Here is a 42,179-nt window from a genome sequence, read left to right as displayed (position 1 = left end):
GGCGCCGCGCTGGCCGGCGAGTACGCGCTCGATCCCGCGCGCTCCGAGCTGGCCGTGCTGGTGCGCCGCGGCGGCTCGCTGGCGCGGCTGGGGCATGACCACGTGGTGAGCCACCCGGCGCCGCGGGGCTGGCTGCGCCTGCCGGCGACGGGCGTGGCCGAGGGCGAGATCACGCTGGCGCTGCACGAGCTGGTGGTGGACGACCCCGCGCTGCGCGCACGCTACGCGCTGGACACGCATCCCTCCCAGGCCGCCATCGAGGGCACGCGCCAGAACATGCTGCAGCGCGTGCTGGAGGCGGACGCCTTCCCGCTGGCGCGGGTGCGGCTGCAGGCCCCGGCACGGCCCGGCGCCGAGGTGCAGGCCGAGATCAGCCTGCACGGCGTCACGCGGCGCCTGCCCGTGGTGGTGGACTGGACGGTGCGGGACGGGGAACTGCGCGCCCGTGGCCGCTTGTCCCTGCTGCAGACCGATTTCCAGATGCAGCCGCTGACCGTCCTCGGCGGCGCGCTGCGCGTGGAGGACCGGCTCGACCTCGAGTTCGACCTGCGCGCGCGGCGGCCGCCGCCTGCCGCGCCCTGAGGTCCGGGCAAGCCCGCCGACTTGAGCGACCTCAAGGTCCGCACCGCGCCGAACTGCCACACTCCGAATGGTGTCTTTCCGTCCGGGGTGCTGACCGTGTCCTGGCGCTCGACTCTTCCTCCGGCCGTCGGATGGTCCCAGAGCACCGCGTGAAGCAGATCACGGCTGCAGGCTCAAGCCGAGACCGCGGCTGCCGATAGACCTATATCAAGCAGCTGGCGCCGGATGCGGCGATCGCTTCCTGGCATGAACTTTCCCGATCCCTGCAGTGCCGTTGCCGAAGCCGCCGAGCTGGGGGGCGTGATCGACCACCTGCGCGACGTGGTGTTCCGGATCGACGCCCTGGGCTGCTGGCGCTTCCTCAACCGCGCCTGGACCGAGCTCACCGGCCACGCGCTGGCCGACTCGCTGGGCGGCGCCTTCCTGCAGCACGTGCACCCGCTGGACCGCGACGGCGCCGAGGCCTGCTTCCAGCGCTTCATGGCCCAGGCGCAGAAGTCCTGCCGCCAGCGTCTGCGGCTGCTGCGGCGCGACGGCAGCATCGTCTGGGTGGAGGCCAGCCTGCGCCAGGTGCTGGACGCGCAAGGCAAGCCCCTGGGCATCGCCGGCACGCTGGCCGACGTGGGCGAGCGGCTGCGTACCGAGGAGCAGCTGCGCCTGGCCGCCGCGGTCTTCAACGGCGCGGGCGAAGGCATCGCAGTCACCGATCCGCACGGGCGCATCGTGGACGTCAATGCCGCCTTCGAGGCGATCACGGGCTACCGCCGCGAGCAGGTGCTGGGCCGCAATCCTTCCATCCTCTCCAGCGGCCGCCACGACAAGGCCTTCTACCAGGCCATGTGGGCCGAGCTGGTGGACAAGGGCGCCTGGAGCGGCGAGATCTGGAACCGCCGCGCCGACGGCTCGCTGCTGGCCGAGCTGCTGCGCATCACGGCCGTGCGCGACGCGCAGGGACGCCATACCCATTACGTCGCCATCTTCAGCGACATCACCGGCTTCAAGCGCCAGCAAGAGACGCTGGAGCGGCTGGCGCACTACGACGCGCTGACCGGGTTGCCCAATCGCGTGCTGCTGATGGACCGGCTGGAACAGCTCATCGCGCAGGCCGCGCGGCGGCACGAGCGGCTGGCCGTGTGCTACCTGGACCTGGACGGCTTCAAGGATGTCAACGACGCCTGGGGCCACGCCACCGGCGACGAGCTGCTGGTGCAGGCCGCCGAGCGCATGCGCCAGATGCTGCGCCCCACCGACACCGTGGCGCGGCTGGGCGGCGACGAGTTCGCGCTGCTGCTGGACCAGGCCGTCTCCGAAGCCGAGGTCTCGCGGGTGGCCGAGCGCGTGCTGGCGACGCTGGCCTCGCCCTATCGGCTGGAGCGCTGCAGCGCGCGCGTGACCACCAGTATGGGCATCGCGCTGTACCCGCAGCACGGCCACACCCCGGGCCACCTGCTGCGCAACGCCGTCCAGGCCATGCTGCGCGCCAAGCGCCTGGGCAAGAACCACGCGTGCTTCGTCACCGAGGAGGAGACGGGCGTCAGCGAGCGCGAGCGCCACGCGCTGGCACTGCGCCAGGCGCTGCACGCGGGCGAGTTGATGCTGGTCTACCAGCCCAAGGTGGACGCGCGCACCCGGCAGCCCGTGGGCGTGGAGGCGCTGCTGCGCTGGCAGCACCCCGAGCGCGGCCTGCTGTCGCCGGGCGATTTCCTGGTGCAGGTCCACGGCCTGGAGCTGGAGTGCGAGATCGACGCCTGGGTGCTGGAGCAGGGCGTGGCGCAGCTGGGACGCTGGGCCCGCGAGGGCGTCGCGCTGTCGCTGAGCCTCAACCTCTCGGCCGCGGTGTTGCTGCAGCCGCAGCTGGCCGAGCGCGTGGCCGAGCTCGTGGCCGAGCACGCCGTGCCGCCCGGGCGGCTGGAGCTGGAGGTGCTGGAGACGGCGGCGCTGACGGACCTGTCGGCGGTGATCCGCACCATGGAGGCCTGCGCGCGCGCGGGCGTGTCCTTCGCGCTGGACGACTTCGGCACCGGCTATTCGTCGCTGCACTACCTGCGCCAGCTGCCGGTGAAGACGGTCAAGATCGACCAGGGCTTCGTGCGGCGCATGCTCACCGACGCGGGCGACATGCACATCGTGCGCGCCGTGATCGGCTTGGCCGGCGCTTTCGGGGTGCGCACCGTGGCCGAGGGCGTGGAAACCGAGACCTGCGCGCAGGCGCTCACGGAGCTGGGCTGCGACGCGCTGCAGGGCTACGGCATCGCGCGCCCGATGCCGGCGTCGGCGCTGGCGCAGTGGCTTGCCGCGCAGGGAGGCGGCGCATGAGCGCGGGTGCCGTCCCGTATGCCGGCACCCACCGCTCCGGCATGGGGCTGGTGCGCCGGCTGTACCTGCCGCGCGTGCTGGGGATGGCGTTGGGAGGCCTGGGCGTGGGCGCGGCCCTGCACCAGCACGGGATGCTGGTGCAGCTGTGGCCGCTGCTGGTCTTCAACGCGCTGCTGTGGCCGCACCTGGCCTACCGCCGCGCGCGGCGCGCGCCGCATCCCCGCAGCGCCGAGCACCATAACCTGCTGCTGGACGCCTTCAGCGGCGGCTTCTGGCTGCCGGCCATGGGCTTCAACCTGCTGCCCAGCGTGCTGATCGCCACCATGCTGTGCATGGACAACATCGCCGTCGGCGGGCCGCGCCTGTTCGCGCGCGGGCTGCTGGCGATGGCGCTGGGCGTGGGCGTCGGCGTGGCGATGCTGGGCTGGCATATGGAGCTGACGTCCTCGCTGAGCACGCTGGTGAGCTGCATTCCCTTCCTGGTGACCTATCCGCTGGTCATCGGCATCACCTCGTACCGGCTGTCACGCCGGCTGGCCGCGCAGAAGGCGCAGTTGCAGGAGATGGCGCGCTTCGACCCGCTCACGGGGCTGCTCAACAAGGCGCACTGGCATGCGCAGCTCGACGTGGAGTTCCTGCGCTGGCGCCGCAGCGGCCGGCCGGTGACGCTGATGCTGCTGGACCTGGACCACTTCAAGCGCATCAACGACGAGCACGGCCATCCGGCGGGCGACGAGGTGCTGCGGCAGTTCGCGCGCATCCTGCGCCATCACGTGCGCGACGTGGACGTGGCCGGGCGCATCGGCGGCGAGGAGTTCGCCGTGATCGTGCTCGACAGCAGCGCCGGGCAGGCGCTCTACATCGCGCGCCGGGTGCGCGCGGCGCTGGCGGCGCAACCCCTGCCCGTGGCCGGCGGGGTGCGGGTGTCGGTGAGCGTCGGCATCTCCGAGCCCGGCGCTTGGCAGGGCAGCGCGGCGCACTGGTTCGCCGAGGCCGACGCGGCGCTCTACACCGCCAAGCGCGAGGGGCGCGACACGGTGCGCATGGCACCGCGAAGCCCGCTGGAATTCGCCACCGAGCCCGAGCCGGAAACCGAGGAAGCCTGAACGCGGTGCCTCCTGGCAGGCGCTTATGTTCAAAAATCCTGCATTCAACATTGCGTCCCATCCGCTGGAGGGTTTGCGGGCAAACCCTATTCTTTGGGGCATGCGGCAAGCCTTGCTGCTTCAACGGATTTCAACGGAGTACGCCATGAACGTTCTGCATCTGGATTCGAGCCCTCTGGGCGGTGCCTCGGTGACGCGCGAAGTGACGGCGGCGCTGGCCGCGGCCTACCGCGCCACGGGCGCGACGGTGGTTTACCGTGACCTGGCGGCGCAGCCCGTGGCGCACCTGGGCGGCGAGCTGCTGCAGGCGTTGCGCCCGGCGCCGGGCGCGGCCAAGCCCGAAGGCGAGGCCGTGGCGCGCGAGCTGGCGCTGACGGAGACGCTGCTGGCCGAGTTCCTGGCCGCCGATGTGGTGGTGGTGGGGGCGCCCATGTACAACTTCTCGGTGCCCACGCAGCTCAAGGCGTGGATCGACCGCATCGCGCAGGCCGGGCGGACCTTCCGCTACACGCCCGAAGGGCCGCAGGGGCTGGCCGGCGGGCGCAAGGTGGTGATCGTGTCCTCGCGCGGAGGCCGCTACGCCGGCACTGCCTTCGAGCAGGCGATGGACCATCAGGAGGCCTACCTGCGCGCGGTGTTCGGCTTCCTGGGCATCACCGATGTCGAGGTGGTGCGTACCGAGGGCGTGAACCTGGGCGCCGAGGCGCGCGCGGCGGCGCTGGCCCAGGCGCGGCAGGAGGTCGAAACGCTGACGGTGGGCGAGGAAGCGGCGGCCTGACAAGCGCTGGACCGGCGTGCCAAGTCCTGCCGCAAGGCTGCGGGGCTCAAGTCGGCACACCGATTGCCGCTCTTCCTCTCCGGAGGACGGAGCGCGCCGCTGGAGCGGCCAGGGTTCGGCGAGGCGCCGGGCCCACGGGTGCGCCGTCCCGGAAAGGCCGCCATGACCGAGACTCCCGCCGGCAGCCTGCGCGGCGACATGCAGGCGCTGCTGGCCGCCATCGTGGCGTCCTCCGATGACGCCATCCTGAGCACCACGCTGGAGGGGGTCATCACCTCCTGGAACGCCGGCGCCGAACGCATGTACGGCTACAGCGTGGCGCAGGCCCTTGGGCAACCCTTGGCATTGATCGTGCCCGACGACCGCACCGAGGAGGCGCTGGACATCCTGCGGCGCGTGGCGCGCGGCGAGCGCGTGGCGCATCACGAGACGGTGCGGCTGACCTGCGATGGCCGGCGCATCGACGTGCTGCTGGGCGTGTCGCCGGTGCGCGACGCCGAGGGGCGCGTGGTGGGCCTGTCCAAGGTGGCGCGCGACATCAGCGCGGAGAAGGCCGCGCAGGCGCAGCGGCGCCAGGCCGAGGAGCGGCTGCAGCTCATCAGCGACAACGTCCCGGCGCTCATCGCCTACGTGGACCGCGACCTGCGCTACCGCTTCGTCAACCGGGCCTACGCGCAGTGGTTCGGCCGCCCGCACGAGGAGCTCATCGGCCGCCGGGTGGACGAGGTGCTGGGCGAGGCAGCCTGGCGCCTGGTGCAGCCGCGCATGGCGCGCGCGCTCGCGGGCGAGATCGTCCAGTACGAAGCCGAGCTGAACATCCGCAACGCGGGGCACCGCTGCATCGAGGCCAGCTACGCGCCGCACCACGGCGATGACGGCCGCATCGAGGGCATCGCGGTGATGGTGCACGACGTCTCCGCGCGCTCGCGCGCCGCGCAGGCCTTGGCGCGCAGCGAGGAGCGGCTGGCGCTGGCGGTGCGCGCCGCGGGCATTGGCATCTTCGATCTCGACCACGCCGCCGGCACGCTGCACGCCTCGGCCGAGCTGCGCGAGCTGCTGGGCTGGACGCCGCGGCAGACGGTGGACGCGCAGGCGCTGCTGGAGCGGGTGCATCCGCTGGACCGCGAGCTCTGGGAGCGTGGCCGCGGTGCCGCCGAGGACCCGCACGGCGATGGCCTGTTCACGCTGGAGCATCGCGTGCTGCGCCCCGACGGCACGCTGCGCTGGGTCAGCACCCGGGCGCAGACGCTGTTCGAAGGCCGGGGCAGGGCACGCCGCGCGGCGCGCACCACCGGCGTGCTGGTGGACGTGAGCGAGCGGCGCGAGGCCGAGCAGGCGCTGCGCCGCAGCGAGGCGCTGCACCGGCTGCTGGTGTCGCTGCACGATGCCACCGCCGGGCAGCACGATCCGCGTGCGGTGCAGCGCGAGGTGGCGCAGCGCCTGGGCCGCCAGCTCGGCGCCAGCCGCTGCCTGTATGCCGAGTTCGAGTCCGACGGGCGGCACGCGCGCGTGCGCCACGACTACACCGACGGCGTCGCCAGCATCGTGGGCCTGCACCGGGTGCCGGACTTCGGCTCGGCGCTGGGCGAGACGCTGGCGGCGGGCCGCACCTTCGTGGTGGAGGACGCGCCGCACGACCCGCGCCTGGCTCCGGGCGGCGCGCGCGCGGCCTACGCCGCGCTGGACATCGCCGCGCAGGTGTGCGTGCCGCTGGTCAAGGAGGGCAAGCTCGTGGCGTCGCTGTCGGTGCACCAGCGCTACCCGCGGCGCTGGCAGCGCGACGAGATCGAGCTGGTGGAGCAGCTGGCGCAGCGCACCTGGTTCGCGCTGGAGACGGCGCGCGCGCAGGCCGCGCTGCGCGAGAGCCGCGACGTGCTGGGCTTGGCCATGCGCGCCGGGCGCATGGGCGCCTGGTCGCGAGAGCTGGGCTCGGGCGAGGTGTGGTGGAGCCGCGAGCTGGAGGAACTGTTCGGCCTGGAGCCGGGGCGTTTCGGCGGCTACGAGGAGGCTTTCCTGGACCTGGTGCATCCCGAGGACCGCGACACCTTGCAGCGCGCGGTGCGGGAGAGCATCGAGAGCGTCGGGGACTACACGGTGGAATTCCGCTTCCGCCATGCCTCGGGACGCTGGGGCTGGATGGAGGGCCGCGGCCGGGCCCTGGCCGACGGCGAAGGGCGGCCCGCCATGCTTTACGGCCTGGGCATCGACATCACCGAGCGTAAGCAGGCCGAGCAGGAGCTGCAGCGCCTCAACGCCGAGCTGCAGCACGCGGCGCGGCGCAAGGACGAGTTCCTGGCCACGCTGGCGCACGAGCTGCGCAACCCGCTGGCGCCGATGCGCAACGCGCTGGAGATCCAGCGCCTGCGCCTGCCCGGCGAGGACGCGCAACTGCGCTGGTCGCACGAGCTGCTGCAGCGGCAGCTGCGCCAGCTCACGCGGCTGGTGGACGACCTGCTGGAGATCTCCCGCATCACGCAGGGCCGGCTGGAGCTGCGGCGCGAGCCGCTGGAGTTGGCGGAGGTGGTGCAGGCGGCGGTGGACGCCGCGCAGCCGCTGATGCAGGCGCGCCGCCATGCCTTCACGGTCTCACTGCCCGAAGGCGCGTTGCGGCTGGTGGGCGACGCCGCGCGGCTGACGCAGGTGCTGCTGAACCTGCTCAACAACGCCGCGCAGTACACGCCCGAAGGCGGGCACATCGCGCTGACGGCGCGGCGCGAGGGCGAGGAAGCCGTGGTGCGCGTGCGCGACGACGGTATCGGCCTGGCGCCGGAGCACCTGCCGTACATCTTCGAGATGTTTTCCCAGGTGCAGCCGGCGCTGGCGCGCAGCCATGGCGGGCTGGGCATCGGGCTGGCGCTGGTGCGCGCGCTGGCGGCGCTGCATGGCGGCAGCGTGAGCGCGCGCAGCGAGGGCCTGGGCCGCGGCAGCGAGTTCGAGCTGCGGTTGCCGCTGCCGCCGCAGCCGCCGGCGGAACCCGGGCCCGATGAGCCCGCGGCCGTGCCGGCCCCGGACGCCCGGCGCGTGATGGTGGTGGACGACAACCCCGACGCCGCCGAGAGCCTGGCGCTGCTGCTGGAACTGCAGGGCCACGAGGTGCGCACCGCGCACGACGGCCCGGGCGCCGTCACGCTGGCGCAGGGCTTCGGACCCGAAGTGGCGATCGTGGACATCGGGCTGCCGGGCATCAGTGGCTACGAGGTGGCGCGGCGCATCCGCGCCCAGGACGGCGGCCGGCGCATGCTGCTGGTGGCGCTCACCGGCTGGGGCCAGGCGCAGGACAAGCAGGCGGCGCTGGAAGCGGGCTTCGACCGCCACCTGACCAAGCCGGTGGCACCGGAGCAGCTCGACGAGCTTTTCAGCCTGAAGCGACCCGGCTGAGCGCGGGAGCGGCCCCTGGTCCGGTCATGCCCCGGGCCGGTGCGCCCGTGAAGCCCTGGGCTACCATGGCCGGCAGCCGCCGCGGCAGGTAAGCAGGCGGCACACGAGGGACACATGGGGACCGACGACGCTTACGCCGAGCTGGGGCTGGCCGCCGGCGCGACCGACCACGAGATCAAGGCCGCGTGGCGGCGCCTGGTATCGCAATGGCATCCGGACCGCAACGCCAGCCCGCAGGCCGTGGCGCGCATGCAGCGCATCAACCTGGCGTTCGAGCTGCTGCGCCAGGGCGTCGAGGCCGAGGCCCGGCCGCAAGCGCAGCCGCAGGCGGAGCCCGCGCCGGCCTCCAAATCGGCACGCACGCCGCCGCCGGAGCCGCCGCGCCCGGCCTGGCACATCGAGCGCAAGCTGAAGCTCACGCTGGAGCAGGCGGCCGTCGGCGGACGCATGGTGCTGCGCGGGCGCCACGTCGAGCGCTGCGAAGCCTGCGAGGGGCTGGGCTACCGCCACAGCCCGCGTCCGTGCGAGCACTGCCATGGCGTGGGCCGCATCGGGCAGCGCAACTGGTTCGGCTGGGTCACCGGCTTCGAGACTTGCAGTCACTGCGAGGGCGATGGCCTGGCGCGGCTGGAGTGCGAAGCCTGCAATGGCCATGGCGAGCTGGGCCGCTGCCGCTACGAGATCGCGGTGGACCTGCCGGCGGGGCTGCGCCACGGCGAGGAGCTGAACCTCTCCGCCGGCGGTACGCACGGCGACCGGCTCAAGCTGCACGTGATGCTGCGCGAGCACGCCTTGTTCCGGCTGGACCCAGACGGAACGCTGCACTGCGAGATGCCGGTGGACGGCTTCCTGTGGATGGCCAACCGCTGGATCGAGGTGCCCACGCTCGGCGGCATGCAGCAGTTGCGGCTGGACCGGCGCCACCTGCGCTACCGGCTGCGCGGGCAAGGTTTCCCCAAGACGCGCGGCGGCCCGCGGGCGCACTACATCGTGGACGTCAAGCCGCTGTTCCCGGCGCAGTTCACGCGCGAGCAGGAGAAGCTGATCGAGCGCCTGGCCGCCTCGCAGCAGCACCCGCCGGGCTCGCCTATGCACGAGTGGCGCACGCGCTTCGAGGGGTGGAAGGGGCGGCAGGGCTAGGCGCTTTCCCTGCCGCCCGGAACCTCGACGCGGCTCAGCACCCGCGCCCGCGTCCCAGCACGCCGCCGGCCACGGCGCCGCCGACGGTGCCCAGGGTGCTCTGGTCGGTCAGCACCGAGCCGGCCACGCCGCCGACGGCGGCGCCCACGGCGGTGTTGCGGTCGCAGCGGTCCATGCTGGCGCAGCCGCCGGCCAGCAGCGCGGCGGCCAGGGCGGCCAGCAGGCCGGCGCGGCGGGGAAGGGTCTTGCGCATGGTCGTCTCCATTTGTAGGGGCCGATACCGGCCATGCGCACAGACTGCGCGCCGGCACGAGCGCCCGCCATCGGACGGGGACGTGTCCGCTTGTCGGATAGCGCCCACAAGCGGTGCGCCGGCCCATTCAGCGCCGTGATTCAGCGCCGGCGCAGCTTGGCCACCAGCCCGTCCCGGCCGCTGAGGCCGCGCGCCATGAACAGCAGCCCGCCCACGGTGGCCGCGGTGCGCAGCAGCGCGCTGGAGGAGCGGCGCCCGCGCTACAGCAGCGCCGCGCCGGTGCCGAAAGCGAACCAGTGCTCGCCCGGCACGCTGGGGCGCTGGTCGTCGAAGCGTTTCAACTCCCGCAGCCACCCGGTGGCGCGTTGCAGGCCCGAGCCCGGGCGCTGGTCGGTGGCAGGCTGGTCGATGGCGGGAACGGGGGGCATGGCGGCGTCCTCCTGCGGCTGAAGAAAAGCCAAAGAGGCGCCGATGCGGCAACCACGATGCCCATGCCATGGCACGGACCGCGCGGCGGCCCCCGTAGCATCGCTGCCATGAACCAGCCCATCCGCCACAGCCCCGCCGCCGAGCGCAACCGTGAACCCATCCTGCACGTGCTGCGGCGCGTGTTGCCAGCCGATGGCGGCCTCGCGCTGGAGATCGCCGCCGGCAGCGGCCAGCACGCGGCGTACTTCGGCGCGGCGCTGCCGCAGTGGCGGTGGCTGCCCAGCGAGGGCGACGCGGCGTCGCTGGACTCCATCCGCGCCTGGTGCGCAGGCGTGCCCAACGTGCTGCCGCCGCTGTTGCTGGACGTGCGCGCGCCGCACTGGAGCGGCGTGCCGTCCGAGCTGGACGCCGCCTACTGCGCCAACCTGTTGCACATCGCGCCCTGGGACTGCTGCGCCGGGCTGATGCGCGGTGCCGCGCGCCACCTGCGTCCTGGTGCGCCGCTGCTGGTCTACGGCCCCTTCATCCAGGACGAGGTGCCCACCGCGCCCAGCAACCTGGCCTTCGACGCCGACCTGCGCGCGCGCGACCCGGCCTGGGGACTGCGCCGCGTGGCCGACGTGGCGGACACCGCGCGCGAGGCCGGGCTGATGCTTCAGGAGACGGTGGCGATGCCGGCCAACAACTTGGTGCTGGTGTTCGTGCGTGGGGGTGGGGCGGCGTAGCGGGCGCTCATACGGGTCTTGGATAGTTCACGGACCACGACCCGTTCGGGCTTGTTCAGCCCTCCGCCGCGGTCCGCCCCTGCCGCAGCTCCAGCAGCACCAGCACCGCGTCCACCGCCGCGCGGCTGAGCTCGTCGCGCGCTTGCGGGTCCTCCAGTCGCTGGCGCTCGGCATCGCTCAGGCCGGCCTCGTCACCGCCCAGCAGCACGATGGGCGCCAGCACGTCGCCCAGCGCCGGGTCGTCGAACAGCGGGCCCCAGCCGTCGGGGTCCTGCGCCGCGCCCTGCAGGAAGCCGATGCACCAGTCCTCGGCATCGACCAGTTCCTGGCCCTTCACCTCCGCCACGCTCACCACCGGCTCCCAGTCGTCGGGCGCCTCGCGCAGCCGCGTGGCGATGTTGTTCAGGTGGCGCAGCACCAGCACGGCGGTGTCCTTGCGCTTGCGGTTGCTGGGGAAGGGCTTGCCGTCAGGGCCGTCGCCGCCCCACACCACGGGCAGCCATTGCGCGGCGGGCAGCGAGGCCACCGGCGTGGGCGCCAGCAGCAGCGCGGTCAGGTAGCCGTCCAGCGCCTCCACGTTCATCGCGGCCTCGGACGGCAGCGACAGCAGGGTTTCATCGAGCTTGCCCAGCTCGTCGTCGCTGAGCGGACGGTCGGGGAGCGAGGGGTCGTACTGCGGATAGTCCACGTCAGGCTTTCTGTGATTGCTTCAAGGGGCCGGATTGTCCTGGAGCCCGCGCGTAAAGTGCCCCGCATTCCATCCACAGGAGTTTTCGCATGAGCGATTCGCGTTGGCGTGCCGGCCTGGCCGCGGCCGGCCTGCTGGCAGGACTGCTGGGCGCCGTGCCCGCGCAGGCGGCGCTGCCCGTGGGCGCGGATGCCCCCGACTTCACGGCCGAGGCGGCGCTGGGCGGCAAGACCTTCACCTTCAAGCTGGCCGAGGCCCTGCGCAAGGGGCCGGTGGTGCTGTACTTCTACCCGCGCGCCTTCACCAGCGGCTGCACCGTCGAGGCCCATGCCTTCGCCGAGGCCACGCCGGTGTTCGAGTCGCTGGGGGCCAGCGTGATCGGCATGTCCAACGACGACATCGCCACGCTTCAGAAATTCTCGGTCGAGGCCTGCCGCAACCGCTTCGCCGTGGCCGCCGATGCCGGCGCGCATGTCATGAAGGCGTACGACGCGACGATGTGGCTCAAGCGCGACATGGCCGACCGCATCTCCTACGCCATCAGCCCGCAGGGCAAGGTGCTGTCGGTCTATTCCAGTCTCAACCCGGACGGCCACGTTGGCGCCATGCTCAAGGCGGTGGAAGACTGGAAGCGTACTCAGCAACCCAAGCCCTGAAACCTCGAGGCCGGTGCGCCCTCAACTTGGGACGAGACCTGCCGAATACCGGCTGTCGGGACTCGTACCCACGGTGAGCCCGTAAGATCGTGTCCCCCATGCGACCCCGTTTCCGCCTCAACCTGCCGCCGCGCTTCCTGGCGTGGCTGCTCGTGCTGCTGCTGCCACTGGCGCAGGCGGTGGCGGCGGGGCACGCGGTGTCGCACCTGGCCGGTGGCCAGGACGCGTCCGACGAGCAGCAGGCGCTGCATGCCGCGCACTGCGAGCTGTGCATCACCGCCGCCACCGTGGCCGGCGGCGCGCTGCCGGCGGCGCTGCCCAGCTTGCCGCCGCTGGACGCGGCGCAGGCCATGCCTGCGGCGGTCCTCACTCAGCCCTGGCTGCCCACCCCGGCGCCGGTCTACGACAGCCGCGCCCCGCCCGCCTTCACGCATTGACCGTCTAAACGCCGTACCCGGTGCGCCTTCGCGCGCATGCCGGGTGCGCTCGTGCACGTTCTTGCGTGAAGGAATCCCTCTTGAACAAGTCCCTCTTGCCCGCGGCCCTGGCAGTGGCCCTGGCCGGGCCCGCCGTTGCCCAAACCTCCTCTTCCAACCCCGAGCTGCAAGCTCTGCGCGACGAGATCCAGGCCCTGCGCAGCGCCTACGAGGCGCGGCTGCAGGCGCTGGAGCAGCGACTCAAGGCGGCCGAAGGCGCCGCCCCGGCCGCTCCCGCGCCGGCCGTTGCGGGAGCACCCGCCGCCGGCGCATCCCCCGCCCCGTCGGGCGCGACCGCCGTGGCAGCCCCGGCCGGCCGGGCCGCGGCGCCCGGCAACAACGCCTTCAACCCGGCCATCTCGCTGATCCTCTCGGGGCAGTACACGCGCACCTCGCGCGATCCCGAGAGCTACCGCATCAGCGGCTTCGGGCTGGCGCCGGATGCCGAGGTCGGTCCCGGCCAGCGCGGCCTGGGCCTGGGCGAGAGCGAGCTGCGCTTCAGCGCCAGCATTGACCCGTGGCTGCGCGGCGCGGCCAGCTTCGCGCTGCACCCGGACGACGAGTTCTCGGTGGAGGAAGCTTTCATTGAGACCACCTCGCTGGGCCGCGGCTTCACGCTGCGCGCCGGGCGTTTCCTCTCCAGCATCGGCTACCTCAACCCGCGGCACGCCCACACCTGGGACTTCGTGGACAACCCGCTGGCCTACCAGGCGCTGCTGGGCACGCAGTACGGCGATGAGGGGCTGCAGCTGCGCTGGATCGCGCCCACCGACCAGCTCATCGAGCTCAGCGCCGAGGTGGGCCGCGGGCGCGGGTTCCCCGGTGGGGAGGGCGGCGGCAACGGCGCGGGCATGCGCTCCTTCAGCCTGCACACGGGCGGTGACGTCGGCGGCAGCCACAGCTGGCGTGCCGGCGTGTCGGTGCTGCAGGCGCGCGCCAACGGCCAGGAGCTGATCGGTCTGGCTGCGGACGACGCTCCCACCTTCTTCACCGGGCGCACCCGCGTGTGGATCGCCGACGCGGTGTGGAAATGGGCGCCCGACGGCAACGCCACGCACACCCACTTCACGCTGCAGGGCGAATACCTGCAGGCGCGGCGCAGCGGCGCGCTGGTGCTGGAAGACGGCATGGGTGGCGAGTTCCGCTCCACGCAGTCCGGCTGGTACGTGCAGGGGCTCTACCAGTTCATGCAGCGCTGGCGCGTGGGCCTGCGCACCGAGCGGCTGGACGCGGGCTCGCCCGACGATGCCTCCGGCCTGGTGGCTGGCAGCGGCTTCAAGCCGAAGAAGCACACGCTGATGCTTGACTACAGCCCGAGCGAGTTCTCGCGCGTGCGGCTGCAGTTCGCGCAGGACCGCGCGCGCGAAGGCGGCAGCGACCGGCAGCTCTTCCTGCAATACCAGATGAGCCTGGGCGCGCACGGCGCCCACGGCTTCTGAGCCGAAGCGCGAGGTTCAGCATGAGCAAACGCAATCTGTTCCTGTCCCTGGCCGCGCTGTCCCTGGCCCTGCTGGGCACGCCGGCCCAGGCCAAGGTGAAGGTGCTGGCCTGCGAACCCGAGTGGGGCGCGCTGGCGATGGAGATCGGCGGCGCGCAGGTGGACGTGGCCGTAGCCACCAGCGCGCGCCAGGACCCGCACCAGATCCAAGCCCGGCCCAGCCTCGTGGCCCGTGCGCGCAACGCCAACCTGGTGTTCTGCACCGGCGCGGAGCTGGAGGCGGGCTGGCTGCCGCTGCTGCTGCAGCAATCGGGCAACGCCGAGGTGCAGCCGGGCGGGGCCGGCTACTTCGAGGCCGCCTCGGTGGTGCGCAAGCTGGAGGTGCCCGCGCAACCGGACCGCTCCCAGGGCGATGTGCATGCCGCGGGCAATCCGCACATCCAGACCGATCCGCGCAACATCGCGCTGGTGGCCGCGGCGCTGTCGGCGCGGCTGCAGCAGATCGACGCCGCGCATGCCGCCGAGTATCAGCAGCGCGAGCGCGACTTCAACCAGCGCTGGCAGCAGGCGCTGGCGCGCTGGAACGCGCAGGCCGCTCCCCTCAAGGGCCTGCCGGTGGCGTCGCAGCACAAGGGCTTTCCATACCTCTACGACTGGCTGGGCCTGAAAGAGGTGGCGGTGCTGGAGCCCAAACCGGGCGTGGAGCCCTCGGTGGCGCAGCTGCAGGCCGTGCTGGCGGCGCTGAAGAGCATGCCGGCGAAGATGGTGATCCACGCCGCCTACCAGGACCCAAAGCCCTCGGACTGGCTGAGCGGCAACGCCGGCATCCCGTCCGTGAAGCTGCCCTTCACCGTGGGCGGCAGCGACGCGGCCCGGGACCTGTTCAGCCTCTACGACGACACGCTGGCGCGCCTGCTGGCCGCGGCGGGGCGGAAGCCATGAACTGGGAGGCGCTGGACCCCGGCATCCTGGGCCCGGCGCTGCTGGCCGGGCTGTTGGTGCTGGCCACGCACGTGCCGCTGGGTACACGGGTGCTGGAGCGCGGCATCGTCTTCATCGACCTGGCCATCGCGCAGATCGCCGGCCTGGGCGTGATCGCGGCCGACACGCTGGGCCTGCCCGAAGGCGGCCTGGCGGTGCAGGGCGCGGCGGTGGGCGCGGCGCTGCTGGGCGCGCTGCTGCTGACCTGGACCGAGCGGCGCGCGCCGCGCCAGCAGGAGGCGCTCATCGGCGTGCTGTTCGTGCTGGCGGCCTGCGCCGGCTTGCTGCTGCTGGCCAACCACCCGCATGGCGGCGAGCACCTGAAGGACCTGCTCGTCGGACAGATCCTATGGGTGCAGCCGCCGCAGCTCGTGGGGCTGGCGCTGTTGACGCTGCTGTTGTTGGCGGCCATGGCTTCGGGCCTGCCGCGGCGGCTGGGCCGGCTGGGCTTCTATGCCGCCTTCGCGCTGGCTGTCACGGCCTCGGTGCAACTCGTGGGCGTGTACCTGGTGTTCACCAGCCTCATCGTCCCGGCGCTGGCCACCACGGCGCTGCGCGGCCGTGCCCGGCTGCTGGCGGGCTACGCCGTGGGCGCGACAGGTTACGTGCTGGGGCTGGCGCTGTCGGCGCTGCTGGACTGGCCCACCGGCGCGGTGATCGTGTGGACGCTGGCGCTGTGCGCGCTGGCCGCCGCGGCATTGCTGCGGGGGCTGGGCTTGCGGGGGGCGGACGAAGGCGCCGCGAACGGCGCGCACTGAGGCGCGCCGGCGCAGCGCGTCGCTGGACTACATCGGCGCCGGCGGCGGAGGAGCCGGCGGGGTGGGGTCCGTGGGGCCCGGGACCGGGTCGCCGATGGGCGGCGGCCCCGGGGGCAGCGGCGCCGGCGCGGGCGAGGGCGGCATCACCGGCTCGGGAGGCTCGATGTGGGCCCACAGCGCGGGCGGGGGGCGCCGATGCGGCAGCCCCAGGGTCGTGTGCGGCGTCATGCGGCTCAAAGCTTGTCGATGCCCTTCTTGACCTCTTCCTTGGCGTCGCCAACGTTCTTGCGCACGGTGCCGCCAACCTGGTCGGCGCGGCCTTCCTGCTGCATCTGGCGATTGCCGGTGAGGTCGCCCGCAGCCTCCTTGATGCGGCCCTTGGCGTCGTCGATGCGTCCCTTCACTTGGTCCTTGTTCATCTCGTGCTCCTTGTCGGGTTCGTACCGGCATTGGCCGGCCGCTCCACTCTGGGACAGCGACCGGGCCGGCGCCGTAGGCGGGCATGCCGTGTTCCCGTAGGCGCTGGCCGCAGTTTTTTCACGCTGGGGCGGGTTTTTCCGCTTGGCTTCGGGGAAACACGCGGGGACCGCGGCGCCGGTCTCATGGACATTGGCGCCCAACTCGCCGATGCGGCCCCCGTGCGCGGCCCGCGGCCCGGCCATACCGGACTCACAGCCCCGGAATTTCCCCGAATCACGGGACTTTTCTTGTGCAGCGCACCATTTTTGGAACGGCGATTGCAACTCCACGCCCATGGACGCTCCTTCCGCCCCGCCTGTTACTCCATGGCACAGGCGCGTGCTCGACTGGCTCGGCGTGGACGTTGCGGCCGACAAGTTTGAGCCGCCGCCGCCGCTGCTGCCCCTGGCTCTGCCGCAGGAACGCTTTTCCTGGGAACCCGTCCCGCCGGCGCCGCGCCCGCCACAGTGGGGCGCGGCGAACCTGCCGGAGCTGCTGCTGGGGCTGGAGCCCGGGACCGCCGATGGCGCGGCATGCGGTCCGGCCCTGTCACCGGCCGCCACGCCATCACCTTGAAGGCCTGTCAGACCTGGGCGTGGCTCTTGCCCGAAAGCCTGCCTGCGCCAAGACGACATCGACGGCACTGACGACATGGATCTCATCTCCGGCAACGCTCACGACGCCGACACCCAGGGCACGGGCTGGTTCATCGGCTTCAGCGACTGGTCGCGCCACGGTCCCGGCGAGCTGCTTCACGTGCCACGGAATCGGCCCGTGCACGGCCTGTGCATCAAGTGGTTCGACCATCCTGCGGGCCACGAGAGCGGTCTGGGCAAGCCGCTGAGCGAAGGGCGCCCGGTGTCGATCCTGGCGAGCGCCGGGTCCCGCTTTCGGATCGACTGCAGCACCGACCCCAGTTTTCCCGCCGCGCTCACGCGCAGCGTGTTGCTGCAGCGTCCCGGCGACTACGCCGCGTGGGGCGCGGGGTTGCACCACCGCTGGGCCGCCCTGGAGCGCTCCACTGTCATCACCCTGCGCTGGAATCCCGCCTGAAATTCTCCCTGCCAAGCACGATTCTGGTTTTCCCGGTATGGATCCTGCTTGCTCCACGTCAAGAAGAAATTCGCGCCCCGTCGTGGTGCGCGATACGGTGGAAACCAAAGGAGGGTGGATTCATGCGGATCAGTACTGTGGCGCCTGCCATTCAACGTGCCGGCCAGCATGCCGTTGCCGTACCTCAATCGGGCCTGACCGGCGAGGTATTTGGAAAGCTTATCAACCTTTCCGGGCGCCGACGTTTTACCTCGCAGCGCGTGGTGCTCTACGCCGTGCTGGCGCTCAAGGGAAAAACCGGTGCGCTGGAAGTTTCGAGGGAAGCACTTTCTATTTTTGAAAAAGCCCATGCCGACCTGATGCGTGGAAATTCCGAGATGCCGGGAGTTTTCTGCCCGGAATTGCAGCAGGCTTATGTGACGGATGGTGGCGACCGGGCGATCGGAGAATTCATTGAGCTGGCGCGGAAGACGCAGGATGCCATTGGAAACAAGGTGCGCGGCTCCGCCGAATTGCTCAACCGGTTGGTGGAGAGCGCCACGCCGCTGCTGAGTATCCTCAACGGCATCACGCAGCTGTACGAGGACTTGGCACGCCGGCAGGCGCAGCAGGCCAAGCAGCAACTCGTGGGCGTGATCAGCGAGATCGAGTCCATCGCCAGGGAGGCGCGCATCGTCCTGTTCAATGCCCAGATCGCCGCGGCCCGCGCGCAGTCCTCCGGCCGCGAGTTCTCGGTGGTGACCAAGGAACTCTCCAACATCACCGCCCGCATCGACGAACTCGCGCGCGAGGCGCTGCGCAGCTCGGCGCACTGAGCCCGGCGGGCTGCGCCGCTCGCGGTTGGCAAGCGCCGGCTCTTAAGATGGCGGGTTTTGCCACTCCGGGATTCAATGCATGGATTCAGACCGCTTCCAGCGTGGGCAGGCCACGCTTTGCAGCATTCACGGCCATATCGGCGAAGGCGTGATGAAGGCGCTGGGCGATATTGCGCCGGAGTTTGCGCGCTTCATCATCGAGTTTCCCTACGGCGACATCTACGCCCGCGGCATTCTCTCGCCGCGTGAGCGCCAGATCGCCACCATCGCCTCGCTGGTCACGCTCGGCCATTCGCCCAAGGAACTGCGCGCGCATATCCAGGGCGGGCTCAACGTGGGCTGCTCGAAGCAGGACATCGTCGAGGTCATCATGCAGATGGCGGTGTATGCCGGGTTCCCGGCCGCCGTGAACGCGCTGCTGGTCGCCAAGGAGGTGTTCCAGGAAATCGATGAGCGCTTAGTGGCTGGCGAATGATTTTCCAACCCCCTTTTTTGGGGTTGTCCCGCCCGGGAGCTTTGTCATGGTCTTGGGGGGCTTTCCCCGGGAGTTTGCTCCTGGGAGCATAAATAACCGCGGCATGCGCGGGACATTGAAAATGCGCACGCTAGTATTTGTCCACGGCCGCTCCCGGCCCTGGATCGATATTCTCAGCAGGGGGTCTCGCTATGAACGTTGCACTGCTCTGGTTGTGGATGGCCATGGAAAGCCTGCACCTGAAACCCACCGCGGTCGATTTCGCGCTGGCGTGGGCGATGAAGCACCATTTGAGTTACTGGTGAACACCGCGGCGCACGGCGGTATGGCGCTTGCTGACCGGGGCAGCCGACGCCGCCCCGGAACTGGAGCCCCCTCATGCGCCTGCTGCTCGCGATATTCCTGCCCTTCGTGGTCTTCTTCACCATCGGCCGGCCGATCGCCGGCGTCATCTGCCTGATCCTGCAGATCACCATCCTGGGCTGGCTGCCGGCCGCCATCTGGGCGGTGTATGCGCTGAGCCAGTACAAGACCGACAAGAAGATCCAGCAGGCGATGCGGCAGCCGCGCGGCTGAGGCGGCGCGTGGCCGCCGCCTTCACGCTCCCTTCACGCCGCCCGCTGCGCCAGCACCCGCTGCACCAGCGAATGCACCGCGCTCGGGTCCGCCGGCTTCACCACGTGCCCTGAAAAGCCCGCGCGCGTCGAGCGCTCCACGTCCGAGGGCGTGCCGTAGCCGCTGAGCGCGATCACGGGGCAGGAGCCGCACAGCTCGCGCCCCACGTCGATGCCGCTGCCGTCGGGCAGGCCCAGGTCGGTCAGCACCACGTCGAAGTGCCCGCGGCGCGCCACCGACAGCGCGTCCGCGCGCGTGCCCACGTGCGTGACGCGGTAGCCGAGCCCCTCCAACGACAGCCGCATCGCCTCGGCCGCGTCCTCGTTGTCCTCGACCAGCAGCAGCCGCGTGCCGTCGTCCCCGTCCTGCGCGGGCAGCGCCGTGCCGTCCACGGGATGCGGCGCCTGCTGCGACAGCGGCACGCGGATCGTCACCGTGGTGCCCAAGCCGAGGCCGTCGCTGGCGGCCTCGATGCGTCCGCCATGCTCGCCCACCAGCCCGCGCGCGATGGCCAGCCCCAGCCCCAGGCCGCCGAAGCGCCGCTGCACGTCGCCGTCGGCCTGGCGGAAGGGCGTGAACAGCTGCGGCAGCGCTTCCGCGGCGATGCCGATGCCGTCGTCGGTGCAGGTGAAGCGGAACTCGCCGTCCGCGCTCGACGTGCGCAGCACGATGCCCCCGCCTTCGGGCGTGAACTTGATGGCGTTGCGCACCACGTTCCACAGCACCTGCTGCATGCGCGCCTCGTCGGCCATCACGGTGCTGTCCGCGGCCTCCAGCGCCAGCGTCACCCGCAGCCGCTTGGCGCTGACGTCGTCGGCCAGCATCTCCGCCACCGCGTGCACCAGCCGGTGCAGGTCCACCGGCTGCAGGTGCAGCGTGAGCTTGCCGGCGGTGATGGAGGTGAGATCGAGCAGGTCCTCGATCAGCCGTGCCTCCAGCGCCACGTTGCGCCGGATCATGGGCAGCAGCTTGCGGTACTGCGCCGGGATCTGCGCCACCTGCTCCAGCAGGTACACCGCCGAGGCGATGGGCGTCAGCGGCGTGCGCAGCTCGTGCGAGAGCATGGCCAGGAAGCGGTCCTTGGCCTGGTTGGCCTGCTCCGCCTCCTCCTTGGCCGCGCGCAGCCGCGCCTCGTGCGCATGCGCCTGCGTCACGTCGTGCACCAGCTTGCAGAAGCCGCTGTGCCGCCCCGCGTCGTCGTGCAGCGGCATGGTCAGCCCTTCAGCGCGCAGCCGGGTGCCGTCGATGCGCAGCATCCAGCGCAGGTCCGCGGCCTTGCCCTCGCACAGCGCCTGCTCCAGCCCCGACTCGAACACCCGCGCCTGCCGGTCCTCGGCCGTGTAGAGCAGGTCGGCGCGGTGGCCCAGTACCTGTTCGCGCGCGAAGCCGAACACGTCCTGCGCGCCGCGGTTCCAGCTGCGGATGCGGCCCTCGGTGTCCAGCACCACCACGGCGTAGTCGTGCAGCGCGTCCACCACGCGCGCGAACAGCGCGTCGGCCTCGCGCAGCTGGCGCTCGGCGCGACCGCGCCCCTCGCGCTCGGCCGCCTCGCGCAGCGCGCGCTCCAGCACCACTGGCAGCCGCTCCAGGCGGCTCTTGCTGACGTAGTCGGTGGCGCCGCGCTTGAGCAGCTCCACCGCGTTGTCCTCGCCGATGACGCCGGAGACGAAGATGAAGGGCAGGCCCGGCGCCAGCGTCTGCGCCAGCTCCAGCGCCTGCGCGCCGCTGAAGCCCGGCAGCTCGTAGTCGGAGAGGATCAGGTCCAGCCCGCCCCCGCGCAACTGCTCGGTGAAGCGTCCTTCGTCGCACACCACGCGCACCGCCGCGCGCGGGTAGTGCCTGCGCAGCGCCTCGCGGATGAGCTCGGCGTCGAAGCGCGAGTCCTCCAGCAGCAGCACCCGCAGCGGCTGGTCGCGGAAGTCGCTCATGCCCGTGCTCCCCGGCTCATTCCAGCGGCCGCGAGGCCTTGACCGAGCCCGGCGGCGGCTCGTTGAGCACCGCCCAGAACATGCCCAGCTCGGCAATGGCGTTGATGAACTGCTTGAACTCCACCGGCTTGACCACGTAGGCGTTCACGCCCAGCGCGTAGCTGCGCACCACGTCCGACTCCTCCTGCGAGGAGGTCAGCATCACCACCGGGATGCTGCGCAGCGTCTCGGAGGCGCGCACGGCCTGCAGCACCTCCAGCCCGTTGACCTTGGGCAGCTTGAGGTCCAGCAGGATCACCGCCGGGTTGCCCGCGGGACGCTCGGCCCACTCGCCCTCGCGCTGCAGGTACTCCAGCGCCTGGGCGCCGTCGCGCACGATGACCACCTCGTTGGCGAGCTGGCTGCGTTCCAGCGCCACCAGCGTGAGCTCCAGGTCGCGTGGGTCGTCTTCGACGAGAAGAATGGGCTTGAGCATCAAGGCTCCTGGGCTCGGGAGGGAAGGAAGAAACCGAAAGTCGCGCCGTGCCCGGGCTCGCCCCGCGCCCACACGCTGCCGCCGTGGCGCTCCACGATGCGGCGCACGTTGGCCAGGCCGATGCCCGTGCCCTCGAACTCCTCGGCCGGGTGCAGGCGCTGGAACACGCCGAAGAGCTTGTCCACGTACTTCATCTGGAAGCCCACGCCGTTGTCGCGCACCTCCAGCCCGGCGCCGTCGGGGCGGCGCAGGGGCAGCACCTCGATCACCGCGGGGTCGCGCCCGCGGCTGTACTTGAGCGCGTTGCCCAGGAGGTTGCGCACCACCACCTGCATCAGCAGCGGGTCGCCCCAGAGGTTGGGCAGCGCCGGCGCCACCTGCCAGCGCACCGGCCGCTCGCCCTGCTGCTGCGACAGCTCGCGCACCAGTTCGGCCACCATCAGGTTGGTGTTGATCTCGCCGCGCTTGAGCGCCGCGCGTCCCATGCGCGAGAAGTCCAGCAGCGCGTCCACCAGCCGCCCGGCGTAGGTGGCGGCCTCCTTGACGTGGTTGAGGTAGCGCTGCGAGCGCTCGCCCAGCCGCTCGCTGTCGCCGTCGAGCACCAGGTCCACGTAGCCGGCGATGTGGCGCATGGGCGCGCGCAGGTCGTGCGAGACGGTGTAGGAGAAGGCTTCGAGCTCCTTGTTGACGCGGCCCAGCTCGGTGGCGAACTCGGCCATCTCCTCGGCGCGGCGCAGCACGATGCCGATGAGCGCCTGGCGCAGCTCCAGCGCCGCGGCGAGCTCGCCGCTGGCCCAGGGCAGCGAGCGCCCGCGCAGCTGCTCCTGCCAGCTCTCGAAGCTGCGCCGCGGATGCAGCCGCCCGTCGGCCGCCGCGATCGGCTTGCGCGGGTTGCCCGCCCACCGCACCGTCTGCACCACCTCGGGCCGGAACCACAGGATCCAGTGCCGGTGCACCTGCGAAATGGAGATCGCCAGCACCCCGGCGGCGGCATGCCCGCCCTCGTCGGAGGCGGTGTCGCCGCAGGCCATCTCCGGCAGCAGCTCCGACAGCCGGTCGCTGTGGAACAGCTCGCGGCCGAGCAGCGCGATGCGCCGGGTCAGCTCCTGGATGCGCGGCACCGGCGGGCACTCGCCCAGGGTCCAGCAATCGCCGTCCAGCACCACCGCCGCGCCGGCGGCGCGCGCCAGGCGCAGCAGCACCGGCTCCTCGGCGAGCTGGCGCAGCGTGGCGTCGCTCTCGGCCAGGTGCGACACGATCTCCAGCGTGATCTGGCGCAGCTCCAGCCGCGTGGCCACCTCGGCGTTGTCCTCGCGCGCCTCGATCTGCAGCGACAGCAGCCGCGCCAGATGTTCGCAGGCCACGCGCGTCTCGAAGGGCACGGGCCGCGGCGCGTGGTCGTGGCAGGAGATCAGCCCCCACAGCCGCCCGCGCACGACGATGGACACCGACATCGACGCCAGCGTGCCCATGTTGCGCATGTACTCCAGGTGCAGCGGCGAGACGCTGCGCAGCGCGGCCCAGGACAGGTCGATGTCCGTGGGCCGCCAGCGCGCGTCCACGCAGCGCAGCGGCACGGGCTGGTAGTTGGCGTCCGGGATCAGGCGGATCTGGTTGAGCAGGTACAGCTGCCGCGCCTGCGGCGGGATGTCCGAGGCCGGGAAGCGGTGCGCGAGGTAGGCGTCGTAGCCCGGGTCCAGCGACTCGGCCAGCACCTCGCCGTGGCCTTCGTCGTCGAAGCGGTAGGCCAGGCAGCGGCCGAAGCCGGTGAGCCGTTTCAGCTCCTCGGTGGCCAGCGCCAGCAGCGCGGTGACCGCGTGGGCCTCCTGCAGCCGCGGCAGGAAGCGCCGCGCCAGGTCGTACACCGGCGCCTGCAGCCCCAGCGGCTCGGCCGCGGGCTCGAATTCCAGCAGCGCCAGCGAATCCACGCGGTGGCCGGTGAGGTCCCAGCGCCGGCCTTCCAGCGCCACGGTGCCCAGCGCCGCGGGCGCCTCGCCGGCGCGCAGCGCGGCCAGGCGCGCCGGCAGCCAGCCCGGCCATCCGTCCAGCGATGGCGCCGCGGGCCAGTTCTCGCTGAATGCCACCAGGTGGCCGTCGTCGGCGGCGAGCGCGACCAGGCGCCCGTGCGGCTGAATGCCGCCGGGTACGCGGATGGGCTCGTTGGCGCAGTCGGCCAGCTCAGGCGGCAGTGGGTCCATGCGTCAGCCCCCGAGCGGCGCGCCGGGTCGGCGCTCCTGGCCCATCCATCCCTCGGCGTGATCGGTTCGTGTCATTCATTCATGCGCGGCACGGCAATGCCGGCGTACAGGACAAGGTTTCGCCGGCGCATCGGCGTGCTTCAGCAAGCGGCGTACCGGTACGGCGGCCGTGGCCCGAAGGCCGGGAAGCGGGCTCAGCTTCCCTGGCGTTGCGGGCGCACCGAGCCGGGCGGCGGCTCGTTGAGTACCGCCCAGAACAGGCCCAGCTCGGCGATGGCCTTGATGAACTGCTTGAACTCCATCAGGCGTTCTCGGCCGGCAGCTCGCCCAGCACTTGGCGGAAGCAGCACAGCAGCGCGTCGAAGGTGGCGATGGCCGCGGCGCAGGCGCTGCGGATCTCCTGCTCCGAGGTGCCGACCTCGTGCGCCAGGCGCTCGCGGAAGTCGGCCCACAGCGCGCCGGTGTGCGGCCCCCAGCCGTGGAAGTAGGCCGCGCCGTTGTCCGGGCCCATGCCCCATTGGGCGTGCACGCGGCGGGCGATGAGCTTGCCGCCCAGCGCCGAGCCTTCGAGCACGTACATCGAGCCGAACAGCGCGGCCCGGTCGGGCAGGTCCAGGTCGGCCACGGGGTCGGCCACCGGGGCCGGCGCCAGGCCCAGCGCCGCCAGGTCGCGCTGCAGCAGCAGCAGCCGCGAGCGGTCGTCGAACCAGCCTTGCAGCCGCCACGGCAGCCGCGGGCGCAGCCGGGCCTCCCAGTACGGCACGAAGGCGCCGAAGCCGGTGAGCACGCGCGCGTAGTGCTCGCGGTCCAGTGCCTGGTCGAGCTTCAGCAACGCCTCGATGGCCTGGTGCCGTTCGGCACAGGCTTGTCGCAGCGCGCCGAGCACGGTGGTGCTCTCGTCGCTCATCCCTGTTTTCAAGTGGTGAAGTAAGAAAGCATTTTCGCCCTGCCCGGGGCTGGACCGGGTTGACGCAACCATGGTTCGCCGCGCGTGCGCGCCGCGCGCGGCCCACGGGCCGGGACGGTGCCTGGGGGGCGGGCACCGTGGCTCGCGGGAACCGATTACCGTACCGCCGCGCCGGCCCGCTGCCCCTGCACCGTGCGCAGCACTTCGCCCAGCGCCGCCAGGTTCACCGGCTTGCTCAGGTGCCCGTCCATGCCCGCGGCCTGCACCTGCGCCACGTCCTGCTCGTAGACGCGGCCCGTGACGGCCCACAGCGGCACGCAGCCCGCCGCGCCGGGCAGGGCGCGAATGGCCCGCGCCGCCTCCAGGCCGTCCATGCCCGGCATCTCCACGTCCATCAGCACCAGGTCGATGTCCTGCGCGGCCACGCGCGCGATGGCGCATTCGCCATCGCCGCATTCCTCCACGCCGTGGCCCAGATGGCGCAGCAGCGCGCCGAGCACCTCGCGGTTGATGGCGACGTCGTCCACCACCAGCACCCGCAGCCCGGCGGCGGGGCTGGGCTCGGCCGGCGCCGCCGCGCCGATGGCCTGCGCCACCGCCGCGTCCGGCGCGCGCTCGAAAGGCAGGCGCAGCCGCACCGTCGTGCCCTGCCCGGGCGCGGAGTCCAGCGCCACGTCGCCGCCCATGGCCTGCGCCAAGCGGCGGCTGATCCACAGCCCCAGCCCCGTCCCGCCGTAGCGCCGCGCCGTGGCGCTGTCGGCCTGCTGGAAAGGCTCGAACAGGCGCCGGCGCTGTTCCTCGTTCAGGCCGATGCCGCTGTCGCGCACCTCCAGCCGCACCCACAGCGGCCCCGCGCCCGGCGCACCGTGCTCCACCGCCAGCGCCAACGTCACGCTGCCCTCGTGCGTGAACTTCAGCGCGTTGGACAGCAGGTTGGACAGCACCTGCTGCAGCCGCGCCGCGTCGCCCAGCACCCAGGGCAGCGGCCGCGGCGGCAGCGCCAGCGCCAGCTGCAGCCCCCGGCCGGCGGCGTTGGGGGCGAAGAGCTCGTGGCAGTTCCGCAGCACGGCCTCCAGGCGCAGCGGCAGCCGCTCCAGCTCCAGCCGCCCGGCCTCGACCTTGGTCAGGTCCAGCACCTCGTTGAGGATGCGCAGCAGCTGCTCGCCGGCCTGGCCGATGCGCTCGGCGTTTTGCCGATCCTGCGCATCGGCGAGCCGCGTGCGCAACAGCTGCGCGTAGCCCAGCAGGGCGTTGAGCGGCGTACGCAGCTCGTGGCTCATGGTGGCGAGAAAGCGGTCCTTGGCCTCGCTGGCGCGCTGCGCCTGCGCGCGCGCCTCCTGCAGCGCCGTGACGTCGAGCACGATGCCGTCCACCACGCGCCGCGCCTGCGCCGGGCCGTCCTCGCGCGGCACCAGCATGGCGTGCAGGCAACGCCAGCGGCCGTCGTCACCCTGCACGCGGAAGTCGAAGTCCAGCGCCTCGCCGGCATCCACGCGCGGCAGCAGCGCGGCGATGCGCCGCGCGTCCTCGGCCTCGACGCGGCGCAGCCAGGCGCGGTCGCCGCGGTCGGCCAGGATCTCCTCGCGCGGCACGCCCAGGTAAAACGAGGCTGAGGCGCTGAGGTGGCCGTAGTGCACGCCGTCGGGGCCGTGCACGCGCGTGAGCAGGATGCCCGGCAGCGCCCGGCCCACGCTGTCGAAGCCGCCGCGCACGTCCTCCAGCGAGGCCCGCAGCGCCGCCTCCTTCTCGTGCAGCCGCTGCACCGGCTCCAGCACCACCTCGTGCATGCGGGCGAACTCCGCCGGCAGCAGCCGTGGCGGCGGCACGCTCGCGCCGTCGGCGATGCCGCGCACGCGGGCCACGAACTGCCCCAGCGGCAGCAGCACCAGCGTGGACAGCAGCCACGCCAGCGCGGTGGTGCCCGCCACGCCCAGCGCCGCCGCGCCCCAGGTCCAGCGCGCCGCCGTGGCGTTGGCGGCCTGCACCGCCTCCACCGGCGTGCGCACCAGTGCCACCCAGCCCAGGCCGGGGTAGGGCGCGCTGCCGCGGCTGGCGCTCCAGGAGGTGACGTAGCGCCGGCCGTCCGGCCACTTCAGCAGCGCCGAGCCTTCCGGCGTCGCGACCACGGCCGGCGGCAGCGGCGCGCCGGCCTCGCCGCCGGGGCCCAGGCGCTGGCGGCTGTCGCGCCCGGCGATGAAGAGCTGCGCCCCCTGCGCGGGTGACGTCCGGGCATACAGCCCGATGCGCTCGCGCAGCCAGGGCCAGGACAGGTGCACCGCCAGCACCCCGGCAAAGCCGCCGGCGGCGTCGCGCAGCGGCACGGCGATGTCCACGAAACGCCAAGGCTCGCCCGAGTGCCGCTGCGGCAGCAGCTTGGCCAGCAGGCTGGCCTCGTGCACGTCGCCGAAATGCAACCCCCGCCGTGCGGCGCCCCACCAGTCGCGCTGCGACACGTCCACGTTCACCAGCAGCCCGTCCAGCGCCGCGCGCACCTTGCCGTGCGCGTCCGTGACGCCGGCCCAGACAAAGCTGGGCCCGGCATAGAGCCGGGCCACCAGGGCCTGCAGTCGCTGCGGCTGGTCCAGCAGCCGCAACTCTTCGATCAGCCGCGCCTGCGCCTGCAGCTCCAGCCCGAAACGGCCCAGGTCCGAATCCACCGCCGCCATCACGCCCGCGGCCTGCTGCAGGCCCAGCGCACCGGTGGCCGCCTGCACTTGGTCATCGAGCTGCGTCGTGCGCAGCGTCGCCATCACGCCCGCCACCAGCGTGCTGAGCAGCAGCGCCATCAGGGTCAACAGGGTGCGCAGGCGTGGCTGGCGCTGGCGAAACAAGGGCGAAATGAGCACGCGACGTTCGGAACGATCGAGCCGGGACGACGAGCGCGGGCTTCGGCCGGGAAGGGTGACGGCAGCCGCGTCTGCCCGCGCGAGCTGAATGGCGGGATTTTAGTTGCTGCAGTGCAGCATGAGGCTTGCGGCTGGAGGATTTATTTTATTTCTCGGCCGGTTTCATTCCAGTTCGCCTTCGAGATTGAAGCCCATCCCGTTCGCCCTGAGCCCTTCTACAGGCTCAGCACAGGCGTGTCGAAGGGCAGGCGCTCGGATGCAGCCGCAGGGCTTCGACAGGGCTCTCCTGAGCTTATCGAAGGGCTCAACCCGAAAGGATCACTTCACTCCCAAGTGCGAGTTGGAAGCAGATATTGGCCTGCTTTCCAAGATCTGCAGAGTGCGCGCTTATCAGCCGGCCGCGTGGGAGTTTCTTGGCATGGGGAATTTTCAAAGCGCTTTCAAAACGCATGAAAAGATTTCACGGGACAGCCGGTCATTTGAAAATGCCGCCCCAATTAACCTGTATCAATTACATGAAGGGCAAATGCGGGTTTTCCCTGGGTTCGGACGCCTCGTGTCCGGTGTCCGTTTCCTTGCTTGCCGGGTTCAACTCGCGGGCAGTTCCAGGTTCACCACCGTGCCCAGGCCGGGGCTGCTGTGCAACTCCAGCGAGCCGTCCATGGCCTGCGCGAGGGTGCGCGCGGTGACCAGGCCCAGGCCCGTGCCCTGTATGGGGGAATGCTCGCGCCCCGCGCGCGCGAAGGGCTGGAACAGCTGCGCCTGCCGTTCCGGCGCGATGCCCTCGCCGTCGTCGGCCAGCGTGATGCGCACGCGCCCGTCCAGCGCCTGCGCCTGCACCCACAGGTGGCCGCCTTCGCGGCCGTAGCGGATGGCGTTGGACGCGAGCGCCGTCAGCACCTTCTGCAGCCGCGCCGCATCGGCGCACACCCGCAGCTCCGGCGCGATGCCGTGGCTGTGCATGCTCACGCGCCGCGTCTGCGCCAGGGCCCCCAGCGGTTCCAGCGCGGCCTGCACGCAGCCCGCCAGCACCAGCGACTGGGGCCGCAGCGCCTGGCGCAGGCCGTCCGCGCCCTGCTGCAGGTCCAGCAGGTCCTCCACCAGCGCCAGCAGCTGGCGCCCGGCCTCGTCGATGTGGCCGATGTAGCGCTGCGCCAGCGGGCCCTCGTTGCCGGGCAGGTTGCGCAGCAGTTGCGCGAAGCCCAGCACCGCGTTGAGCGGGGTGCGCATCTCGTGGCTGGCGCGCGAGAGCAGCTGCACCTGCGCGTCGCGCTGCGCCTGCGCCGTTTCGGCCGCGCGCTGCGCGCGCTCCAGCGCCGTGCGCGCCAGCCCCACCTCGATGGCCGCGCGCAGCTCGCGCGGCTGGAAGGGCTTGGTGAGGAAGCCCAGCGGCGCGGTGCGCGCCGCGCGCGCCACGGTCTCGTCGTCGCTGTGTGAGGTCAGGAAGATCACCGGCGGCCCGCCGCCGGTGCCCAGCCGCGCCGCGGTGTCCACGCCGTCGAGCGGGCCCTGGATGCGGATGTCCATCAGCACCAGGTCCGGCGGCTCCTGCGCCGCGAGCCGCAGCGCCTTCTCGCCCGATGCCACCGGTCCCAGCACGCGGTAGCCCATGTCCTGCAGTTCCAGCTTCAGGTCCAGGGCAATCACGGCCTCGTCCTCGACGATCAGGATGGCGGGCGGCTGTTTCATGGCAATGGGCTGCGGGGGCGTGGATGACAGCGGGAATCCCTGCTGGCGACCGGTGCGCCGGGCGGCCTGCCGCGGGCATCCCACGGCCCGGAACCGGGGCGCGGCCCAGCTTAGCGGGCCAGGTTGACAGGGCTCGCAAGCGGACCCGGGGCGTGCCCGGGGCGTTCGCCTCGAAGCGGCGGAGCCCGAGACTTATGCACGGGTTTGAGGCGGCCTGGGCGGCCGAGCCTTCGTCCCGGCCCGGGCTCAGGCGTCGTCCTCCGGCAGCGCCAGCACCAGCGTCACGCTGAAGCGGCTGCCCTGGCCGGGCGTGCTCCGCAGCTCCAGCGTGCCGCCCATGAGCGACACCAGCCGCCGCACGATGGACAGCCCCAGCCCCGTGCCGCCGAAGCGCCGCGTGGTGGAACTGTCGGCCTGGGTGAAGGCCTCGAAGATGCGCGCCTGCGCCTCGGCCGGAATGCCGATGCCGGTGTCCTCGATCTCGAAGAGCAGCCTCGCGTGCCCGGGCGGAGGCTCCGGCGGCGGAGCCAGCGGCTGCACCCGCAGCGTCACGCTGCCGGCCTGGGTGAACTTCACGGCGTTGCCCAGCAGGTTGTGCAGCACCTGCCGCAGCCGTACCGGGTCGCCGCACACGCGCGGCGGCAGCGCTGGCGCGGCCTGCAGCCGCAGCGCCAGCTTCTTCTGGTCGGCCTGCACGCGCGCCTGCGCCGCGAGCTGCTCCAGCAGCGTGCCCAGCGCGAAGGGCACGCGCTCCAGCCGCATCTCGCCGGCCTCGATCTTGGAGAGGTCCAGCACGTCGTTGACCAGCGCCAGCAACTGCTCGCCCGCGCCGGCGATGTGGCCCACGAACTCGCGCTGGCGCCCCTCCAGCGGCATCTGCTGCAGCAGGTGGCTCAGCCCGATGACGGCGTTGAGCGGGGTGCGGATCTCGTGGCTCATGTTGGCCAGGAAGGCGCTCTTGGCGCGGTTGGCGGCCTCGGCCTGCTCGGTGCGCTGCTGCAGCTCGGTTTCCAGCCGCTTGCGCTCGGACAGGTCCACCGCCACGTAGATCAGGCCCACGGTGCGCGTGCGCTCGTCGCGCAGCGTGCGCACGTCCAGCAGCACCGGCACGCGCGTGCCGTCGGCGCGCCGCAGCCGCCACTCGCCGCCCTCGGCGCCGCGCGTGCGCGTCATGAACAGCTCGCCCGGGGCCACCGCGCGGCCCAGGGCTTCCTGCAGCCGGCGCTGGCGCTGGCGCAGCTCCTCGGCGTCGAAGAGCAGCGCGACGGCGCGCTGGCCCAGGGCCTCGGCGCGGGCATGGCCGGTCAGCTGCTCGGCGGCCTCGTTGAACAGCGTGATGCGGTCCGACGCGTCGGTGACGACGATCGCGCTGCCCGCGCCGGCGAGGATGGCGCGCTCGCGCGCGGCCAGCGCCTCCACCTCCTCGGTGCGCCGGCGCAGCGCTTCCTCCATCGCCTTGCGCTCGCTCAGGTCCACGATCACGGCCAGGAAGCCCACGGCGCGGCCGCTGCCGTTGCGCAGCAGGCTCACGTTGAGCAGCCCCGGAAAGCGCGAGCCGTCGCCGCGCACGTAGGTCCACTCGCCGCGCACGTCGGCCTCGGCCTCGCCGTCGCCGCCGGCGGTCCCGGGTGCCGGGTGCCGCTGCAGCGCGGCCTGGAACCACAGCGGCAACTGCCCGGCGTGCTCGTGCACCACCTGCGGAAAGCGCCAGGCGTTCGCGCGCAGTTCCGCGGCGTCGTGCAGATCCAGGACCGAACGCCCCAGCGCCACCGCCGCCGGCAGGTGCAGCATCAGCTCTGCGGCCGGGTTGAAGAGCGTGATGCGGCCACCGAGGTCGGTACAGATGATGGCGCTGCCGGCGCTGGCCAGGATGGCGCGCAGCTCGTCGGTGCGCTGTTGCACCTGCTGCTCCAGTGTGACGTTGAGCTCCGCGATGCGCGCCTGCGCCTCGCGCTGCGCGCGCAGGTCGCGCAGCGTGGTGGCCGCGCCCGTGACGCGCCCGTGCGCGTCGCGGGTGGGCGACACCGACAGCGATACCTCCAGCAGCCGGCCCTCGCGGTCCGTGCGCACCGTGTCGAAGGGCGGCACGTCCTCGCCGCGCTGCACGCGCTCCATCACCTGCTGCGCCTGGCCGCGCAGCCATGGCGGCACGGTGAGCTCCGTCAGCGTGCGCCCCAGCACTTCCTGCGCGCTCCAGCCCAGCAGCCGCTGCGCGGCCGCGTTCCAGCTGGTGACGTGGTCCGAGGGCAGGTGGGCAATGATGGCGTCGTGCGAGCTTTCCACCACCGCGGCCAGGCGCTCGCGCCCGGCCTGGATCACGCGCTCGCGCTCCCGCGCGCGCTGCCGCCCGGCCAGCAGCAGCGCCAGCAGGCCCGATACGGCCCCGGTGACGACGCTCACCTCCAGTGGTTCGCGCAGCCGCAGCCGGGCGATGAAGGGTGGCAGCGGCTGCACCTGCAGCTGCCATTGGCGCCCGTACAGCGACAGGGTCAGCGTGTGCAGCCATGCGCCCGGGGCGGGCTCGACCCAGGTGTCGGAGGCATGGAAGCGGCGCGGGGCCTGCGGCGTCGTCACGTCCGCCAGCGCCAGCGCGATGCCGCCGGCTTCGGCATGGAAGTCGCGCAGCACCTCGTTGGCCTCCAGCCAGGCCGTGACCCAGCCGAAGCCCTGGTCCTCGCGCTGCGCCGGCTCGGGCGGCGCGAGGCTGCGGTAGAGGGGCAGCATCAGCACGAAGCCTCGCGGTGCTGGCCGTGGCCCCCGGGCCGGCCACAGCACCAGCGGCGGTGTCAGCCGCGCTTCGCCCTCACGCAGCGCCGCCAGCGCGGTATCGCGCCGCTGTGGTTCGGAAGCCAGGTCCAGTCCCACGGCCGGATTGCTGGAGCGCTTCGGCTCGGTGTACTGCAGCACGAAGCGCTCGCCCTCATGGGGTTCCAGCTGGTAGATCCGGAAGTCCGGCCGCCCTTCGCGACGCATGGCCTCCACGAAAGCCGCCTCGCCGGCCGGCGGTACCCGCCGCACGAAGCCGAAGCGCAGCACGCCGGGAAAGCGGCGCTCGATGTCCAGCGATGCGCCGTAGCGGCGGAACTGCTCGTGCGTGAGCATCTCCGCGCTGTCGCCGGCGGTCAGCACGGCGCCGCGCGTGCCCATCAGTCCGTATTCGTAGGCCTGCAGCCGGCGGCGCAAGGCCTCGGCGGCCCGCTCTGCCGCGGCCTGCAGACGCTCCCGCACGAAGTTGTCGTTGGCGCGCTGCTGCCACAGCCCGGCGAGCGCCGCCGCCACCAGTCCGGCTGCGAACAGCGTCAGCGGCGCGCGCGGCAGCGTGCGGTGCTTGTCCATGCCAGTGCCTGCGGTGCGGGGGCCATCGTTTAGCAAGCCGCGCACCCAGGCCGTCCGTGCGCTGCGTCCCGCCTGCGCTTGCGCCGCGGGGCCGAGGCTCAGCCGCCGTAGCGCACCCGGTAGATGGCGCCGTTGCCATCGTCGGACACCAGCATCGAGCCGTCGGGCAGCCAGGCGATGCCCACCGGGCGGCCCCACTGCACGGTGCCCTCGGCGTTGAGGAAGCCGGTGAGGAAGTCCTCGAAACCCTTCGGCTGCCCGCCTGGGCCGAAGCGCAGCCGCACCACCTTGTAGCCCACGGGATCGCGCCGGTTCCACGAGCCGCGCAGCGCGATGAAGGCGTCGCCGCGCATCTCGGCCGGGAACTGCGTGCCCGTGTAGAAGCGCATGGCCAGCGGCGCGGAATGCGCCGCCAGCGTCAGCACCGGCGGCACGGTCCAGGCGCAGAACTGCTCGCGCGTGATGTGGGGTGAGCCCAGCGGCTTGGCATCGCCCGGGCGCAGCGCGATATCGGCCGGGCGCGCCTCGGCCAGCGGGTCCACCTGCCGGTCGCCCCAGCAGATCGGCCAGCCGTAATGCTTGCCGGCCGTGATGCGGTTGAGCTCCTCGGGCGGCGTGCGGTCGCCGCGGAAGTCGCTGCCGTGGTCCATGCCCCACAGCGCGCCCGTGCGCGGATGCCAGTCGTAGCCGATGGTGTTGCGCAAGCCCTTGGCGATGACCTCGATGCGCTGGCCCTCGGCCGTGTAGCGGATGAGCGTGGCGCGCTCGACCTGGTTGCCTTCGGCGCAGTTGTTGCAGCTGCTGCCCACCGACACCACCAGCGTGCCGTCGGGCGCCACGCGCACCATGCGGTTGGGATGCTGGCCGGCATCGGGCAGGCCCTTGATGAGCACCCGCGGCGCGGCGCTGCCGCCCAGCGGCGTGCGCCAGATGGTGGTGGAGCCCGCCAGCAGCAGCTGCCCGTCCTGCAGCGCGATGCCGTTGACCTCCTCCAGCCCCGAGGCGAAGGTGCGGCGCTCATCGGCGCGGCCGTCGCCGTCGTTGTCGCGCAGGGCCAGCACGTCGCCGCGGTTGCGCCGCGTGACGTACACCGTGCCGTCGGGGCCGACTTCCATCATGCGCGGCTGCCCCAGACCGGAGGCGAAGAGGTTGACACGGAAACCCGGCGGCACCGACAGCCGGTTGACGATGGCGGCCGAGAACTCGCCTTGCGCGGGCGCAAGGCGGTGCACCGTGGCGCTGCCGCGCTCCAGCGGCTGCTGGGCCAGGACGGCGCCGCTGCACGCGGCCAGCGCCGCGGCCAGCGGCCAGGAAACCAGGGAAGGGGAAGGCATGCACGTCTCCTCGTGGTGAGCCGCCGCCCGGTGCGGCGCCGCTGCCCGGCGGCAACCGCCGTTCCCCTACGCCGGCGGGGATGCCGCGGAACGTGTCGCGGCGTCCTTCACCGTCTCAGCCATCCGAACCAGAGCCCCGCAGCCGCGGGTGCCGCCAGGCAAGCGCCCGCCAGCGCATCGCCGAAGCCGCCGTCGCTGAACAGGCCGGACGCCAGCCCGATGCCGGTCAGCAGCGCCAGGACGACGGGCCAGCGCCAGGTCGCCCAGGCCCACGGTGAGCGCGGCCGGCTCATGGCGACACCCCCGCCGGCTGCGCGGCCGCGGCGTCCGTTGCGGCATTCGCGGCGCTTCCCTTGCGCAGCCACAGGTACAGCCCGCTGCCCAGCACGACGATGGACAGGATGTCCAGCAGCGCCCACAGGATTTGCATCGCCCGTCCACCGTAGTCGCCGAAGTGCAGCGGCTGGGACACCAGCAGCGCGGTCAGGTACCAGGGCAGGCGCGGCGCCGCGGTGACCTCGGCGCTGCGGGCATCGACCAGCACCGGCTGCAGCAGGCGCGCAGTCAACGGCTCGTTGCCGCGCAGGAAGAACGTGGTGTGGTGGGGGCTGGAGAAGGCCGTGCCGGGAAACGCGATGAAGGACAGCTCCATGCCGGGGGCGTGTTGCGAGGCCGACTCCAGCGAGCGCTGCACCGACGCGCGCTCGGCCGGCGGCACCACCGGCTGGCCCCGGTAGGGCGCCAGCACCGCGCTGAGCTGGTCGTGCTGCCAGTACTTGATCAGCAGGTCGGCCCAGGTGTTGATCATGCCGGTGGCGCCGACGACGAACAGCCACATCAGCGTCACGATGCCCAGCACGTTGTGAAGGTCCAGCCACTTCAGCCACGGCCGCCGTCCCCGGCGCACGGCGCCGAACTCCAGCTTGCGCATGAAGGGGCCGTAGAGCACCGCGCCGCTGACGATGGCCGCCAGCAGCAGCAGGCCCATCAGCCCCAGGAACAGCTTGCCCGGCAGTCCGGCGAAGAGGTCCACGTGCAGCTTGAGCATCACCCACATGAAGCCTTCGTCGAAGCGTGGTTGCGCCAGCACCTCGCCGGTGCGCGCATCGACCACCACCGAGCGGAAGTCGTCGGTGGGATCGGGCGTGGGCGTCATCGTGACGAACCACAGGTCGTTGCTGTCCTCGGGCTGGGAGACGAACTGCACCACGCGGTCCGGATGCTGCGCGCGCGCGACCGCGAGCACCCGGTCCAGGCTCGCCCTGGGCGTGTCGGCGGGCATGGGCGGGGCTTCCACCTCCGTGCCGAGCAGGTGCCCGATCTCGTGATGGAAGATCAGCGGCAGCCCGGTCACGCACAGCAGCAGCATGAACGCGGTGCAGACGAGGCTGCTCCACTTGTGCACCCAGGTCCAGCGCTTGAGGGTGACGCTTCGCATGATGGCGCTCAGAACTTGTAGCGCAGGCTCAGCGACACGTTGCGCGGCTCGCCGTAGCTGATCTGGTCGAACGCGTCGAACAGCCCGTAGTGCTTCTTGTCGAGCAGGTTGCTGACGTTGAGTTGCGCCGTCCATTGCGCGTTGATGTCGTAGCGCGCCATCAGGTTGACCAGCGCATAGGCATCCTGCTCGATGCGGGCGGGGGCACCCAGCGGGTTGGTCGCGCCGGTCCAGGTGCGGGACTGCCAGTTGACGCCGCCGCCGAGCGTCAGCGCGCTCCACGCGCCGGGCAGCCGGTAGGCGGTGAACAGGCGCAGCAGCTTGCGCGGGTAGATCGTGTTGACGTCCGCGCCGGCTGCGTCCTTGACGCGGAACTGCGTGTAGCCGGCGCTCACGCTCCAGCCCGGCTGCAGCTCGCCGGTCACCTCGATCTCGAAGCCCTTGCTGGTGGCGCCCTGCGACTCCACGTAGGCCTTCTCGCCCGGCGAGCCGCCGGGAACGTCCAGCGCGGTCGCCTGGCCGAGCTTGTCCTGCTCGATGCGGAACACCGCCAGCGCGGCGTTCAGGCGGCCGTCGAGGAGCTCGCCCTTGATCCCGGCCTCGGTGTTCTTGCCGACGACGGGGTCCAGGTAGCGCCCGTTGATGTCGCGCAGCCGCTGCGGCTGGAAGATGCCAGTGTGGCTGGCATAGAAGGAGTAGGTGTCGTTCAGGTCGTAGATCGCGCCGACGTACGGCGTGAGCTCGCGCGCGAACTTCATCCGGTAGAGCGTGCTGCCGTCGGCGTCCACGCCGGTCTTCTCGTAATTCGTTACGCGCGCACCGAGGATGACGCGCAGCGGATCGGCCACGTTCAGGCGCACGACGCCGTAGGCCGCGTGCTGCTCGGTGCGGTCCTTCTGGTAGAAGGCCCACGGGCTCCAGTCGGGCTCGGGATAGGAGCCGTCCCAGGCGTTGAAGTCGCCGGCCACGCCGAACGGCGCGGTGCGGCTGTCGGCGTTGAAGCGGTTCTTGGAATAGGCGTAGCCGAAGCCCGCCTCGTGCACGCGCCCGGCCAGCCGCCACGGCCCGCTCACGTTCAGGCCCACGTCGTCCTGCCGGGTGCGGTTGCGATACCAACCTGGCCAGGTGTTCAGGCCGAGGCCCGTCACGCGGTCGGGGGCCCCATACATGTACAGCAGCGGCGTGTCGCCCTGGCGGTCGCCGCGGTTGAGGCTGGCACGCGCCTTCCAGCCGTTGCCGAAGCGGTGCTCCAGGTCGGCGAACAGGGTTTCGTGCTCGGAATCCCAGCGCGCCCAGCGGGCTGCGGTGGTCTTGGAGCGAGGCCAGTCGGCGAGCGAGCCGTCGGCATGCCAGTACGGCAGGCCGCCCCACATCGGGCTGTCCGTGTCGCTGTCCTGCCGGCTCAGGCCCACCGACAACCGGGTCCGAGGCGTCAGATCGGCGCTGAGCGTCGCGTACAGCGTCTTGCTCTCGTCGCGCTTGAGGTCGATCCAGCTGTCCGAGCGCTGGTACTCGCCGACCACGCGCGCGCGTACCGAGCCGCTGTCGTTGAGGGGAGCCGACAGGTCCACCATGCCGCGGCGCTGGTCCCAGCGTCCCACGCCCAGCTCGGCGGAGCCGCTGAAGGTGCGGCTGTCGGCGCGCTTGCGCACCAGGTTGATCGCGGCAGACGGGTCGCCGGTGCCGCTGGTCAGGCCCGTGGCCCCGCGCACGATCTCCACGCGGTCGTAAGGCGCCAGGCTGCCAAAGGCCTCGCCCGCGCTCCAGGTCGTGTCCCAGGTCGTGGGCACGCCGTCGATCATCAGGTTGCGGACCTGGAACCCGCGCGAGCTGAAGTCCACGCGGTTGGTCTCGAAGCGGCGCGCCGACACGCCGGTGGCGTTGTCCACCACGTCCAGCACCGTGCGCAGCGCCTGGTCCTCGATGCGCTGCTGCGTCACCACGGACGCCGACTGGGGCGTGTCGCGCAGCGGCAGGCCCAGCGGCGTGGCCGTGCCCGCCTGCCGAGTGGTGTAGGAGCGCGTTCCTTCCGTGGTGGCCCGGGGCGCCTGCTCCTTCGCGACCACGGCCGGCAGGCTGGCTTCAGGAGCCTCGTCGGCCTGGGCCCAGGCGGCCCCCTGAAGCGCCAGCAATACCCCGACGCCGATGGGTTTGAGCCGATGGGGACGGCGCTGGAAACGCCCGCCGGACACACGGTCATGCATTGCTCTGGACTCCTGTCAGACCCGATCCGGTCTCCGGGACGTGAAGGCTCGCGTCCGGGCCGGAATCGTTGGTGTTCTTTGATTGAAAAGCGAATGATAACGATTCTTATTAACAATTTTGAAGAGTGCTGCCGGACGCGCTGGCTTTGCGGACCGCCGTTGCCGCGCCGGAGCTGCTGCCACCGGAACCGCGGGTACTGGCGGCCGCGCCTGCGCTGGCGGCCGCGGCGCAGGTGCTGGAGTGCGGCCGTGCCGCCCTGTTCAGACCGTCTTAAGCCGTCCCCGCTCCAATTCGCCGCGACGGAAGTGATCGCAGGTCAATGCGCCCGCACCGAACCGAGCGCAGCATGAAGATGCAGAAGAGGGAGAAGTGCCATGCGCATCCTGTTGGCCGAAGACGACCCGCTGCTGGGTGACGGACTGCAGGCGGGGCTGTCGCAACTGGGTTTCCAGGTGGACTGGGTACGCGACGGCGTGGCTGCGGAGTACGAGCTGCTGGCCGAGGTGCACGCCGCGGCGGTGCTGGACCTGGGCCTGCCGCGCCGCGACGGGATGGACGTCTTGTCCACCGTGCGCCAGGCCGGCATCCGCGTGCCGGTGCTGGTGCTCACCGCGCGCGACGGCGTGCCCGAGCGCGTGCGCGGGCTGGACATCGGCGCCGATGACTACGTGGTCAAGCCGGTGGACCTGCACGAGCTCGCGGCACGGCTGCGCGCGCTGGTGCGCCGCGCGCACGGCCAGCCGCAGGAGCGGCTGCGCGCACAGGGTGTGGAGCTGGACGCCGCCACGCGCGCCGTCACGCTCGATGGCGCGCCGGTGCAGCTCTCCACGCGCGAGTTCGACCTGCTGCACGCGCTCATGCTCGGCGCCGGGCGGGTGTTGTCGCGCGATCAACTGGAACAGCAGCTCTACCGCTGGGGCCAGGAGGTGGAGAGCAACGCGGTGGAGGTGCACGTGCATCACCTGCGCCGCAAGCTCGGCGCGGGCCTGATCCAGACCGTGCGCGGCGTGGGTTACCGGCTCGCGCTCCAGCCCGCGGTGGCCTGAGATGGCGGTGGAGGCGCCCCTGCCCGGGGCGGCCGAGCGGCCCGCGGGACCGGGGCCGCTGCGCTCGTTGCAGGCCCGGCTGCTGGCGCTGCTGCTGGGCCTGGTGGGGGCGGTCTGGTTGATGACCGCGGCGCTGACCTGGGGCGACGTGCACGACGCGCTCGACGAACTGCTGGACGCGCACCTGGCGCAGGCCGCGGGCATGCTCGTAGCGCAGGTGCACGACGCCGACGCGGACGACATGGTGAACGTGCCCACGCTGCACCGCTACGCGCCGCGCGTGGCCTTCCAGGTCTGGTATGGCGACTTGCTCTGGGTGCGCTCGGCGCAGGCGCCGCGGGAGCCCATGGGCGAGCCCAGCCTGGTGCCGGGATTCAGCCATCGCGAGTTCAGCGGCCAGCGCTGGCGCGTGTTCACCACGCCGGGCCTGGCGCAGGGGGTGCGCGTCCACGTGGCCGAGCAGGAGGTGACGCGCCACCAGATCCTGTGGGTGCTGCTGCGCAGCATGCTGTGGCCGGTGGTGCTGGCCCTGCCACTGCTGGTAGGCGGCGCCTGGTGGGCCGTGCGCCGGGGCCTGCTGCCGCTGCGCGACATGGGCGCGGCCATCGCCGCGCGCGACCCGCGTGCGCTGCAGCCGCTGCGGCTGCCCGGCTCGACGCCGCCCACCGAAATGGTGCCGATGCTGGACGCGCTGAACCGGCTGTTCGCGCGCATCGCGCCGCTCATGGATGCCGAGCGCCGCTTCACCGCCGATGCCGCGCACGAGCTGCGCACGCCCATCGCCGCGATCCGCGCGCAGGCGCAGGTGGCCCTGGCGGCCGGCGAGGAGGCGCCGCGCCGCCACGCGCTGGAGTCGGTGCTGCTGGGTTGCGAGCGCGCCACGCGGCTGGTGGAGCAGCTGCTCACGCTCTCGCGGCTGGAGGCCGCCGCCGCGCCGGCGCTGCAGCCGCTGGCGCTGGACGAGCTGGCGCGCCAGGTGCTGGCCGACGCGGCCCCCGCGGCGCTGGACCGCGGGCAGGAGCTGTCGCTGGAGGCGCAGCCCGGCCGCCGCGTGCGCGCCGAGCCGACGCTGGCCGCGGTGCTGCTGCGCAACCTGGTGGACAACGCCATCCGCTACAGCCCGCCCGGCGCGCGGGTGCGGGTGCGGCTGGCGCATGCGGGCACGGAAGCGGACGAGGCGATGGGTCCGGAAGCCGGCACGCTGGCACCCAGCCCCGTGGACGCTCCTGCGGCGGGCGTGCGGCTGTGGGTGGAGGACAGCGGCCCGGGCCTGGACGAGGCGCAGCGCGCGCGGCTGGGCGAGCGCTTCTTCCGCGTGCTGGGCAGCGGCGCCAGCGGCAGCGGCCTGGGCTGGTCCATCGTGCGCCGCATCGCGGCGGCGCACGGGGCGCGGGTGGACGTGGAGCGCTCGCGGGAGCTGGGCGGGCTGGCGGTGCGGGTGGACTGGCCGGGGTGAAGGACCGGCCCGTCCGGGACTCAGCCCGTGCGCCGCCGCACCCCGGCACCCACGCCCAGCAGCCCGGCCACCATCAGCGCCAGGGCGCCGGGTTCGGGCACCGGCGTGGCGATGAACGCCCCCAGGTTGCCGAAGCCGATGACCTGTCCCCGGTCGTTGAGCGCATGGCTGGAGCTCAGCGTCCACACGGCGGCGTCGGCCGGCCGCAGCAGGCGGTCGAGATCGAAAAACTGGCCGTCGCGGTAAATCGCGGCCCGCAGCGTGGGCGGATCGCCGAAGTCGATGACATGGCCGCCCACCGCCCAGCCTTTTTCATTCAGGTCCGTGAAAAAGGAGGTATTGGTCGGGCCGATTTGCGTGTAGCCGCCCGCGCCGTGGATGACGGGAAAATCCTCGTCCTCCACATGCCCGTCCACCGTGCCGCTGACGTTGGCGAGAATCTGACCGGCATTGTTGATGCGCGTGGAAAACACGCGCGTGAAATCCCTGAATACCGGCGGCTCGTCGGGCGGCAGCGGCAGCACCGTGAGACGGCCATTGCTGAAGGTGAAAGGTTGAATATCGCTGCGGTCCGGAAAAGAGATGTCGCCCACGATCTCGTCCCGGTCGTTGAATCCCACCAAATTGAGACGTTCCACGCTGGGCAGCTCGATGAAGCGGCTGACCTGGCCGTCGTAAATGAAGGGCAGGGCACTGCCGCCGCCCGCCGTGATCCCCAACACGTGGCCGGCGTTGTTGATGTCCACGGCCACGACAGGGCCCGTGGCGCCCGTGGGCAGCGGAATGGCCGAGGCACGGCCGCGGCTGACCACGAAAGCCTGCAGCGGATGCAGGAAGGCATCGTGCGTGTTGACGAGCAACTGCCCGCGGCGGTTGACATCGATGCCCGCGCTCGCGAACCCACCGAGCGAGCCCGGAGTTTCGTAACGCCCACGGTGGTAGAGAAAAGCCTCTTCGCGGCCGGTCACCGGGTTGACCAGCGTGCCTGAAACACTGCCGGCATTATTGATTTCGGTGACGCTGAAACGTAGAGCGCCGGGCGGTCCGGCAAAGGCTTCGACGCGGTACTGAGGAGGCGCCGCCTGCGCCGTCACGGCCAGCGCCGCCTGGGTAAGCAATGTTGCGATGCAATATCCCGGCAGCCTCATGCTCAACTCCTTTTGCTTCGGCAAGACAGCGTAGGCGGCGGGTATGCGGCATTCAATGCCCGTTTGGTTTCTTACGGTCGGGAAATGCGGGGTGATCAGAGGTAAGACCAATTCCCGCCCAATTCCGGGTAATGGGATTGTGAGCCGGGCTTATCCCGGGGCATGACGGGCACACCGGCTGCTGTATTGCGATGCAGTCATCCGAGTGCCTTGATGCCGTTGCACCCGCTGGAAATTCCCCTGCCGCCGCATGAACAGTCGCGCGCGGACCTGTACGCGCTGCTGGCGCGGCTGCTGCTGGCGCCGCCGGACGATGCGCTGCTGTTGGCCGTGGCGCAGGCGCCGCCGCTGGGCGGCGCGGCCCCGGTCGAGGCCGCTGCCGGGGCCGATCCCGATCCCTATGCCGAGGACGGCACGCCGCTGGGCCGCGCCTGGGACGCGCTGCGCTCGGCCGCGCGCGGCGACGGCGAGGCGATCCGCGAGCGCTTCGACGCGCTGTTCGTGAGCGCCGGGCAGCCGCTGCTCAATCCCTATGCCAGCCTGTACCTGGCGGGCTTCCTGATGGACACGCCGCTGGCGCTGCTGCGCCAAACGTTGGCGCGGCTGGGCCTGCGCCGGCGTGCCGGCGTGGGCGAGCCCGAGGACCACCTGGGCGCGCTGTGCGAGGTGATGCGGCTGCTGATCACCGGCGCGCCGGGGCTGCCGCGGCGCACGCCGGCGCAGCAGGCGCTCTTCTTCGAGGCGCACCTGGCCTCCTGGGCCGGGCGCTGCCTGGACGACATCGAGGCCGCCGACGCCGGCGGCTTCTACGCCGCGCTGGCGGGCTTCATGCGCGCCTTCCTGGAGCTGGAGACGCGCGCCTTCGAGCTGGAGGACACGGCCCGGCCCGCCGAAACGGCCGCGGCCTGAAGGACCGGCCGGCCGCCGTTGACCGATCAACATTTTTTGCCTGGGAGCCACTGATGAACCTGCGCCTGCCCCGCCGCAACCTGCTGGCTGCCGCGGCCTGCACGCCGCTGGCGGCCACCGCCGCGCGCTTGCCCGCCGCGCCC

37 protein-coding genes and 1 pseudogene are annotated in these 42,179 nt (G+C 72.1%); 20 read left to right on the top strand and 18 right to left on the bottom strand.

Features of this window, described 5'->3' with window-relative positions; genetic code table 11:
• The 6 genes from Q0741_RS11400 to Q0741_RS11375 all read left to right on the top strand — a co-directional run.
• On the top strand, positions 1-582 hold a 582-nt coding region (locus tag Q0741_RS11400; RefSeq protein WP_298233321.1), incomplete at its 5' end, for a YceI family protein.
• A gap of 246 nt (positions 583-828) precedes the next feature.
• On the top strand, positions 829-2,898 hold the full coding sequence (locus Q0741_RS11395; protein ID WP_298233320.1) for an EAL domain-containing protein: 2,070 nt from the start codon (positions 829-831) through the stop codon (positions 2,896-2,898).
• On the top strand, positions 2,895-4,004 hold the full coding sequence (locus Q0741_RS11390) for a diguanylate cyclase (protein WP_298233319.1): 1,110 nt from the start codon (positions 2,895-2,897) through the stop codon (positions 4,002-4,004). The genes Q0741_RS11395 and Q0741_RS11390 overlap by 4 nt, the downstream gene beginning before the upstream one ends.
• A 145-nt stretch (positions 4,005-4,149) precedes the next feature.
• Positions 4,150-4,782, top strand: coding sequence for an NAD(P)H-dependent oxidoreductase (locus Q0741_RS11385; RefSeq protein ID WP_298233318.1), 633 nt, complete (start codon positions 4,150-4,152; stop codon positions 4,780-4,782).
• A 162-nt stretch (positions 4,783-4,944) separates the two neighbouring features.
• On the top strand, positions 4,945-8,160 hold the full coding sequence (locus Q0741_RS11380) for a PAS domain S-box protein (RefSeq protein ID WP_298233317.1): 3,216 nt from the start codon (positions 4,945-4,947) through the stop codon (positions 8,158-8,160).
• Positions 8,161-8,274: 114 nt separating this feature from the next.
• Positions 8,275-9,300, top strand: a complete 1,026-nt coding sequence (locus tag Q0741_RS11375) for a DnaJ domain-containing protein (protein ID WP_298233316.1) — start codon at positions 8,275-8,277, stop codon at positions 9,298-9,300.
• 34 nt (positions 9,301-9,334) lie between these two features.
• Here Q0741_RS11375 and Q0741_RS11370 read toward each other — a convergent pair whose 3' ends face one another.
• A complete protein-coding gene (locus tag Q0741_RS11370) occupies positions 9,335-9,553 on the bottom strand; it encodes a glycine zipper 2TM domain-containing protein (protein WP_298233315.1) in 219 nt (72 codons plus the stop codon).
• 260 nt (positions 9,554-9,813) lie between these two features.
• Positions 9,814-9,981, bottom strand: a complete 168-nt coding sequence (locus Q0741_RS11365) for a hypothetical protein (protein ID WP_298233314.1) — start codon at positions 9,979-9,981, stop codon at positions 9,814-9,816.
• Between the two features lie 108 nt (positions 9,982-10,089).
• Between Q0741_RS11365 and Q0741_RS11360 the strand changes: the two genes are divergently transcribed.
• The gene (locus tag Q0741_RS11360) at positions 10,090-10,707 is read left to right on the top strand and encodes a DUF938 domain-containing protein (protein ID WP_298233313.1); all 618 of its coding nucleotides are present in this window, start codon (positions 10,090-10,092) and stop codon (positions 10,705-10,707) included.
• Between the two features lie 55 nt (positions 10,708-10,762).
• Here Q0741_RS11360 and Q0741_RS11355 read toward each other — a convergent pair whose 3' ends face one another.
• Complete coding sequence (locus Q0741_RS11355; RefSeq protein ID WP_298233312.1) at positions 10,763-11,395, bottom strand: UPF0149 family protein; 633 nt, start codon at positions 11,393-11,395, stop codon at positions 10,763-10,765.
• Between the two features lie 89 nt (positions 11,396-11,484).
• Between Q0741_RS11355 and Q0741_RS11350 the strand changes: the two genes are divergently transcribed.
• From Q0741_RS11350 to Q0741_RS11330, 5 genes are all read left to right on the top strand, one after another.
• Positions 11,485-12,051: a peroxiredoxin gene (locus Q0741_RS11350; protein WP_298233311.1), complete on the top strand. Its 567-nt coding sequence runs from the start codon at positions 11,485-11,487 to the stop codon at positions 12,049-12,051.
• Positions 12,052-12,149: 98 nt separating this feature from the next.
• A complete protein-coding gene (locus tag Q0741_RS11345) occupies positions 12,150-12,488 on the top strand; it encodes a hypothetical protein (protein ID WP_298233310.1) in 339 nt (112 codons plus the stop codon).
• 80 nt (positions 12,489-12,568) lie between these two features.
• Positions 12,569-13,966, top strand: a complete 1,398-nt coding sequence (locus tag Q0741_RS11340) for a hypothetical protein (RefSeq protein WP_298233309.1) — start codon at positions 12,569-12,571, stop codon at positions 13,964-13,966.
• Positions 13,967-13,986: 20 nt separating this feature from the next.
• Positions 13,987-14,907, top strand: a complete 921-nt coding sequence (locus Q0741_RS11335) for a zinc ABC transporter substrate-binding protein (RefSeq protein WP_298233308.1) — start codon at positions 13,987-13,989, stop codon at positions 14,905-14,907.
• Complete coding sequence (locus tag Q0741_RS11330; RefSeq protein WP_298233307.1) at positions 14,904-15,704, top strand: metal ABC transporter permease; 801 nt, start codon at positions 14,904-14,906, stop codon at positions 15,702-15,704. The genes Q0741_RS11335 and Q0741_RS11330 overlap by 4 nt, the downstream gene beginning before the upstream one ends.
• A gap of 27 nt (positions 15,705-15,731) precedes the next feature.
• On the opposite strand, the gene Q0741_RS11325 is transcribed toward Q0741_RS11330, so the two are convergent.
• Complete coding sequence (locus Q0741_RS11325; protein WP_298233306.1) at positions 15,732-15,932, bottom strand: hypothetical protein; 201 nt, start codon at positions 15,930-15,932, stop codon at positions 15,732-15,734.
• Between the two features lie 5 nt (positions 15,933-15,937).
• On the bottom strand, positions 15,938-16,459 hold the full coding sequence (locus Q0741_RS28890; RefSeq protein ID WP_367184098.1) for a CsbD family protein: 522 nt from the start codon (positions 16,457-16,459) through the stop codon (positions 15,938-15,940).
• 43 nt (positions 16,460-16,502) lie between these two features.
• Between Q0741_RS28890 and Q0741_RS11315 the strand changes: the two genes are divergently transcribed.
• From Q0741_RS11315 to Q0741_RS11295, 5 genes are all read left to right on the top strand, one after another.
• Positions 16,503-16,739 (top strand): hypothetical protein, encoded by a 237-nt coding sequence (locus tag Q0741_RS11315; RefSeq protein ID WP_298233305.1) that lies wholly within the window; start codon positions 16,503-16,505, stop codon positions 16,737-16,739.
• Between the two features lie 75 nt (positions 16,740-16,814).
• Entirely contained in the window at positions 16,815-17,216 is a 402-nt protein-coding gene (locus Q0741_RS11310) for a hypothetical protein (protein WP_298233304.1), read from the top strand.
• 122 nt (positions 17,217-17,338) lie between these two features.
• Positions 17,339-18,031: a type IV pili methyl-accepting chemotaxis transducer N-terminal domain-containing protein gene (locus Q0741_RS11305; protein ID WP_298233303.1), complete on the top strand. Its 693-nt coding sequence runs from the start codon at positions 17,339-17,341 to the stop codon at positions 18,029-18,031.
• A gap of 79 nt (positions 18,032-18,110) precedes the next feature.
• Positions 18,111-18,506 (top strand): carboxymuconolactone decarboxylase family protein, encoded by a 396-nt coding sequence (locus Q0741_RS11300; protein ID WP_298233302.1) that lies wholly within the window; start codon positions 18,111-18,113, stop codon positions 18,504-18,506.
• 378 nt (positions 18,507-18,884) lie between these two features.
• Positions 18,885-19,082 (top strand): YqaE/Pmp3 family membrane protein, encoded by a 198-nt coding sequence (locus Q0741_RS11295; RefSeq protein ID WP_298233301.1) that lies wholly within the window; start codon positions 18,885-18,887, stop codon positions 19,080-19,082.
• Positions 19,083-19,114: 32 nt separating this feature from the next.
• On the opposite strand, the gene Q0741_RS11290 is transcribed toward Q0741_RS11295, so the two are convergent.
• The 12 genes and pseudogenes from Q0741_RS11290 to fhuE all read right to left on the bottom strand — a co-directional run bounded on the left by Q0741_RS11290 (position 19,115) and on the right by fhuE (position 37,476).
• Entirely contained in the window at positions 19,115-21,049 is a 1,935-nt protein-coding gene (locus Q0741_RS11290; RefSeq protein ID WP_298233300.1) for a response regulator, read from the bottom strand.
• 16 nt (positions 21,050-21,065) lie between these two features.
• A complete protein-coding gene (locus tag Q0741_RS11285; RefSeq protein ID WP_298233299.1) occupies positions 21,066-21,524 on the bottom strand; it encodes a response regulator in 459 nt (152 codons plus the stop codon).
• Positions 21,524-23,722, bottom strand: a complete 2,199-nt coding sequence (locus tag Q0741_RS11280; protein ID WP_298233298.1) for an ATP-binding protein — start codon at positions 23,720-23,722, stop codon at positions 21,524-21,526. The genes Q0741_RS11285 and Q0741_RS11280 overlap by 1 nt, the downstream gene beginning before the upstream one ends.
• A gap of 194 nt (positions 23,723-23,916) precedes the next feature.
• Positions 23,917-24,024 (bottom strand): annotated as a pseudogene (locus tag Q0741_RS11275) (response regulator); the annotation flags it as partial.
• Positions 24,024-24,629 (bottom strand): biliverdin-producing heme oxygenase, encoded by a 606-nt coding sequence (locus Q0741_RS11270; protein WP_298233297.1) that lies wholly within the window; start codon positions 24,627-24,629, stop codon positions 24,024-24,026. The gene Q0741_RS11270 and the pseudogene Q0741_RS11275, both read right to left, overlap by 1 nt.
• 155 nt (positions 24,630-24,784) lie before the next feature.
• A complete protein-coding gene (locus Q0741_RS11265; RefSeq protein WP_298233296.1) occupies positions 24,785-27,475 on the bottom strand; it encodes an ATP-binding protein in 2,691 nt (896 codons plus the stop codon).
• A gap of 588 nt (positions 27,476-28,063) precedes the next feature.
• A complete protein-coding gene (locus Q0741_RS11260; protein WP_298233295.1) occupies positions 28,064-29,164 on the bottom strand; it encodes an ATP-binding protein in 1,101 nt (366 codons plus the stop codon).
• 246 nt (positions 29,165-29,410) lie between these two features.
• Positions 29,411-32,500 (bottom strand): PAS domain S-box protein, encoded by a 3,090-nt coding sequence (locus Q0741_RS11255; RefSeq protein WP_298233294.1) that lies wholly within the window; start codon positions 32,498-32,500, stop codon positions 29,411-29,413.
• 98 nt (positions 32,501-32,598) lie between these two features.
• Positions 32,599-33,834, bottom strand: a complete 1,236-nt coding sequence (locus Q0741_RS11250; RefSeq protein WP_298233293.1) for a PQQ-dependent sugar dehydrogenase — start codon at positions 33,832-33,834, stop codon at positions 32,599-32,601.
• A 107-nt stretch (positions 33,835-33,941) separates the two neighbouring features.
• Positions 33,942-34,127: a hypothetical protein gene (locus Q0741_RS11245; protein ID WP_298233292.1), complete on the bottom strand. Its 186-nt coding sequence runs from the start codon at positions 34,125-34,127 to the stop codon at positions 33,942-33,944.
• Positions 34,124-35,272, bottom strand: coding sequence for a PepSY domain-containing protein (locus tag Q0741_RS11240; protein ID WP_298233291.1), 1,149 nt, complete (start codon positions 35,270-35,272; stop codon positions 34,124-34,126). Before Q0741_RS11240 ends, Q0741_RS11245 begins: the two co-directional genes overlap by 4 nt.
• Before the next feature lie 8 nt (positions 35,273-35,280).
• Positions 35,281-37,476 carry a ferric-rhodotorulic acid/ferric-coprogen receptor FhuE gene (gene fhuE / locus Q0741_RS11235; RefSeq protein ID WP_298233290.1) on the bottom strand — a complete coding sequence of 732 codons (2,196 nt, stop codon included), beginning with the start codon at positions 37,474-37,476 and terminating at the stop codon, positions 35,281-35,283.
• A 375-nt stretch (positions 37,477-37,851) separates the two neighbouring features.
• Here fhuE and Q0741_RS11230 point away from each other — a divergent pair, with 375 nt between their 5' ends.
• A complete protein-coding gene (locus tag Q0741_RS11230) occupies positions 37,852-38,523 on the top strand; it encodes a winged helix-turn-helix domain-containing protein (RefSeq protein WP_298233289.1) in 672 nt (223 codons plus the stop codon).
• Positions 38,524-38,530: 7 nt separating this feature from the next.
• Positions 38,531-39,979: an ATP-binding protein gene (locus tag Q0741_RS11225; protein ID WP_298233288.1), complete on the top strand. Its 1,449-nt coding sequence runs from the start codon at positions 38,531-38,533 to the stop codon at positions 39,977-39,979.
• Positions 39,980-39,999: 20 nt separating this feature from the next.
• On the opposite strand, the gene Q0741_RS11220 is transcribed toward Q0741_RS11225, so the two are convergent.
• Complete coding sequence (locus Q0741_RS11220) at positions 40,000-41,238, bottom strand: PEP-CTERM sorting domain-containing protein (protein ID WP_298233287.1); 1,239 nt, start codon at positions 41,236-41,238, stop codon at positions 40,000-40,002.
• Positions 41,239-41,340: 102 nt separating this feature from the next.
• On the opposite strand from Q0741_RS11220, the gene Q0741_RS11215 reads away from it, so the two are divergent.
• Positions 41,341-42,036, top strand: coding sequence for a molecular chaperone TorD family protein (locus tag Q0741_RS11215; protein WP_298233286.1), 696 nt, complete (start codon positions 41,341-41,343; stop codon positions 42,034-42,036).
• Positions 42,037-42,179: the final 143 nt, after the last annotated feature.

The sequence above is a fragment of the uncultured Azohydromonas sp. genome, assembly GCF_937926365.1.
GTDB lineage: Bacteria > Pseudomonadota > Gammaproteobacteria > Burkholderiales > Burkholderiaceae_C > Azohydromonas.
The sequence above is the reverse complement of the archived record's forward strand: the minus strand, read 5'-3'. Positions and strand labels throughout refer to the sequence as shown.

Bases quoted from the DNA above. Each gene is read 5' to 3' on its own strand.
- Q0741_RS11395 (WP_298233320.1), top strand. From the start codon at position 829: ATGAACTTTCCCGATCCCTGCAGTGCCGTTGCCGAAGCCGCCGAGCTG.
- Q0741_RS11390 (WP_298233319.1), top strand. From the start codon at position 2,895: ATGAGCGCGGGTGCCGTCCCGTATGCCGGCACCCACCGCTCCGGCATG.
- Q0741_RS11385 (WP_298233318.1), top strand. From the start codon at position 4,150: ATGAACGTTCTGCATCTGGATTCGAGCCCTCTGGGCGGTGCCTCGGTG.
- Q0741_RS11380 (WP_298233317.1), top strand. From the start codon at position 4,945: ATGACCGAGACTCCCGCCGGCAGCCTGCGCGGCGACATGCAGGCGCTG.
- Q0741_RS11375 (WP_298233316.1), top strand. From the start codon at position 8,275: ATGGGGACCGACGACGCTTACGCCGAGCTGGGGCTGGCCGCCGGCGCG.
- Q0741_RS11370 (WP_298233315.1), bottom strand. From the start codon at position 9,553: ATGCGCAAGACCCTTCCCCGCCGCGCCGGCCTGCTGGCCGCCCTGGCC.
- Q0741_RS11365 (WP_298233314.1), bottom strand. From the start codon at position 9,981: ATGCCCCCCGTTCCCGCCATCGACCAGCCTGCCACCGACCAGCGCCCG.
- Q0741_RS11360 (WP_298233313.1), top strand. From the start codon at position 10,090: ATGAACCAGCCCATCCGCCACAGCCCCGCCGCCGAGCGCAACCGTGAA.
- Q0741_RS11350 (WP_298233311.1), top strand. From the start codon at position 11,485: ATGAGCGATTCGCGTTGGCGTGCCGGCCTGGCCGCGGCCGGCCTGCTG.
- Q0741_RS11345 (WP_298233310.1), top strand. From the start codon at position 12,150: ATGCGACCCCGTTTCCGCCTCAACCTGCCGCCGCGCTTCCTGGCGTGG.
- Q0741_RS11335 (WP_298233308.1), top strand. From the start codon at position 13,987: ATGAGCAAACGCAATCTGTTCCTGTCCCTGGCCGCGCTGTCCCTGGCC.
- Q0741_RS11330 (WP_298233307.1), top strand. From the start codon at position 14,904: ATGAACTGGGAGGCGCTGGACCCCGGCATCCTGGGCCCGGCGCTGCTG.
- Q0741_RS11325 (WP_298233306.1), bottom strand. From the start codon at position 15,932: ATGACGCCGCACACGACCCTGGGGCTGCCGCATCGGCGCCCCCCGCCC.
- Q0741_RS28890 (WP_367184098.1), bottom strand. From the start codon at position 16,459: ATGGGCGTGGAGTTGCAATCGCCGTTCCAAAAATGGTGCGCTGCACAA.
- Q0741_RS11310 (WP_298233304.1), top strand. From the start codon at position 16,815: ATGGATCTCATCTCCGGCAACGCTCACGACGCCGACACCCAGGGCACG.
- Q0741_RS11305 (WP_298233303.1), top strand. From the start codon at position 17,339: ATGCGGATCAGTACTGTGGCGCCTGCCATTCAACGTGCCGGCCAGCAT.
- Q0741_RS11300 (WP_298233302.1), top strand. From the start codon at position 18,111: ATGGATTCAGACCGCTTCCAGCGTGGGCAGGCCACGCTTTGCAGCATT.
- Q0741_RS11295 (WP_298233301.1), top strand. From the start codon at position 18,885: ATGCGCCTGCTGCTCGCGATATTCCTGCCCTTCGTGGTCTTCTTCACC.
- Q0741_RS11290 (WP_298233300.1), bottom strand. From the start codon at position 21,049: ATGAGCGACTTCCGCGACCAGCCGCTGCGGGTGCTGCTGCTGGAGGAC.
- Q0741_RS11285 (WP_298233299.1), bottom strand. From the start codon at position 21,524: ATGCTCAAGCCCATTCTTCTCGTCGAAGACGACCCACGCGACCTGGAG.
- Q0741_RS11280 (WP_298233298.1), bottom strand. From the start codon at position 23,722: ATGGACCCACTGCCGCCTGAGCTGGCCGACTGCGCCAACGAGCCCATC.
- Q0741_RS11270 (WP_298233297.1), bottom strand. From the start codon at position 24,629: ATGAGCGACGAGAGCACCACCGTGCTCGGCGCGCTGCGACAAGCCTGT.
- Q0741_RS11260 (WP_298233295.1), bottom strand. From the start codon at position 29,164: ATGAAACAGCCGCCCGCCATCCTGATCGTCGAGGACGAGGCCGTGATT.
- Q0741_RS11255 (WP_298233294.1), bottom strand. From the start codon at position 32,500: ATGGACAAGCACCGCACGCTGCCGCGCGCGCCGCTGACGCTGTTCGCA.
- Q0741_RS11250 (WP_298233293.1), bottom strand. From the start codon at position 33,834: ATGCCTTCCCCTTCCCTGGTTTCCTGGCCGCTGGCCGCGGCGCTGGCC.
- Q0741_RS11245 (WP_298233292.1), bottom strand. From the start codon at position 34,127: ATGAGCCGGCCGCGCTCACCGTGGGCCTGGGCGACCTGGCGCTGGCCC.
- Q0741_RS11240 (WP_298233291.1), bottom strand. From the start codon at position 35,272: ATGCGAAGCGTCACCCTCAAGCGCTGGACCTGGGTGCACAAGTGGAGC.
- fhuE (WP_298233290.1), bottom strand. From the start codon at position 37,476: ATGCATGACCGTGTGTCCGGCGGGCGTTTCCAGCGCCGTCCCCATCGG.
- Q0741_RS11230 (WP_298233289.1), top strand. From the start codon at position 37,852: ATGCGCATCCTGTTGGCCGAAGACGACCCGCTGCTGGGTGACGGACTG.
- Q0741_RS11215 (WP_298233286.1), top strand. From the start codon at position 41,341: ATGCCGTTGCACCCGCTGGAAATTCCCCTGCCGCCGCATGAACAGTCG.